Below are 57671 nucleotides of genomic sequence, written 5' to 3'. Positions count from 1 at the left end.
TGACCGACGTCGACGGCGACGACTGGGGCGAGGCATGCCGATGAACCCGGACGTGAAGCCGGGGACCGACTGCGACGACGACGACCCGAGCACCTTCCCGGGCTCGGCCGAGGTCGAGGACCCGGAGAAGTGCATGAAGGACGAGGACGGCGACGGCTGGGGCGACAGCAGCGTCGACCCGGGGGTCGATGTCGGCTCCGACTGCTATGATTCGAACGCGGACATCAACCCCGGCGATCGCTTGCTCTACACCGCGTTCGACGACGGCCAGTTCGCGGAGGTGAACGTCGAGACCGGCGCCGTCACGCCGTTCGCCAGCGTCGACATCGGGCCGCTGGCGCCGCCGTACGCGGTGATCACGTGCGCGATCTCGCCGACCGACGGCACCATCTACTGCTCGCAGTCGGCCAAGCAGATCCTCATCGTCGTCGATTACTGCAGCGGGGACACGCCGACCGAGCTGGCCGATCACGGCAGATCGATCTGCGGCCTCGGCTTCCTCGACGACGGCACCCTCTACGGCATCGACTCCGACGCCGACGAGCTCGTCACCTTCGACCCGGCCACCGGCGAGGTCACCGACGCCAAGCCGCTCACGGTCGACGGCGAGGGGGTCAACATCCAGGCCTGCGGCATGGCGGTCGACTGCGTCGGCGAACGCATGCTCGTCACCGACGGTCAGAACAGCCGGATCCTCAGCGTCGACCCGAACACCGGCGAGGGCACCGTGGTGGCCGACATCCCCGAGGGCCAGTGGAACTCGGTCGGCCTCGAATTCGACGCGGTCAGCAAGCAGGCCTTTTCGAACAACGGCGACGAGCTGTTCCAGATCACGCTCGACGGCTCGAACGACTACACGCAATTGCCGGACCTCGAGATCAGCATCAACGACCTGTCGTACGGGCCGACTTGTAACTGAGGCTTTCAGAGCGAGAGGGTGACGCCGGCATCGTCGGCGTCGACGCCCACGCAGGCGGCAGAGCCCGTGGAGTCGAGCGCGATGAGGCTGTAGGCGACCGAGTACAGCGCGCCGAGATGAAACTCGCCTCGCGCGTCCGTCACCGTCAGCGCCGCGGCATCGTCGAGCATCGAGCGCTCGCACGTGCCGGGCGCGCCGGTCGTGGGGGACGCAAGCACGAGGACGTCGGGCGCCGGTCGGCCGTCAGCCGCTCGCACATGCCCGCGGAGCTCGCGCTCGGGGGATGCGACCACGACTTCGATCGGTTGCGGATCTCCGGGCTGCCAGCGGGACGCACCGTGGAGCGTGGGTTTGCCGCCGTCGATATGAGGAATCGGTCCGTGCGCCGAGTGCACGGCGAGCGTGTGCTCGGAGGCGGTCGCGACAAGATTGGCCGTCGAGCCTCGGCCTTCGCGGTCGAGCAACACAGAGGAAAGGTCCCAGCGCAGCGCGACACCCTGCACCGGGCGCCCGCTGCGGTCGCTGACATGAAACGCCACTGCGGGCTGACGCTGCAGGACTACCCGCGCCTCGGCGCCCGGTTCGACGCTCTGGCGTTGGTCGTGGTGATCGAGCGAAACCACCTGGATGTCGACGCGCCGCCCCGACAGCCCGGCGAGGACGAACCGGCCGTGGGTGTCCGTCGTGGTCCGCAGGTCTTCGTCCGGGGCTCGCACCTCGGCGTCGGCGACGGGTGCGTTCGCATCGTCGAGCACGACCCCCATGAGCGAACCGCCGCGCTCGAACGTCCACGTCTCGCGCACGTCGCCCTGCACGGCGATGGTCCGCCGGATCTGCCGAGTCGCCGGGCAGGATGCGGTGATGGTCCTGTCGCCGGGTGGCACGGCCCCGAACGAGCACCACCCTTCGGCGCGGCTCAGGCAGAGACCGCCAGGGCCCTCGAAATTGGCGAATCCGTCGACGCAGGGGCGACCGGACGGGTCCAATAAGCGGAGCGCCAGAGCGTGGCCGGGCTCGGTCGCGATCGGCGCGAGCTCGACGGTGGCCGCGTAGGGAAGGGCGACGACCACGGGCTCCACGCGGCGCGCATTGGCTGCGCTCACGTACAGCGAATAGCGGCCCGGAGTCAGCCCGCCGAGCACGAAGTCACCCGCCTCGTTCGTGCGAGCCCGCGGCCGCTCGCGCTCGACGTAAGCGAGCGGCGCGTGGCTCACGACCCATGCACCCGCCAGCGGTCGCCCTTCGCCATCGACGACGCGGCCCTTGATCGTCGACTCGGCGATCAGCGCGACGTGCAGCGCTGCGTCCGGCGGGTATGGATATACCACCCGTCGCGCGTGGCCCGGGGCGTACGCGAACAGCCTCGTCATTCGCCCGGACGGGACGCGGACGCCGAAGCGCCCGTTGCTGTCGACCGCCGCGACCGCCAGGATGTCGTTCGCTCGCTGCACGACCACGTACGCCCGCGGGAGCGCGCTGCCGCGGACGTCGGTCACTCGACCCTGGAGCTCCATTCCGTCTCGCGGGAGCCGAAGCTCGAGTTCGCCGCCCTTCGCCGGCCACGCCAGCGGAGCGTCGTCCGGGGCCGGCCAGGTCGCCGCCAGAAGGTCCGGATGACCGACGTGGAGCCGCCAATCCCCCGTGCGGGCCGAGAGCGACGCCTCTCCGGCCTCGTCCGTGAACGCACACTCGAGCGCGTGCGGCACGGCCTCCGGCGCGACGCAGACCGACGCCGCGGGGATCGCCGAGCCGGCGAGGTCGCGGACCCGGACGCGCACCACGCCGTCGCCGTCGGCGTGCTCGCGCCAGGTCGGAGCGAGCGACGGCGGGTCGGCCGGGCTCGCCGGTGCGTCCGGTTCCGGCGACGGCCCCGGACCGCTCTCCCGCGCGGCACCGCAGGCGAACAGAAAGGGGAGAAGGAGCAGACCAAGGCGCATGCAGGTTCCGGGGAGCGTAGCAGGGACGCGCGTCGCCTGGGAGGCCGAGGCGGTGGCTGTCCTTAGAGACATGGCGAAGAGGCCATGTCCTCGCGGACAGATCAGCGGCGACGCCGGCGGAGCAGCCACACCAGCGCCAGGCCGGCGAGGCCGCCCGGGGCGGAGCCGCCGGCGTCGCAGCCGCTCGCGGACTCCTGGGCCTTGGCGGCGGGCGGATCGGCGGCCTTGACCGGGGCCGGGGCCGGGGCCGGAGGCGTGGTCGGCGAGGGCGCGTCGGCGGGCCTGGGCGGGTCGGCCAGCGGGGCATTGACGGGCTTGGGCGGCTCGGCGGGTCCGGGGGCCGGCACGGCCTTGCCGGTGGCGTCGAGGTACTCCTGCTTGACCAGCTCGGCGCTGCACTTGTTGCCGTCGATGGTGGCGCGCCAGGTCCAGCGGACCTCGACGGCGGGCGAGGTGTCGACGATCGTGCGCACGCCGGCGAACGGCGGGGCACACACGGCGGCGGTGGCGAGCAGCGGCTTGATCTTGTCGCGGTCGAGGTCGGCGCCGGCGGTCTTGATCTTGTCGCCCTCGCCGGCGGCGACGAGGCGCAGCTGCATCTCGCCGCCGAGGGGGTGCCACGAGATCTTCTGGTCGGTGCCGGGGACGATCAAGGTCCCGCCCTCGAAGGTGTTGGCCAGCACCAGCGCCTTGCCGCTCGGGACCTGGGCGTCGACGCGGATCGACAGCTCGATGCCCTTGTGCCCCTCGGGCAGTATGTCGGCGCGAGCGGCGAGCGGGAGCAACAATACGGCGAGGGCGGCGGCGAAGGCGGGGCGCATCGGCCCGAGGATGCCACAGGGCCGGGCGGGCCGACACGGGCACGAATGCGCGCGCGGAGGTCGGGACCGACATGGCAACGACACCTGGTACCGACGCCGGCGCGAATTACCGCACTCGGCTCCTGCCGCGGGTTCGATCGTCTCGTGGGACAGGAAGGCGGTCAGCGTCCACCGGTTGTGTGCACCGGGACCGACCGCGGGCGACTCGCCGCGCGGGATGGACTCGCCCTCGATGCCCTGGAGGTATTCGCCCGGGTCCGCCTCCCGGTGGATCGACCGGACTGGGGACGCCGATCGCCCGATTGCGGGGGTCGTTGCCTCGCAGGCGAGAGTCGGCTGTGGGAGCAGCAAGAGAAGGCGCGTCGAGGGTCGCGGCCAGCGGTATTCAGGTCGTAGGAGTCGAGGAGCATGCGGGCCGCACATGTCTGCATATTTGCTGCGCCGCAACATCAACCTCCCTCCATGGCAGGTTATCCCCGGCCAGTGCCAGGCGTGGCATCTTGCACCGCAAAACAAGGTGCCCTCCGGGTGCGGGTGGCCCGACCGATGGCGAGCGTGCAGCCTCAGGCGTGCGCGCGGGCGGCCAGCCCCGGCGTGGGTGCTCGGGTCCTCAGTGTCGCCGAGGGGCGCGAAATCGTCGAATGAACGTCGTTTATCCCGTGCTATCCGGCATCCCCGGAGTCATGTTGCAGCGCAAAAGAAATCGCTTGACCATTCACGGGCCCCGCGACTAACGTCCCCGTCCATCCGGACATTGGGGAGAAGTGTCATGCGGTGTTTGTTGCCCTCGCTGTCGCATCTGTTCATAGCGCTCTCTGGCCTGGGCTTGGTGGCCTCCGCCGGCTGTGCGGACTCGCCTGACGGCGTCGACGAGGTCGACGGCGGGAGCGACACGGACGACGCCGTGCCCATCGTCAGGAGCTTGCTCGATCCGGGGAGGCCGTCCCTGCGCCGTTCGACGGATACTTCGATCCGCCGGCCGACGACGTGTACCAGGACGACTATCGGGTGGTCGGGCAGCTCACGCCGCCGTCGTGGTCGTGGGGGAAGATCGAGCTGCTCGAGGGGCTCCAGGCCTACCGCACCGAGGGCTACAATCTGCGGACGCAGAAAACTCGCTGGCAGGATACCTACGAGGACAGCACCTATCCGCTGCAGACTTACTTCGGCGCGCTGAACCAGCAGCTCGTGGACGGGTTCAACCTCCATTACAAGAGCGCGTGCGCCGGGAAGGTGGGCTCGAAGTCGGCGTCGTCGTGCCCGTCGGTGGGGCCGACCCGGCCGGAGGCCCGCTTCGTGCTGTTGCAGCACGGGCCGAAGACCGGAAAGAGCGCCTGCGATCCCGGGAAGGTGCCCGTGCTGCTCGTGCACGGGGCGCTGCAGAACGGCAACGTGTGGCTCTTGCCCGGCGGGCGCAACGGGAGCGGCGGCGCGTACCCGGGCACCACGCAGAAGACCGGCTTCGTGCAGGCGCTGGAGGCGACCGGCCGGTGCACGTATGCGGTCACCTTCGGCAACTTCCACGGCGACAATTACAGCCAGGCCACCCACGTGGCGAACGCGATCGACCGGATCAAGGTGCTCACCGGGCAGCCGAAGGTCGACGTGATCGCGTGGAGCAAGGGAGTGCTGTCCGTCGATCTCTACGCCGGCGACGTCGCCGCGTGGGACGACTTCGGGCCCAAGCACTTCGAGCGGCTGGCGGCGGAGCAGGCGAAGCGCGTGCCGGCGTTCCGCGAGGACGTGCGCGTCTACGTGCCGCTGTCGGGCCCGCACCTGGGCATCGACCTCAATTTCCGCCATCCGTACGACGATCTGCTGATCTACAGCACCCTCGAGAACGCGCCGATCGGCCAGGGGCCGGTGACGTGGGGGTGGATGAGCGCGCTCCAGTGCGTCAACTGGGGCTACGGCGGGAGCCCGCTGTTCCCCAACCAGTTCGCGCAGTCGGTGTGCGACGGCCGCGGCGGCACGTGGCCGGACTTCTTCTCGCGGATCTACACCTCGAACATCACCGGGCTCGACGCGCAGGGGCGGCCTGTCTCTTCGAGCAGCCTCCAGGCGCTCAACGCGGCGAACGGGGCGAGCCAGTTCAGCTTCGACAAGTACAACCTGGCGATGTGGGGCTCGGTGAACGAGCAGGGGAAGCACGTCTCGGCGTACCTCGGCCAGCTGCAGGCGGCGTACGACCTGCGCCCGTATTACCCGATCCCCGACCGCCAGAGCGACGGGGAGGACTGGTCGGAGCTCGACACCGACGAGACCAAGTGGCGCACGTGGATGTCGTACAAGCTCACGTACATGCTCGGGGGCTACCTCGACGACGACGACGGTCACATCATGTGCCGCGAGACGGCCTTCGATCCGGCCGGCTCGCCCTGCCAGGCGCAGCACGTCTATTACGACGAGAACGCCGACGACTACTGGTGGGGGTACGGGACGTATCGCCTGATGGACGGGATCGGCATCGGGGCCGTGATGGAGATCGGCGGCAACTTCATCGAGCGGCTCCGGCATCACGGCCTCAGCAGCGAGCTCGACTTCCTGTACGTGGTCCACGGCACGACGGGCGGCGCCGGCGCCCCGTTCGAGATCGACGGCATGAGCTGCCCGACCTGCGAGGTGCATGGCGACGGCGTGCTGTTCGATGTCAGCGTGGCGGCCCGCGATCAGCTCACGCAGGGCTGGTCGGGCGCCGACAAGGCCGCGCGCTCGCGGCAGGAGGGCGTGCCCTTCGGGCACCTCGAGGTCGGCGTCACGCCCGCCGTGTGGAACAAGATCATCAGCCAGCTCGACGCGGTGAACTGACCGGCGGGCCTGGGGCGCGCTGTCGCCGGGCTGTCGCGCCCGCTCGACGCTCCGCGCCGCCGGCGCCGGGGCGCGCGGAAGAAGATGTCCTCGAGGACAGCCGGGGAGCTCCACGCCCGCCGGCTCGTCCTCGGGCTCGTCCTCGCTGCGGGACGGCGATGCCGCCTGTCTTCGGCGACGATCGTCACGGATGTCTCATGGGACATCTTCGTCGACGCCGGCGCGCGACGGGGACCGGCGAGGGGTCGAGCATGGCTCGCGCTCGGCCTCGGCGTGGCGGCGCGGCGTCGCTCGGACGGAGGTCGCCGAGGGGCCGCGCCCGGGCGCTGCGCCTGAGCGCGGGCGCTGGGCCGCGGCGCCGCTCGAGCGGAGGTCGCCGAGGGGTCGCGCGCCCGGGCGCTGCGCCTGAGCGCGGGCGCTGGGCCGCGGCGCCGCTCGAGCGGAGGTCGCCGAGGGCCGCGCGCCCGGGCGCTGCGCGTGAGTGCGGGCGCTCGGCCCCGGCGCCAGGGGTGGGAGTCAACGAGAAAGCTGCCGGCAGACCGGGTGCGACCCGGTCTTCTTCTGGGGCCCGGCGGCGGGCGGCTGCACCTGCTTCGCGGCTCAGGGTCCGGGCGCTGCGTCCCGGGGAGGCTCGCCAGGGGCCTTCGTGAGGCCGTGTGACGAGTTTTGCGCGAAACCGCGCGATGGAGTGGGGGGAATGGGCGGCAAGTCCGCCTGTGAGGATGTTTCTCTCGTTCTGATCGGGGTCGGATCACGTAACGGCGTGAATGTTGGTATTGTGATTTCAGCCTCGTGCGCAGTCTCATGCCTTCCCTCGACGCCACCCCGAACTCTGCGCGGATGCGCACGGACCCCGACAGGAGCCGGGATTCGGGGGATTTCGAGGCGATCGGGGGCAGCAGCGAGGGCGGGGACTTCGGGCGGATGTACGTCGACGCCGCGCGCGGGGCGGTCGCCTACGAGGCGGCGACGCGGGCGGTGGAGGCCGAGCTCGAGCCGTTCCGCGCCGGGCGCTACGTGATCATGAAGCACCTGGGGCACGGGGCGATGGGCAACGTGTTCCTCGCCTACGACCCGGACCTCGATCGCAAGGTCGCGGTCAAGATGTTGCGCGAGTCGTCGCGCGCGCTGGTGCCGGCCTCGCTGGTGCGCGAGGCCAAGGCGATGGCGCGGCTGACCCACCCGAACGTGGTCGGCGTGTTCGACGTCGGCGTGTGCGACCGCGGCGTCTACGTCGCCATGGAGCTCGTCGAGGGCGTGACCCTTCGGGCATGGCTCAAAGAACAGGCGCGAGGCTGGCGCGAGGTCCTGGCGCTGTTCGTCCAGGCCGGCAGCGGCCTGGCGGCGGCGCACGAGGCCGGCCTCGTCCACCACGACTTCAAGCCCGACAACGTCCTGGTCGGCGCGCGCGGGCGGGCCATGGTCAGCGACTTCGGCCTGGCGCGCGTGCACGAGGTCGCCAGCGCCGACGTGAGCGGCGAGATCAGCGACGCCGGGACCACGCGGCGCGGCAGCGGCGGGGCCTCGGACGGCAGCTCGACGGTCGCCTCGAGCCGCGGGCCGGTCGGCACCCTCGCGTACATGGCGCCCGAGCGGCTCAAGCTGCAGCCGTCCGACGCCCGCTCCGATCAGTTCAGCTTCTGCGTCGCGCTTTACGAGGGCGTGTACGGCCGGCGGCCGTTCGTCGGCGAGGACGCGGCGGCGCTGCGGCGCGCGCTGCTGCAGGACCGGCCGCAGGACCCGCCGAAGGGCTCGGTGGTGCCGCCCAAGCTGTGGAAGGTGCTGCGCCGCGGGCTCGCGCGCGACCCGGCGGCCCGCTACCCGACCATGGACGCGCTGCTGGCCGAGCTGTCGGCGATCGCCGCCGAGCGGCCGCTGCGGCCGTGGCAGTGGGCGCTGGCGGCCGGCTCGTTCGCGGGTGTCCTGGGGGGCATGTCCTGGTGGGCAGCTCCGGTCGACCGCTGCGGCGCGGCCGGCGAGGCGCTGGCGGCCGCGTGGACGCCCGAGGTGCGCGGCGAGCTGCAGGCCAAGTTCGCCGGCGCGACCGGGCGGTGGGCGCGGGTCGAGTCGGCGCTCGACGACTACGTGACCGGCTGGCAGGTCCGGCGCGAGGCGGTGTGCGCGGGGGCCCGGCGGGCCGACGCGGCGGCCTCGGAGGAGCTGCGGGCGCGGGCGACCTGCCTCGAGCACCCGCGCATGCGCTTCACGGCGCTGGTCGAGCTGCTCGCCAGCTCGTCGCGGGTCGACGTCGACGACGCGGCGCGGGCCGCCGCGCAGCTGCCGGCGCTGGCCGACTGCGACGATCGGCAGATGCTCGCGCTCGGCCTGCGCCCGCCCGACGCGCACGAGCGGCCGCGGGTGACCGCGCTGCGGGTCGGGCTCGAGCGGGCCCGCGTGCGCGAGGTGTCCGGCGAGTACGCGCAGAGCCTGGCGATGGCCGAGGAGGCGGTCGGGGCGGCGCGCGGGCTCGATTACCCGCCGGTGCTGGCCGAGGCGCTGTACCAGCGCGGCCGCGTCGAGCACTACCTCGGGCGCAGCGAGGCCGCGGTGGCCAGCCTCAGCGAGGCGGTCGACCTGGCCGAGGCCAGCCGGCACGAGGTGCTGGTCGCCGAGGTGTGGCAGTACCTGGTCGAGGTCGGCGCGCTGCACTGGCGCTCGGGGCTGCCGGTGCTCGAGTGGGTCCGCCGCGCGCGGGCCAGCGCCGAGCGGCTCGGGCGGCCCGCCGCCGACAGCCGGGCGCGGGCGCTGCAGGCCGAAGGTCTGGTCGCGCGCGGGCGCCAGCAGTCGCGCGCCGCCGAGGTCGCGTTCCGCAAGGCGCTGTCACTTTGGGCCCAGAGCCCCGCCCCCGACGCGGTGGCGATCGCCAAGCTCAAGCTCAACCTCGCCACCGCGCTGGTCGACCAGGGCCGCGGCGACGACGCGGCGGTGCTGTACGTCGAGGCCGAGCAGGGCTTCGTCGCCGCCCTCGGGCCGCGTCACCCGTACGTGCTGGTCGCGCTGTACAACCTCGGCCTGCTCGAGGAGCAGCGCGGCCGCCTCGACGCCGCGCGGGCGGCCTTCGAGCGCGCGCTGGCGGTGGCGCGATATGTCTTCGGGGACAGCCACGGCAAGGTGCTCGAGCTGCACCTCGCGCTGGCCCGGGTCGACCTGTACGAGGGCCTGGCCTCCTCGGCGCTGGCCCACGGCGAGGCTGCGCGGGCGATCTTCGACGCCACCGGCAGCGCCGACGACGGCGTGTTCGCGGTGCTCGGCGAGGCCCACGTGCTGCTCGGCAACTACGCCGAGGCGCTGGCGGCCGCCGAGCGCGAGCTGACCCTGGCCGCCGCGCTGCACGGGCCAGGCGGCGAGGTCGTCGCGCGGGCCCACGCCAAGGCCGGCGAGGCGCTGCTCGGCCTGCACCAGCCCGACGAGGCCGAGGCGCGGTTCGTCCAGGCCCAGGCGCTGCTGTCCCGCATCGACGACGCCGACGGCGACGCCCAGGGCTTCGTGCTCAAGGGCATCGGTCAAGCCCGCCTGATCCGGGGCGACCACGCCGGCGCCGCCCAGGCGCTGCGCCAGGCCTCGGCCGTGTGGGCCAGCGCCGGCAGCGACTTCCGCGAGGTCGCCGACACGCAGTGGTGCCTCGCCGAGGCCCTCGCGGCGCTCGGCGAGACCACGGCCGCGGCCGAGCGCCGCGCCGCCGCCGATCGCTTCTACGCCCGCTTCGGCGAGGCCGGGGCGCGCCGCGCCGCCGAGCTGGCCGGCTGGCTCCGGCCGCCATCCTGAGTTTAGCTAGCCCAAAGAACATGTCCCGAACAACCTGTCTGGAGGTACTTATGTCTCGCACCGTCACTCTCGCTCTCGCCGCCCTCGCCCTCACCGCCGTGTCCGGTTGCGACGAGGTGGTCCAACGCGTCGCCGCGGCCCAGGCAGGGCCGACCACGCTCCGCGACGACGCGGGCTCGATGGAGGGCAACTGCAGCGATTGCGCCACTCGCGCCAAGTTCCGCGCCCGGCCGCCGGCCGGCATCAACGCCCCGCCGTCGCTGTGATCGCGCGCGCAGGTCCGCTGCGCTGTCGTCTGCTGGTACAATCATCGTCCCGCTCGAGAGGAGGCCCGCCGTGTTGCAAGGTCGCTACACCCCGTTTGTCCGTTTTCGCCTCCCTGACGGGCGCACCGCCCAGGTCGCCGCCGGCGGGCTCATCGGCCGCGCGTCGACGGCGGAGCTGCGGATCGAGAGCCCGGAGGTGTCGGAGGCGCACGCGTTCATCAGCATGCGCGGCCGGCATTTGCAGATCCTGTCGCTGCGGCGCTGGATCATCCTCGACGGCGAGCGCAAGTCGTCGATCATCCTCGCGCCGGGCCAGCGGATCCGGCTGTCGCAGAACGTGACGCTCGACGTCGAGGCGGTCGAGCTGCCGGACCGGGTGATGGTGCTGTACGGCGACGGCCAGGAGCTGTGCACCCTCAGCGAGTCGGTCTATTCGATCGTGACAGCGAACGGCGGGCCGTCGCAGACCCCGAGCTACAAGCTGCACCCGGAGTATCTGCCGGGGGCCGAGGCGTACATCTGGGGCACCTCGGACGGCTTCACCCTGCGGGTCGGCGATCGCGAGCCGGTCGAGCTGGCGGCCGGCACGTCGTGGGAGCTGCGCGGGCACCACTTCGCGGTGCAGGCGAGGCCGCTCGGCGACGGGGCGCTCAGCACCCGCAGCATCGGGCAGAACGATCCGCCGCTGACGATCGTCGCCCGCTACGACACGGTCTACGTGCGCATGCCCGGGCGGCCCGAGTGCGTGATCGCGGGCCTCCTGGCGCGGATCGTCAGCGAGCTGGCGACCATCAATCGTCTCGTCTCGTGGGAGGCCGTGGCCCGCGAGATCTGGGGCGACGAGACCGACCGCGGCATCATGCGGCAGAACTGGGACCGCAACCTGCGGCGGCTGCGGGCGCAGCTGCGGGAGGCCGGGATCCGCCCCGACCTGGTGCGGCCCGACGGCAAGGGCAACGTCGAGCTGTACTTGCTGCCGCAGGACACCGTGGTCGACGAGAGCTGAAGCGGGCCCGGTGGCGTGGACAGGTCGCGGTCGACCGCCGAAGGGTCGGTGGTCCGCGGCCGGTGGAGACGACGGGCGGCAGACGCCGGCGCGCGGGCGTCGGCAGGAGAGACCATGGGGATACGGGCGTCGTGGGTGGCACTATCGTTGGTGGCGGCGAGGTGCGACGACGTGTTCTCGAGCGGCGGCGTGGCCACGGCGACGCCGCTGTTCACCAGTATCACCGCCGGCGACCTGCAGGCGCTGGAGCGCGGTGAATCGGTGCTCGTCGCGCTCGACGGCGATTATCCGGTGGTGTTCGAGCTCGACGGTCGCCGCGGCGCCCTCGACTTCGGGCGCATCGACATCGCCACGCCCGAGGCCGGGCTGGTGCCGCTGCAGGTCTGGCTCGAGGCGCTGGTCTCGGCCCGCGGCCTCGGCTTCGCCGAGCTGTCGGGCGGCCGGTTTCGCCTGGCCAACGACCGTGCCGCAGCGTCCCTGGGCATCGCCGTCTCCGGGCAATCGGGGCCGCAGCGCTGCGACGCCGGGCAAATCATCGATATCGACGGTGTGGTCGCGGTGCTGTTCCCGGCCGACGCGTCCTGTCGAGCGTTCTGATTGACTCCATGAAGCGTGTTGTCGGGGACCGCTGAATCCGTCATCGGTCTGCCCGAGCGGACGCTCACGTCAGTGGACGTCCACAGTCGCTGTCTTGGGCGCACGGTTCGGCGCAGGATGCAGCCGCTGTCTTTCAGCAGAAAGCTCGGGTTTTCGGATGCGCTATTTTCGCAATTCTCCGGTTTGTTCCTCCTAGTCGCGCTGTCTGGTTGTTCCGGCGACGTGGTGCAGGGTTCTGACACCGACGGTACGGCGACGGATACGTCCTCGACCACGGAGCAGGACACCTCGACGGGTGTGCCGACGACGACGATGCCGACCACGTCGATCGATCCGACGACGACGACGACGACCACGGTCGACCCGACGGATACGACGACGACGACCACGGGAGAGACCACGGATACGTCGACGACGACGACCACGGGCGAGACGACGGATACGACGACGACGACCACGGGCGAGACCACCGACACGTCGACGACCACCACCGATTCGACGACGACCACCACCGATTCGACGACGACCACCGCCACCGGCGAGACCACCGATACGGACACCGATACGACCGCGCCGGCCAGCTGCGGCGACGGCATCCTCGACGCCGGTGAGGATTGCGACCAGGACAACCTCGGGGGCACGGACTGCGCCAGCCTCGGCTTCGACGGCGGCACTCTGGCGTGCACCGACGGCTGCACCTTCGATACCAGCCTCTGCGTGCTGGAGTCGTGCGGCAACGGTCAGCTCGACGAGAACGAGAGCTGCGACGGGGCCGACCTCGACGGCGAGAGCTGCCAGTCGCAGGGCTTCGCCGGCGGCACCCTGGCCTGCAACGACGCCTGCAACGGCTTCGACGTCGCCGGCTGCACCAGCTGCGGCGACGATCTGAAGCAGGACGGCGAGGCCTGCGACGGGGCCGACCTCGACGGCGAGAGCTGCCAGTCGCAGGGCTTCGGCGGCGGGACGCTGGCCTGCGCGGCCGACTGCGGCGGCTTCGACGTGTCGCAGTGCGACCCGTGCGGCAACGACCAGGTCGACGACGACGAGACCTGCGACGGGGCGGCGCTGGCCAACCAGACCTGCGAGTCGCAGGGCTTCGGCGGCGGGACGCTGGGCTGCAGCGCGACCTGCGACGCGTTCGACACCTCGCAGTGCGACAGCTGCGGCAACGACCAGATCGACGACGGCGAGACCTGCGACGGGGCGGCGCTCGGCGGCGCCACCTGCGAGTCGCTCGGCTTCGACGGCGGCACGCTGGCCTGCGCGGCCGACAGCTGCGGGGCGTTCGACACCTCGGGCTGCATCGGCTGCGGCAACGACAAGCTCGACGGCGACGAGCCGTGCGACGGCAGCGAGCTCGACGGCGAGACCTGCGAGAGCCAGGGCTTCTTCGGCGGCACCCTGGCCTGCACCGAGCAATGCGACGACTTCGACCTGTCGCAGTGCAACGATTGCGGCAACAACCAGATCGACGGCGACGAGACCTGCGACGGCAGCGACCTCGGCGGTGCGACCTGCGAGAGCCAGGGCTTCGCCGGCGGCACCCTGATCTGCGCCACCGGCTGCGGCGCGTTCGACACGACGGCCTGCACCGAGTGAGTGACGCGGTGATCTGAAGTAACGAGGCGACGGGGCGGCGCGTCGTCGCCTCGTGCGCGGCGATCAGAAGCCGGTGCCGGACAGCACCGGCTCGCTGGACGGCAGGCCGAGCGCGGCGGCGTCGTTGCCGACGTGGTGCCACGTCGGCGCCGCGAGGACCTCGGCGCTGGCGAGGCGCTCGCGCAGCTCGGCGGCCGCGTCGATCGGGGCGAGGCGCTTGCTCAGCTCGGACGGGACGAGCTCGCGGCCCGGGATGCCACGGCGCGCCGACTCGTGGTGCGCGAGGACCTGCAGGCCGCCCAGCAAGCCGGTGAGCATGCCGGTGATGGTGTATTGCCAGCGGCAGCGCGACAGCTCGGCGGGGCCGAACTCGTCGCCGGTCTGGGTGAGCGGGCGCGACGCGTGTAGATCGAGGCGGGCGCGATCGGCCGCGTCGCGCAGGTCGAGCACCTGGCGCAGGGCGTCGGCGAACGGCCGCGTGGCGAGCACGCCCGCGGCGCGGCGGGCGTTGCTCGGGAGGGTGCCGACAGGTCCGCCGGCGAAGTGCGCGAGCGGGCCGAGCGCGCGCGCGAGCTCGTCGAAGCGCGCCGACAGATCGGTGACGACGAGCGGCCCTTCGAGCTCGCGCAGGCGCTCGTAGGCGTCGCTGCCGGTCAGCGCCTTCGTCCACTTCTGCGGCAGCCAGGCGACGGTGCCCTCGTCGAGGCGCACGCGCACGAACTCGCGGCCGGTGAACTCGGCGTCGCGCGAGGCCGGGACCTTGTGCAGGCCGAGCGCCTCGCCGCGGCCGCCCTCGGAGAAGTACTCGAACTCGACGCGCGTGCCGGCGACGATCGGGGTGGGGGCGACCGGCTTGGCCCGGAAGCGGGTGACCGCGGCCTCCTCCCTCGCGTACGAGACGTAGCGGTTGGGCCTGAAGCAGCGCGGCCAGTACGGGACAAAGCCGCTGGCCATGGCGGCGCGGAAGTACTCGGGCAGCGACGAGGCGGCGATGACGCCGTCGGCGCCCTCGGCGGCGGAGGCGAACATGATCGAGGCGCTGCGCGGGCCGCTGCCGCGCGGGGCCTTGCGCGCGCGGACCAGCCAGGTGTTGCCCTCGGCGGTGATCGCGTCGAGCAGCATGGCCTCCTCGTCGTCGCCGAAGTTCATGTAGTGCTGGTCGTCGCCGGTGAACTGCGTCCACTGGGTCACCGACGGCACGCGGATGCAGCCCTCGCCGGGCGGCTCGATGAAGCGCCACTCGATGTGAATGCCGTCGATCTCCGCGTAGAGGTCGACGAGGTCCTGCAGGACCCGGAGCGCGCGCAGCTGGTCGAGCTTGGCCTTGCCCGCCTTGCGCCCGAGCTCGGCGACCGTGACCGTGATGTCGGGGCGGGCGCGCAGCTCGTCGAGGAAGGCGCGCAGCTCGGCGACGACGCGGGTCATCTCGGTGGCGTTCGCGGCGTCCTCGGCGGCCTTGCGCGCGAGCTTGTCGTCGGCGCCGGCGAGCAGGCCGCCGCCGATCCCCGCGGCGGTCAGCAGCGCGACCATCTCGGCCTCGGTCATCAGCGCGACGCCGCGGCTGCGCGCCGCCTCGAGCTTCGAGCCGGCGTCGTCGCCGTAGATCAGGATGTCGGTCGACTTGCCGACGCTGCTGCCGACCGTGGCGCCCGCCTCGGCCAGCAGGCGCGCCGCCTCGGCGCGCTTCATCAGGGTGAAGGTGCCGGTCAGCACGACTGTCTTGCCGCCGAGGCCCGGGCAGGCGACCGAGCTCGCGGGGGCGCTCGCAGGGGCGCTCGCGGGGGCGCTCGCGGGGGCGCTCGCGGGGGCTGCAGGGGCGGGGGCCGGCGCCGCGGAGAGCAGCTGCTTGAGGGCCGCCTCGTCGCGGACCTCGACGCCGAGAGCGCGCGCCTTGGCCAGCTTCGAGCCGGCGCGCTCGCCGACGAAGAGCACGTGCGTCGCCTTGGTGACGCCGGAGCCGATCGTGACGCCGAGCCGGGCCAGCGCGGCCTCGGCCTCGGCGCGGTCGAGGTCGCTGAACTTGCCGGTGAGCACCACGGTCTTGCCGATCAGGTCCTGAGCCTTCATCCCGGCGACCTTCGCACGAAGCGCGAGCGCGCGGAAGCAAGCCCCGGAGCGCGCGGTTTCACGCGGGCGAGGCGGACCGTGGCGGTTCGGTCCGCGAGGTCACGATTTCGCCGCTCCATCCATTCCAGGCGGTGGCGATGGACCGCATGTCCACGCTCATTCGTGATTGGCCCTCGCGGCCGTGACCCGAGAAGATCCGTTCGAGGGGGACCGTGCGTGCCCGTCGAGCGGTCTTCTCCAGGACCCGGAGCACTCGCTCGCGGGTGTCGGGGCCCTGACACGAGATCGCGTGCATGTCCTGCAGGACATGCCCGATCGGTCATGGCCTCAGGGCGCGGCGCCGGTGACGATCCATTCTTCGATCAGGGCGATGAACTCGGGGCTGAGCGGCGGGCCGCCGAGCGGCATCTGCGACGGGGTGCCCGAGTAGGGCGGGTCGCCGGCCACGCCCTCGATCTTGGCCAGCAGGTACGAGTCGACCGGCTCGCCGGGCGCGACGCGGTTGAAGCTCGGCGCCTCGGTCGAGGCGACGCCGACCAGGTTCATGTACGAGTCGACCCCGTCGGTCATGGTCAGGCCGCCGGCGCCCTGGGTGTGACAGTCGCAGTTCGGCGCGATCACGTTCGGGTAGATGACTTCGGCCCAGCTGATGCCGGCGCCGGTGGTCGCGTCGGTCATGGTTTCGGTGTCGGTGTCGGTGCCCGTGCCCACCGAGGTGCCGGGCTCGGTCGTGCTGGCGTCGGTGGTCCCGGGGACGGTCGCGTTCGTCGTCGATTCGCCGGTCGAGCCGGTCGAGTCGCCGGTCGTCGGTGTCCCGGGGACGTCGGTGGTCTCGGCGGTCGCGCTGCCGGTCGAGCTGGTCGTGTCGCTGGCGGTGGTCTTGCCGTCGTCCCCGCACGCGGCGGCCACGGAGCAGAGGAGGAACAGGCGGAGCGTGCGGGTCATGAGCGTCCGACGCTAGCACAGCCGCGCTCGCGGGATATGCAGCGCGCGCCAGGGTCACGCTCGCGCTCGGCGTGCGCCGCGGATTCGAACCGCCGCGGCCCGGCGGACGCAGACGCGGATCGGCGACGAGCTCGGCGTCCGCGAGCATCGGCGCGCGTACAGGCGCGCGACGGTCCGAGCGGCATGAGCCCATGCCCGGGCGGGCGCTGCCGGACCATGCACGCGCGCCACATCGACGTGGTTTTTTCGATCGCGCTCCGCGATCCGGATCGACAGGTTGCGATCCTCGCCCGCGGCGGAGCTCCGGCCGCGAGGACCTCCCGAGGCGACGGCCCATGGCCTCTCGCTCGCCCCCAGCCGATGAGACGCCCCCGCGAGCACGAGGCCGCGGCGTATCCTCTTATCGCGTCATCGCGTCATCGCGTCATCGCGTCATCGCGTCATCGCGTCATCGCGTCATCGCGTCATCGCGTCATCGCGTCATCGCGTCATCGCGTCATCGCGTCATCGCGTCACAGCGCCGGGAACACGGCGAGGAGGAACACGCCGAGCAGCAGGGTGGCGATCACGGCCCAGCGCAGGCCGCCGGCGATCGAGTCGCGCAGGCGGGCGCCGAGGCCGAAGGCCACCAGCGGCAGCCAGGCGAAGCTCAGGGCGACCAGGTCGGACTCCGAGAATTGTCGAACAGGAACCCGTACAGCAGCAGCGCCGCGGCCCCGCCGGTGTACAGCGGGGCCTTGTAGACCAGGGCCGGCAAGGACCTGGCCTGTGGGACAGGTAGCGCCGGCTCGCGGCGCGCGAGCGCCTCGCCGTCGAGCACGGCCAGGACGTCGCGCGCCGCGGCGAACCGCTGGCCGACGGCCGGCTCGAGCATGCCATCGAGGGCCCGCGTCAGCCGCTCGGGCAGGCCGGGGCAGGCGCGGCGCACGTCGACCTTGCTGGTGGAGGGATCGATCGGCAGCTCGTCGGGCTGCCGATGGGTGAGGACGACGACCATGGTCATCGCCAGGGCGTACAGATCGGAGGCCGGCCGCGCCTTGCCCAGCACCTGCTCGAGCGGGAAGAAGCCGAAGGTGCCGACGCTGGTCGAGCCGAGCTCGGACTCGCGGCGGAACCGGTCCTGGCTCGCTCCGAAGTCGACGAGCATCGGCTCGCCCGCGGCGGTGACGACGATGTTGGCCGGCTTGATGTCGCGGTGGACGACCGGCGGCTGGAGGTCGTGCAGGTAGGCCAGCACGCCGAGCAGCTTGCGCAGCAGCGCCTCGGCCTCGCCCGCGGTCGTGCGCGCGCCGCCGGCCACGCGCGCGGCCAGCGAGGCGCCGTCGACGTGGTCCTGCACGAGCACGAGCGAGACGTCGTCGCCGAGCCCGGCGAGGTCGGTCGGGTCGACGGCCCGGGCCCCGTCGGTGGCGAAGAACTCGTGGCAGCGCGGGATGCCCGGGTGCGCGAGCGAGGCGAGCACCCGGGCCTCGCGCTCGAACAGCTCCATGGCCTTCCAGTCGCCCATGCGCGCGACCCGGAGCTGCTTGAGCACGACCCGCCGGCCGTCGTCCGCGGTCGCCACGAACGCGAGCCCGAAGCCGCCCTCGCCGAGCCGCTCGCCCACGACGTAGGCCGACCTCAGGCCGACGACGCGCTCACCCGCGGTGAACTCCGCCATGCCCGTCATGGTACGCGAGCCGGCGCCGGCGATCGACGCGGGGCGAGCGCCGTGCGAGGCGTGCCGCGCTTGCGGTCCGGACGATCCGGGATCGATCTCCCCGGCCGACCTGCCGACGCGGCGCGAGTCGACGACCTCGCGCTCGCTCACCGCGCAGCATCAGGTGTTTGTATGGACATGGTCAAAAGGACATATGATTTCTCGCCGCGCCGCGAGCCGGCGAAAAGCGCCGCGCTCGCGCCTCTCGGCGGCGAAGCTGCGACGTCTCGCCGCGCCGGCGCTCGCGCGCGAGGTCGTCGCGGACCTCGCCGAGGTTGACCGGGGCGACCACACTCTTCACCTTTGGGACCCGGAGCGATGAAGATCGGCCGCGGGAGCGGCGCCGAGATGCGCGACAAGAGACGCAAAGAGCACGATGGTACGTCGGGCTCGACCGTCTACGACAGCGGTGGCGACTGGCCCTCGGTGGAGCGGACGGTCCCCGGCGAGTCGTACGGCGGCGGGGTCGATCCGCCGCGGATCGGTCGATTCCACATCCACGGCCGCCTCGGCGAGGGTGGGATGGGGGTGGTGTACTCGGGCTTCGACGGCGAGCTCGGGCGCTCGGTGGCCATCAAGCTGATGCGCGCGGCGCTCGACACGGACATCGAGGCGCGCCCGCGACTGTTGCGCGAGGCGCAGGCCCTCGCGCGCCTGTCGCATCCGAACGTAGTGCAGATCTTCGAGGTCGGTCACCACGAGGGCCGGCTGTTCGTGGCCATGGAGTTCGTCGACGGCAAGACGCTGCAGGCCTGGCTGCGCGGGCCCGACGGGCCGCGGACGTGGCGGCAGATCCTGGACGTGTTCATCGCCGCCGGCCGCGGCCTGGCGGCGGCCCACGAGGTCGGCCTCGTCCACCGCGACTTCAAGCCGAGCAACGTGATGATCGGCTTCGACGGCCGCGTGCGCGTCCTCGACTTCGGCCTGGTCGGTTCGCTCGCCGACGACGAGCCGAGCCCGTCGTCGTCGTCGTCGCAATCGCTGCACGAGGTGCCGAACCCGCCGGTGCTCCAGACGCCGTTGACGATGACCGGCGACATCCTCGGCACGCCGGCGTACATGGCGCCCGAGCAGTACAACGGCCGCCGCTGCGACGCCCGGGCCGATCAGTTCAGCTTCTGCGTGGCCCTTTACGAGGCGCTCTACGGGGTGCGGCCGTTCGCCGGCAACACCGCGTGGGACGCCCTCGAGGCCAGCGAGCGCGGCGAGATCCGCCCGCCGCCGGCGGACTCGCGGGTGCCCGAGTGGCTCCACGCCGCGGTGGTGCGCGGCCTGTCGCCGGACCCGGCCGCGCGGTGGCCGTCGATGGCCGCGCTGCTCGCCGAGCTCGACCGCGACCGCGACGGGCCGGCCCGCATGCGCACGACGATCGCGGTGGCGCTGGCGACCCTCGTGCTCGGCGTGTGGCTGAGCGCGGTGCGCGGTCCGGGCCCGGCCGAGCGCTGCGACGCCGAGGTGGCCGCGGACCTCGAGGACGTATGGGACGAGCAGACCCCCGCCGGGCTGGCGCCGGCGGTCCACACCCAGGTGCTGGCGCTGCTCGAGAAGTGGAAGGAGGCGCGGCGCGATCTGTGCCGCGGCCGCCTGAGCGGCCTGCTGTCCGACGAGATGCTCTACCGCGGCTCGCGCTGCCTGGCGACGCACCGTCAGTTCTTGCTGCGCCTGGCGACCGAGCTCGCCCACGGGGCGACCGACCTCGAGTGGCGCGAGCTGCCGTCGCCGGCGAAGTTCGCCGGGTGCGTCCACAGCTTCGACCGCGCCGAGACGGCGATGAACGCGATCGTGATGGACCCGGAGGCGCTGCGGCGGATCGAGGACGAGGTGGCGGAGGCCGAGGTCGCGTGGCTCGCCGGTCGCTACCGCGACAGCGAGGCGCTGGCGAGCGCGGCGCTCCGCGACGCCAACGAGCTCGGCCATCCGCCCACCGTGGCGCTCGCGCTCTATCACCTCTCGCGCGCGCAGGACAGCGGCCCGCGGGCGGCCCTCGCCGGCGCGACGCTGGCCGAGGCCGACCTCCTCGCGGTCGCCCACGACTTGCCCGATCTCGCCGCCGACGTCGCGCTGCGTCGGCTCCGCTTCGCGGTCTATCAGAGCGAGCACCCGCACGACGGCTGGGTCTGGTACGAGGTGCTGCGCGGGCGCCTGGCTCGCATCGGCGCGCAGGACGATCCGCGCGAGGTGGAGGCCCACGATTACCTCGGCCTCGTCGCCCTCACCGAGCGGGACTTCGCGCTGGCGGAGGAGGAGTTCCTCAAGGCCCTCGAGGGCCGCGCGGGCGCGTGGCCGCTGCTGCGCACGCCGGCGCTGATGGGGCTCGGGCGCATGTTCCTCCTCCGCGACCAGCCGGCGGCGGCCCACGAGCAGTTCGCGGAGGCGCGCGAGATCATCGAGGCGGAGCTCGGGCCGGCGCACCCGCGGCTCGTGCCGGCGCTGCTCAACCACATCGACGCGCTGCTGAAGCTGCAGCGCGTCGACGAGGCCGAGGCCGCGGCCAGCCGGGCGCTGGCGATCGCCGGGGCCCAGCCCGGCTCGCCGCACCTGTCGCTGGCGCAGCTGTTCGCCGCGCGGGTGGCCGAGGCGCGCGGCGACCGGAGCGGCGCGCTGGCGCTGGCGGAGAGCGCCCGCAACGCGCTGCGCGTCGAGGGACGCACGGCCAATCAGCGCGTGTATCGCCCGGAGGTCCTCGACCTGGTCGCCCGTGTGTCCTACGAGACAGGTGGTGCGAGGGCCGCGATCGCGCCCTACCTCGAGCTGCTCGGCGCGCCCGAGGGCCACGAGCCGTCCTACGGCTCGACCCTGGCCCGCGCCTACACGAGCGCTACGAGGCTGGCGGAGGAGGCCGGGGCCGACGAGCTGGCGCTCCGCTTCGCCGCCGCCGCGCGCTCGTTCTTCCCCCACGCCGAACGGGCGGAGGTCCCCGCGCTGCTGGTCGAGCTGGCCCTCGCCGAGAGCGCGGCGCTGATGCGGCGCGGTCGGACCGAGGCCGCGACTACGATGATTCGCTCGGCCCTCGATTCGTGGCAGGCCAGCGCGACGAGTCCCGACGTGCGGGCCGCGGATCTGCACTACGCGCTGTTCTCGGCCCTGCGCGCCGCGGCCCCGGCCGAGGCCTTGCCGCACGCGCTGCGCGCCCGCGAGGCGTACGCGGGCCTGCCGGCGCCGCCGCGCGCGAAGCTGACGGCGCTCGACGAGTGGCTGCGCCGCCACGATCGCGGGTGAACCGACGATGACCCGGACGAATGCGAGGACATGCCGCCCGGGCGGCGATCCGGAGCGACGCGCGACGGCGCCGCGGCGGGCTCGAATCATCGCACCACGGGTCCGCGGATCGCGGCGGAGCGCGGGCCGGGCGGGCCGCGCCGCGGGCCTGCGGCGGGCTCGAATCATCGCACCACGGGTCCGCGGATCGCGGCGGAGCGCGGGCCGGGCGGGCCGCGCCGCGGGCCTGCGGCGGGCTCGAATCATCGCACCACGGGTCCGCGGATCGCGGCGGAGCGCGGGCCGGGCGGGCCGCGCCGCGGGCGCGACGGGCCGCGAATGCCACGAGGGTCGCTCGCTGCGAGCGATCGGCGCCGGGGCGACGCGGGCCGGCGCAGGCCGCGGCGGACGGCGCGACCGCGGGGCCAAACCGGCGGGGCGCGGCGAGGCGGGCCGCGTGCTTGCGCGATCGCTCGGGTTCGCCCACTCGATCGATATGGAACGATCGGCCCGCGATCGAGCGCCCGCGGCTCGTCGCTCGATTCGTCGCCGCGTCGATTCGACGGGGTCGCGCCGCGGCGATGGGGCCGACGGCCGCGGAGGCGGAGCGTGAGCGCCGGGCCGCTGCGGGCGCTGCTGCTGCGGGCGCTGACCCCGGACGAGCTGCGGCGCGGGTTGTCTGCGTTCGCCCCCGAGGACGGCGGGCTGCGGGCCCGGCTGCCCGGGCCCGAGGTCGGCTTCGAGGCGCTGGTCGACGCGGCCCTGGCGGCGCTGGACGGGCCGCTGCTCGGGCGCTTCCTCGTCTACCTGGCGGCGTCGCGGCCGAAGCTGGCCGGCGAGCTGCGGCAGGTCGCCGCGCAGCTCGGGGTGAGCGAGCCGGACGCGTTCGCGGTGGCGAGCCTGCTGTCGGCCCACCGCGACGCCGCGGCGGAGCGCAAGCTGGCGGAGCTCGAGCGCGCGAGCGCGACGACGGTCGGCGACCGTCACGAGCTCAACCTGGCGGTCGCCGACCTGCACCGCTGGCAGCGCGAGGCCGGAGAGCGCGGCGAGGCCAGCGGAGACCGCCGCGCGGCGATCGCCCGCAGGTTGACGAACCTGGCCGCGTCGATGAGCGCGCAGGCGTCGAGCGGCAGCCTCGCGGTCGAGGCAGTGGCGGCCCACCCCGACGCGCTGCGCCTGCGCGAGGAGATCGAGGCCCACGTGCGCCGGGCCGACGGCAAGCGGGCCGCGCTGCGCCTGCTCGACCTGGCCGAGCGGTTCGGCGACCCGCAGGTCCGCCGGCGCGCGCTCGAGCTGTCGGCGCGCGCCGGGACATGGCGCACGAGACATGTCTTCAAGGCCAGGCTCGAGGCGAGCGAGCGGCGCGAGTGGCTGGCGCTACTGGAGGCGATCCTCGCGCTCACCGACGAGATCGTGCGGACGGCCGCGCCGGGGCCGTTCGAGGGCCTCGGCGAGCACTGGCTGGCGGCCTCGCTCGACGCCGCGGCCCACACGTCGCTGCACGCCGGGGCGGCGCCGGAGTACGGGCCGCTGGTGCGCTGCGACGGGCTGGCGCTGCGCTACCGCAAGGGCGCCCCGCCGGTGCTCAAGGACGTGTCGCTGACGGTGTTCCCGCGGACCGTGGTGGCGGTGGTCGGGCCCAACGGCGCCGGCAAGACGACCTTCCTGCGGGTCCTCGCCGGCGAGCTGCGGGTCGAGGACGGCATGCTCTCGTACCCGCAGCTCGACCCGGCGCTGCCGCGGCCGGGCGACATCGACTGGCCGGTGGTGCGCTCGCGGATCGCCCACGTGCCGCAGCGCCTGCCGCGGTTCCGCGGCCGCCTCGACGAGTACCTGCACACCTGGGCCGGCGCCTGCGGGCTGCGCGGCGGCGAGAACGTGGACACCGTCGACTTCTGGCTCGAGCGCCTCGGCCTCGGCCACTGCCGTCAGGTCCGCTGGCGCGAGCTGTCGCGCAGCCTGCAGACCCGCGTGGCCCTGGCGCGCGCGCTGGTCGGCCGGCCGCGCCTGCTGCTCGTCGACGAGCCGCTGGTGGCCCTCGACCCGCGCGCGCAGCAGTGGTTCCTGCAGGACCTGCGCGACATCGTCTCGAGCTCGTCGCTGCGGCTGGCGGCGGTGGTCAGCTCGCAGCACATCCCCGAGCTCGAGGCGATCGCCGACGACGTGGTCGGCCTGCGCGAGGACGGCGCGGTGTGGTTCCACGGCGGCGTCCTCGACCTCGAGCAGGCCCGCCGCGGGGCGTTGTTCGAGATCGGCGGCCACCTCGAGGACGCGGCGCGCGACCGCTTGACCGCGCAGTTCGGCCCGGGCTGCCTGCGCGAGCGCGAGTGCGTGACGCTGCTCCGCGTCGGCGGCCACGTGTCGCGCCGCGAGGTGCTGAGCTGCTGTGCGCGCTCGGCGAGCCGCCGGTGTACTTCCGCGACATCAGCGGCTCGCACATGCGCATGTTCTGGGGGGACCGACCGTGAAGGTGGCGATCCATCGCCTGGTCGACGGGTGGGCGGCGGTCCGCGGACGAATGCAGCGATACGACCGCGCGGTGCTGATCCGCCGGCCGGCGCTGCGACAGACGCGGATCCACTGGATCGCCCCCGCCAGCGCGCTGCTCAGCCTCACCGGCGCGGTGATCGTGAGCCTGCCGCGGGTCGAGGCCGAGGACCCGCTGCGCACCATCGATTCGTTCGTGTCGCCGCTGCTGTTCGTGGCGGTGCTGTTCCTGGTGCTGTGGATCCGCGACCAGACCCGCGCTTTGGTGTCGTTCGCCCCGCTGGCGCGCGGGCGGATCGCCGGGCTGGCGCTGCTGCGCCTCGGCTGCGTGGCGGCGATCCTGCTGCCGCCGCTGGTCGTCGACGGCTGCATGCGCGCCCGCGCGGCCCAGATCGCGGCCCACGACGACAACGTCGGCGTGGCCCTGGCGATCGTCGAGGCCGCGGACGCCTGCCTCGCCGCCGCGCCGGCGCCCGAGCCGGGTGAGACCGCCGCGGTCGCCAGGCTGCGCGAGCGGGCGTCGCGGCTGATCGAGGCCGCGCGGGACCGCGGTCACAGCGGACGACCGCCGCGGGCGCCCCGACCGGCGGCGACGCGCACCGCGGTGTGGATCGAGAAGCACTGCCACGATCCGGCGGCGAGCCCGAGCGAGGACATCGTGCGGATCGAGCGGCTCCACCTGTACGCGGTGGGGCGCGTGTTCCCCGCCCGCCGCTGCGCGCGCTGCTGTACCTGCTGGCCTGCGGGGCGGTGGTGGTGCCGTTCCTGGCGCTGTGGGAGGACCGCCGCGGCCGCGCCGTGGGCCCGGCGGTGGCGCTCGGCCTGTTCTTCGTGGTCCACACGTCGATGGCGATCGGCTGGGTGCCGGGCACGTGGTCGACGCGCAAGCTGTGGCTGGCGAGCCTGATCGTGGTGTCGGCGGTGGCCGTGGTGGCCGCGCCGCTGGCCGCGTGGCGACGCGTGCGGCCCGAGTGGTGCCTGCTGGCGTTCGCCACCGCGGTGATCGTCGCGCCGCTGCTGCCGGTGGCGCTCGCGTGGGCGACCGCAGGGAACGCGAGCGCGACGGGCGAATCGCCGTGCGCCTGCTCGCCGCGGTTCGGGCCGGCCGAGCCGTCGGTCGTGGGCCCGCACGAGCTTACCGCCTACGCCGCGGGCCTCGGGTTCTGTTGCCTGTACATCGTCGGCATGGGCCCGACGATGCACCGGCTGTGGGCCACGCCGCGGTGAGGTTCAGCCGACGCGCAGACGGACGCGCTGGACGGTGTGGTCGGCGGCCTTCTCGAGGATGAGGTCGGCGCGCTCGCGCGTGGGCGCGATGTTCTGCCGCAGGTTGACGCCGTTGATCGTGTCCCACACCGTGTGCGCGAGCTGCATGGCGCTGGCCTCGGGCATGCTGGCGTACTTGTGGAAGTACGAGTGCGGGTCGCGGAAGGCGGTCTCGCGCAGGCGACGGAACCGCTGGAAGAACCACTCGCGGATCGCGGCCTCCTCGGCGTCGACGTAGATCGAGAAGTCGAAGTAGTCGGAGATGTAGACGCCCTTGCGACCGGTGGCGTGGGCGCCCCGCTGCAGGACGTTGAGGCCCTCGAGGATCAGGATGTCGGGCCGGCGCACGTGCTGCCGCTCGTCGGGGACGATGTCGTAGAACAGGTGCGAATAGACGGGGGCCGAGGCCTCCTCGGCCCCCTCGCGCACGTCGGCGACGAAGCGCATGAGGCCGCGCAGGTCGTAGCTCTCGGGGAAGCCCTTCCGCTGGAGGATCCCCCGCGCCTCGAGGGTGGCGTTGGGGAACAGAAAGCCGTCGGTGGTGACGAGGTCGACCCGCGGGTGCTCGGGCCAGCGCGAGAGGATGGTCTGCAGCACGCGCCCCGCGGTGCTCTTGCCGACGGCGACGCTGCCGGCCAAACCGAGGATGAACGGCGAGGCGTGGTCCGGACCGGTGCGGCCGAGGAAGGTCTGGGTGACCCGCCGGAGCTCGCGCAGCGCGGCGAAGCGGAGATTCAATAGACGCGTGACGGGGAGCCAGATCGCCTGCACCTCGTCCAGCGACAGGCGCTCGTTGATGCCGCGCAGCGCGTCGAGGTCGGCCTCGCTCAGCGTCAGCGGGGTCTGCTCGCGCAGCCGCGCCCACGCGTCGCGGTCGAAGGTGGCGAAGGGGGCCCTCGAGGTCATTTTCCGCAGTCTCGCACACGCGCGCCCGCGGCCCGGGTGAGCGAGTTCACGCGGCCGGGGGTGGTCAAACGCCGTCGAGCGACCTCCGCGGCGCGAGGCAATGCGGCGACGACCGCGAATGCGCATACCCGTCGATTCGCCGCACCGCCCATTCGTAGGAGCCGAGAGCGGGTGCGAACGGGCGAGCGGGGCGTCGCGGGCTCGTGGCTCGTCGGCGGTCCACGCACTGGGCTCGCGGACGTCCGGCGGCTCGCGCGGGTCGCCGACGCCTGCGTCCGCTGGTGCCCCCCGTTCGGCCGCTCCGGGGTCCTGACGCCGCGCCGGCGGGCTGGTACGCTCGGGCGTGGTCGTGAGCTTCCCGCGCGAGTACAACGCCGCCGTCGACCTGATCGAGCGCAACCTGGCGCGCGGGCTCGGCGACAAGATCGCCTACGTCGACGCGTTCGGGCCGGTGACCTACGCGGCGCTGGCCGAGCGGGTGAACCGGGCGGGCGACCTGCTGCGCGGGCTGGGGGTGCAGATCGAGCAGCGCGTCATGCTGGTGCTGCTGGACACCGTCGACTTCGTGGCGGTGTTCCTCGGGGCGATCAAGATCGGGGCGGTGCCGGTGCCGGTCAACACGCTGCTGGCGCCGGCCGACTACGAGCACCTGCTGCGCGACAGCCGGGCGCGGGTGCTGGTGGTCAGCGACGCGCTGCTGCCGAAGCTGCGCGAGGCGCGGGGGCGCAGCCCGTGGCTGACGGCGACGGTGGTGGCCGACAGCCCCGAGGGCGGGCCCGACGACGGTCATCCGCGGCTCGGCGCGCTGCTGGGGCGGGCGGCGCCGACGATCGCGGCGGCGGCGACGGGGCCCGACGACGTGGCGTTCTGGCTGTACTCGTCGGGCTCGACCGGGAAGCCGAAGGCGGCGGTCCACCTGCACGCGCACCTGCGGCGCACCGCCGAGCTGTACGCCGGCGCGGTGCTCGGGATGCGCGAGGACGACGTGGTGCTGTCGGCGGCCAAGCTGTTCTTCGCCTACGGCCTCGGCAACGCGCTGACGTTCCCGCTGGCGTTCGGGGCCACCGCGGTGCTGCTGCACGAGCGGCCGACGCCGGCGGCGGTGTACCGCGCGCTGCAGCAGCGGGCGTGCACGGTCTTCTGCGGGGTGCCGACGCTGTTCGCGTCGATGCTGGCCGACGCCGCCCACGCCGAGGTGCGATTGCCGGCGCTGCGGGTCAGCACCTCGGCGGGCGAGGCCCTGCCGCGCCACGTCGGCGAGCGCTGGCGGGCCCGCTTCGGCAGCGACATCCTCGACGGCATCGGCTCGACCGAGATGCTGCACATCTTCCTGTCCAATCGGCCAGGTGACGTCCGCTACGGCACCACCGGCCTGCCGGTCCCCGGCTACGCGCTGCGCCTCCTCGACGACGACGGCGCGCCGATCGCCGGCGCGGCCGAGGGCGCGCTGTGGGTGAGCGGGCCGACCGCCGCGGCCGCCTACTTCAACGACCGCGAGCGCAGCCTGCAGACCTTCCACGGCCCGTGGACCCGCACCGGCGACCGCTACGCCCGCGACGACGACGGCTATTACACCTACTGCGGGCGCGCCGACGACATGCTCAAGGCCGGCGGGATCTGGGTCTCGCCGTTCGAGGTCGAGTCGGCCCTGGCCGCGCACCCGGCTGTGCTCGAGGCCGCGGTCGTCGGTCACGCGGACGCCGACGAGCTGGTCAAGCCGAAGGCGTTCGTGGTCGCGCGCGACCCGGCCGCGGCCGGGCCGGAGCTCGTCGCCGAGCTGCAGCGGTTCGTCAAGGACCGCCTGGCGCCCTACAAATACCCGCGCTGGATCGAGTTCGTCGACGAGCTGCCGAAGACCGCGACCGGCAAGATCCAGCGGTTCCGCCTGCGCTGAGCGGGCGGCGAGGCGCCTCGCTAGCATGGCCGATGGAGCATGCTCTTATAGACATGTCTTCGAGAGAATGTCCTTGAGGACATGTCTTCTGGTACATCCGAAGGCGCCGCCGACCGGCGCAGCGCAGCGGGGCAGGTCGCCCGGGGATGTCCGGGCGACCTGTCCTGCGGCGCGCCGACGGCGGCCACCGGCGCGCCGTCGGGGGCATGTCGCCGGGGTCATGGCCCCCGGGACATGTCCTTCGGCGCATCAGTGGACCTGGGCGACGGGGGCGTCGCCGAGGCGCTCGAGCGCGAAGGTCGGCAGCTTGTCCTTGCCGAGCGGCTCGGCGTTCTCGAACAGGTCGTCGGGCAGCGCCTTCTTGTGGGTCAGCGCGTCCTCGACCAGGACCGGGTCGAGCACGGGCACCCGAGGCAGCTCTGGGTGGCGAACTCGACCAGCTTCTGCTGGCGGAACTCGAGGTCGCGGAAGCCGCGGCGGTGCTGCGGGTTGGTCGGGTTGATGACGCCGCCGCGGGCGAGGACCGACGGGTCGTCGACGAAGTGCAGGTTGCCGGTGACGGCGTTGTTGGCGAAGGGGCTGACCTTCTCGCCGAGCAGGAACTCGCTCAGGAGCGCCTCCTGGGCGGCGCCGAGCAGGGTGCGGTTGTCGATGTGGACGAAGTCGGTGTCCGTCTCGCGCGCGTGGCAGCCGCTGCACGCGCTGAACGAGACGTTCTGCCGCGCGTCGTTGGCGTCGTTGCCGGGGCCCGAGGTGATGAGCAGGGTGTCGATCGCCGAGTGGGCGCCGTCCCAGAAGGTGCCCGGGCTCGGCACGTCGGAGGCGCCCGCCCACGGGAAGCTCTGCGGCGGCAGCTGCATGAGGTTGCTGACGATCCACGCGCCGAACGAGGTCGTGTTGTTGTGGAACAGCTCGACGGTGTCGGCGACCTGGTGCGGGCTCAGGAAGCCGGTCGGCAGCGGCAGCTGGTGCTCGCGCATCTGCCACAGCGGGGCCATGAGGAAGTCGTTGGTGCGCAGCTGACCGAGCGCGCTCCGGTTGCCGCGCGAGGGGCTGGCGCCGGCGACGGTGAACTGGTCGGTGATCGCCTGCAGGGCGGCGTTGTAGGTCGCGCCGAACGGCAGGGTGTCGAGCGCGCGCCACTGCTGGGCCCAGTCGCGCACCTTCTTGCAGCCGGGCTTGTCGACCTTGTACTCGAAGATGACGGTGAACGGGGTCAGCCTGCAGCCCGTCTTCGAGTCGAGCACGCCGGGCTTGTTGTAGCCCTTGACGGTGTAGCCGGCCGGCAGCACCAGGCCGAACACGAAGCGGCCCTCGCCGGCGTCGAGGAAGTCGCCGCCGATGCCGCCGCCGTAGCCGCCGCCGCCCTTGCCGCGGCGCGACAGGTCGATGCGGTTGACGATCGCCAGCAGGCGGAACGGGGCCTTCTTCAGGTCGAGGTCGCCGCCGCCGCTGACGGCGCGCCAGTCGTCGATCAGCTGCTGCATCATCGGCCGCGCCGGGACCGGGATCGAGGCCGAGCCGGGCAGCTGCGGGGTCAACCAGCTGGCCAGCCAGTCCTCGGCGAGGTGCGCCGGGTCGATGCCGGTGAGCGGCTGGTTGGCCAGCTCGGTCATCAGATGGCCGAAGACCAGGGACCCATGGCGGCGCCGGTGTCGGTGCAGGGGTCGTAGGTGCGGGTGAAGTCGCGGACCACCGAGGGGTCGGTGATCATCAGGCTGTGGCGCGCGTTGGCCAGCGAGAACAGCAGCTTGGGCGCGCCCGGCAGCTTGATGACGCCGCCGCCGAGGAACTTGTCGAGGTCGAGGGCCTCGGCCGGCGCCAGCTTCTCGACGCTGCGGCCGACGAATTGCGGGACGTCCTTCACGTCCTGCTTGGCCTCGGCCTCGGCGCGGGCCTTGAGCGCGTCGATGTCGGCGAACGCGAGGCCGGTGAACACGAGGTCGCCGGCCTTCTCGTCGCCGCCCTTGCCGTCGTCGCGCAGGACGATCGGCGCGTCCTCGTCGCCGGCGCCGACCACCTGGGGGTTGGCCAGCTTCTCGGCGTCGCCCTTGCTCAGGGTGACGAAGATCTTGGTGTCGGCGAACTCGGTCGGCTTCTCCAGGCGCTGGATCGACACGCTGGCGGCGTCGAGCGGGGCCTTGGCGGAATCATCGTTCCGCACGGCGATGTCGGCGGAGTCCTCGTCCTGCTCGAGGGGGTCGCCGGCGGTACAGCCGATCAGCGCGGTCGCGGTACACAGCAGGACGATGGACGTCGCCCGCCGGCCCCGACGAAGGGTCGTGGTATTCATTGCGTACATGTGGCGTCTCCGGTCGATGTCTACGCGCGCGCCCCCGGACGCGCCTGGCCCAAAGGACAGACGACGGCGAGCGCGGGCCGCGGCAGTATACGGGGATGATCGGCGGGAACAACCATTCTAAACCGCGCGAACCGGGGTGATTCCGCGCGGTGTGGACATTCGGAGGACTCAGGGTTTTGGCCATGTCGGGCCGCGGCGCCGCCGATCGCCGCAGGGCCCCCGGCGGATCGTCGGGCTCCGCGAGGTCCGCGTCCGCGCGCGAAACGGCGGAGAACGCGGTTGTTTGCGCATTGGGATCGTTTCAGGGAATGTCGAGACCTGCGCGACAAAAAATCGTCAGCGCGGGGCGTCAGGTGGGGAATCCTTCGCGGGGCGCCCGACCGCCGGTCATGCGTGAATGTCGCGAGGCGGGCGGCGATCGCCGGTCCGGGCGTGAATGTCGCGACGCGAGCTCGGCGGTCGAGCCCGATGCGGCGATCGCCGTGAAGTCGCGATTGCAGGTCCCAGCGCGAATGGGACGCAGCGGCCGTACGGGCCCGGTCGAGCTCGAATGTCGCCATGCGAGCCGGCGGCGCTCCGCGAGCGAGGTGCACGTCGCTGCGCGCCGGTCGACCGGGCTCTCGTGCGGCGCCGGACGGCCGACGCAGCGACCCCCGGTCAGCGGAAGTACACCGGGTTGGTCAGCGCCAGCGGCTTGCGCCCGCGGTGCAGCTCGGCCCGCACGAACTCGCCCGGACGCACGCGCAGGCGCAGCCGCACGGTCGCGTCGGGGCCCGCCAGCTCGCGCGTGAACAGCTCGCCGGCCGGGCCGAGCAGGCGGAGGCGAGCCCCCGCGCCGGCGAGCACGCGCAGGTGCAGGACGAGCTCGGTGCGGCCGGCCAGCTCGACCGTGTCCCCGGGCCGCGCGCCGTCGTCGACCGCGAGCACGACCCGCGGGGCGTCGCGGTCGTCGAGCAACAGGACGTGGCCGGCGCGCAGGCCGGCGAGCACGTCGGCGGCGCCGCAGGTGGTGGCGGTCACGCGATTGAGCGGGCGCCGATGATGGCGCAGCCAGGCGCCGGGGTGGAGGTCGGTGCCGGCGACCGCGACGAGTCGCTCGCCGCGGGCCAGGCGATCGTGCCACCAGCGCACGGCCTGGCGGTTGCGAATCACCACACTGTCGAGGCCCCACACCTCGACGCCGTCGGCCCCGAAGGTGTCGTCGGGCCAGGTGCGGAAGGGGACCCGCGGGTGGGCGATGATCACGAGGCCGCCGCGGCGGTGGGTCTCGGCGACCATGCGGCGGAAATCGTCGGCGACGACGCGGGCGCGCCACGGGGGCGGCATGATCGCGTCGGCGGGTTTATCGAGCGTGAGGCCCATCTGCAGGGCGTGGCCGCGGCGGGTGGTCCACTCCATGCCGGGGATCACGGTCAGCGGGGCCGTGGCGATTGCGGGGTCGAAGTCGGCGTGCGCGCTGTTGTGATCGGTGACGACGATGGCGTCGACGCCGTCGCCGTGAAACGCCGCGATCGCGGCCCGCAACCCGGCCGGATCGTAGGCGAGCGATTCGTTGGCGGCGGTCGGCGCGTGGCTGTAGCGATCGGAGACGAGGGTGTGGACGTGGTTGGCGACCAGGCAGTCGCGCGGCGGCGCCGGAGCTTCGGCGGGGCCGGTCAGCTCGACGACGCGATCGTGGGCGCTCGGGTAGCGGCCGGCGCACGCGGCCTGGCCGAGCAGCAGCGCGGTGGCGAGGACGAGCGCGCGCATGGCGTGGCGAACCTATCACGCGCGGGCGTCGAAACCTGGCAGCGAGAGAGCGGCCGACGATGCCTTGCGAGCTCGGCTCATGGACGTGACGCATGCGCTCCACGGCGCAGGGGGCGCCCCCGAGGGCCGCGAGCGGCTCACGCGTCGGCGACGAATTGCGAAGCGCCGGCAATTTTCTCCCGGCTCCGGCGACTCCACGGCCGAGCGACGCGTCGGGGAAAGGGACCCGCCTCGCCGCTCGCCCCGGAGATCGTCGTGCTTCGCTTCAACCTTTCCTTCCTCGCCGTTTCCTTCCTGCTCCTCCAAAACGCCTGCGACCCCGACACCGGCGACTCCGACAGCGCCACGGGCTCGACCTCCACCTCCGGCGAGTCCACCACCGACGCCTCGACCACCGACGATGCTCCGACCGCGAGCGCCACCACGGAGGACTCGACGACGTCCCAGGAGGAGCCGACGACCACCACCGGCGACGACACCGAGGGCGGCACCAGCGGCCCCGTCGATCCCGAGCACCAGAGCGCCTGCGAGGCCTTCTGCGAGCAGGCCATCGCGTGCGGGGGCGGCGGCGACGAGACCGCCGATTGCGTCCTGAACTGCACCTCGGAGTTCCAGGAGATCGACGCCGAATGCGTGCCGAACCACTTCATCTATCTCGAGTGCAACGCGAAGCTGCTCTGTGACCCGTTTGCACCCGTGGAGGAAGCGTGCGCGGAGGCGTTCGAGCGCACGTCATCTGCGGCAACGAGGCCGAGGAATGCATGCAAACGACGCATGAAGGCGGCGAGGGCGTGTGCGGCCTGGGGCTGAGCTGCCCCGACCTGCCGACGTACGAGATCAGCTGCGAGGGCGACACCTGCGTCTGCCTTCAAGACGGCGTCGAGGTCGCGCAGTGCCCGGCCGACGACGTGTGCGCTCAGGGCGACGCGATCTTCGACAAGCTGGACGAGTGCTGCGCCGGCGTATGACCGGGCATCGGCCCGCCGGGCCGCGGATCGTGGTGCTCGGGATGTAAGACGCTCGTCAGCCTCGATCCGGCGCCAACGCCTGCAAGACGGCCACCGGCGGCCCGCGACCGTCGCGGTTCGCGGCGGCCGGCGGGCACGTCGCTCGCGGGGACCGGCGCTCGGCGAGCGTCGCTCGCGGCCTGCCGCGCTCACTGTGAGGCGCACGGGGGATCGTCGGCGACCTGGCTCTGGGCCAGGCCGACGCCGTCGTCGCGGTAGTAGGCGCGATGCGCGGGTCGATAGGCCGCCACGAGCCGCAGCTCGAGGGCGCGGTCGCGGGTGGCATGAATCGGCGCAGGTCGAGCTCGCGGAGCTCGCGATCCACGCACGCGAGGGCGCGGTCGTCTGCGGCGCCGTCGACGGCGATCCACTCGGGCGCCCCGGAAGGCTGCAATCGATAGAGCAGCGCCGCCCCGCTGCGAATGCAGCGATCGCGGCGCAGGCTGGCGTTCATGCACGATTCGAGGACCTCGGCGTGTTGCTCGATCCGGGCCAGGAGCGCCGCTGATTCGCGCCCCCCGCCGTCGAGGTGGGCGCGCACGCGGAAGCTCGCGGGGACGCGTACCACGGTGCACCGGTGCTGACGCGGGCACGGATCGGTCGGCGCCGCCTCGACCAGCGGGCCATCCACGAGGACCTCTCCGAGCCGTAGCGAGGGCGGGATCGGCGTGGCCAGGGCCGGCTCCGGAGCGAGCGCGGCCGCCTCGACGGGTGCGGGGCGGGGTAGCGGCGCCGCCAGCAAAGTGTCGACGTCGCGCGAAGCCGGCGGCGAATCGCGCCCGCCTGGCCGGCACGCGGAGGCGACAGCGAGAGCCAGGACGCAATGGCCCACGAGGATACGCCCCCTCCCGGTCTCGGGGGCTCCACGCTGCGCCGCGCTGCGGGGGGACATCCGGCGGAGGATAGCAAACTCGGCCCGGGGCGCTCAGCGTGGCGCGAACGGGCTCATTTGGATCTGTTCGGCCAGCGCCCGAGCGTCGGACGCCGGGCCGCGCAAGCGCGGGGCCGGCGTCCTTTCGTCGGCCCCGTGGCTGACGGAGCGCTGCGCCGAAGCGAGCGCCATCAGGACGCGATGATTCGAGCTTCGTCTCGCGCCCGCGACACCACAGCCGCGATTGCTCGCGCTCCGCATCGAGCTCGCGCGCGTATCGACCTCGCGAGGATGCGCGCGGAGGTTCGTTCGCGGGCCTCGTGCCCGATGCCGTCCTGTCCGGACCGCGCGACCTCGTTCTTCGCGAGGTGGCAATTCACGCAATAGTCTGGATGGGCCGTGCCCCTCGTGAGCGGCAGGTGGCTGACGCGACAGCGTGCGCGCGGCCGAGGAATCAGCGGGATGCGAGCCGCCGGTCGAGCGCGCCGCGAGGGGCGGCCCGGCCGCCTTCGTGGGCTGCGAAGCAGGGCGAGCGGGACCGGCGGACCTGCAGGCGCCTGACGCTGGATTCGGCTTGCCGGCCCTGCGCGCGCCGCCAGCAGTCCCGGCGCAGGTCTCAGGCCAAGGAGCACGCAGTGAGCCTCGACATTTCGAAGGAGCGCGGTACGCCGCTCGAGCGGCAGAAGTTCACGTGGAAGGAGATCGCCGGCGAGCCGTACAGCAAGCTCGACGACGACGCCTTCACGCGGGTGCGGCAGATCTTGATGCACGGCGTCGAGCAGGAGGCGTGCCGCTTCAAGCACTTCGCGGCGCGGTTCAACCCCGACCTGCGCCTGCCGCTGGCGCGGGTCCGCCGCGTCGAGCACCTCCAGGCGTCGATGGTCAATTGGCTGATGCCGGGCGACCAGTCGCCGCTCGAGACGACGATCGGCTTCGAACAGGTTGCGATCGAGGTGACCGCGCACGTCGCCGCGGTCGAGCCGGACCCGTACATGGCCCAGGTGTACCGCTTCGGCCTGCTCGAGGATTTCGACCACCTCTACCGCTACGCCGCGCTGATGGACCGCCTGTGCGGCAAGGACGCCAACAACATCTTGCAGAGCTACACCGACGTCATGCCCGGGCGGCCGACCTCGGTCGAGCACCGCGCGCCGGAGGACGACCTGCGGCGCCACTACGAGAAGACGCAGGCCGCGCCGCTGACGAAGATCCACGCGGCGCTGATCACCGGCTCGGAGTGGCAGACCCGCGATTACTATCTGACGATCGGACCGACCTTCGCCGACCCGGTCGCGCGCCAGCTGTACGCCGAGATCGCGGCGATCGAGGAGCAGCACGTGACGCAGTACGAGGCGCTGTCCGACCCGAGCGAGACCTGGCTCGAGAAGTGGCTGCTGCAGGAGGCGACCGAGGTGTACGCCTATTGGAGCTGCTATTCGCAGGAGCAGAACCCGCGGATCAAGCAGATCTGGGAGCGCTTCCTCAGCTACGAGCTGGGCCACCTGCGACTCGTGCGCGAGCTGATGGAGGAGGTCGAGAAGCGCGACCCGGCGGAGCTGCTCCCGGGCGAGTTCCCCGATCCGCTGAGCTTCCGCAGCCACCGCGAATTCGTGCGCCAGACGCTGGCCGAGGAGGTCCTGCTGCGCGCCCGCGGCTTCGACATCGTGCCGCCCGACCTCGAGCCCGGCCTCGCTCGCCTACCGCGAGCAGCTCAACGCCAGCGGCTCGCCGTCGGAGCTGGTGGCCGCGGGCTACCGCTGGAAGCCGGGCACCGAGCTCACCGATCGACGCGTGCGCGAGGCCGAGTTCGTCTCGCTGGTCCAGGAGGAGGCGGCCCAATGAGCAAGAACGATCGTCCCACCGACATCGGCATCAACCGCACCGGCATCGCCCTGTCGCCGCTCGACGGTCCGCGCATGACCGAGGGCGCGACCGCGACCGCGCCGAGCTCGGCCGGCTCGGCGCGCGACGCCGCGGTGCTGCGGTTCCGCTACGCCTGCGAGTCCGGCGAGATCGGCCACATGCCGCCGCCGCTGAGCCTGCGCGGCGTCACCGGGGCCGCGCTCGAGCTGCTCAAGGGCCACAAGGGCAACGTGCTGCTCGACAAGCTCGGCGAGCGGCTCGCGTTCGAACGCACCGGCGTGCGCCTGTACGACGGGCTGATCCTCAAGCTCGAGGCATCGGGCTCGTGGTCGGGCGGGCCGACCCTCGAGGACCTGGTGGCGTTCCGCGCCGACGAGGCGCGTCACTTCGAATGGATGGTCGAGGCGATGACCGCGCTGGGCGCCGACGCGACGGCGATGACGCCGTCGGCCGACCTCACCGCGGTCGAGAGCGTGGGCGTGCTGCAGGTCATCTCCGACCCGCGCACGGGCCTGGCGCAGGCCCTGCACGCGCAGCAGATCGCCGAGCTCGCCGACGTGGCCGGCTGGGACCTGCTGGCCGCGCTCGCCGAGAGCCTCGGCCACGGCGAGCTGGCGGCGCAGTGTCGCCTGGCGCTGGCGCAGGAGAACCTGCACGCCGCCTCGGTCGCGCGCTGGCTCAAGGCCCACGCCGAGACGGCGGCGCACGGCGAGCTCGCGCGCGCGAGCTGACGCCGTGCGCCCGGGACGAGCCGCTCAGGGCTTGCTGAACTCGAGGCGGACCGACTCGGCGTTGGTCACCTCGATGAACGCGTCCTCGGCGACGTTCTGGGCGCCGGTGAGCCCGAGGATGTCGCTGTAGCGGAGCACCATCGACTGCGCCTTCTCGGCGACGTAGAGGTGCGCGCCGTCGAAGGCGAGGTCGACGGGGTTGCCGAGGTGCGTCTGGTCGCCGGCGATGTGAGTGGCGACCGCGACGTCGCCCTCGGCCGCGTCGGCGCCGGCGATCACGTAGATGGCGCCATCCGCGTCGGACATCACGTCGCCGACGTCGGTCAAGAACAGGTTGTTGCTGACCGGGTCGTACTGGATGCCGTGGAGGTTGACGCCGATCGGCTCGGCGTTGTCGTTGGCGGGCGTGAAGGTGCGGGCCGGGCCGCTCGCGCCCTCGTCGGCCAGGGCGTTGTCGAACACGCGCACGGTGCCGTCGACGCCGGCGGCGAACAGCCGGTCGTTGGCGTCGTCGTAGTCGATGTCCCACCCGCGCCGCCGCCGAGCTCGGCGATGACGAACAGCGGCGGCGCGTCGCCGAAGGTCACCGGGTCGAACACCTTGATCGAGGAGTCACCGAGGTCGGCGACGAACAGGCGGTCGCCGGCGGCGTTCAGGGTGATGCCCTTGGGCGCCACGAGGCCGGTGCCGGGGCCCCAGATCCGGGTGCCGATGGCGTCGATCGCCGCGCCGTCCTCGGCGTCGACGATGGCGGCCGCCGAGAACACGCCGGCGCCGTCGGACGCCGGGGTGCCGTCGAAGCCGACGAGGCCGTCGCCCGCGCCGGCGAGGGCGATGCTCTGGATCGAGGTGATCGAGCCGAGGCGGTCGATGGTGGCCGTGATCGTCGGGGCGCCGATGAGCGGCACCTCGACCTCGAGCACGCCGTCGAGGTCGAGCCCGGCCGGGTTGGAGGCGAGGATCAGGCGGTTGTTGGTGGCCAGCGCGATCGACTCGGGCTTGGCGACGTCGACGCTGTCGACCAGCTCGAAGTCTTCGCCGAGCAGCGGCGGGCGGAAGCGCAGCAGCTTGTCGTTGGCCTTCTCGGCCACCCACAGGGTGCTCGCCATGCCGCCGGTGACCTCGAGGTCGACCGGGTTGCCGAGGTCGCCGCCGGCGATCTTCTGCGCCACCTCGACGTCGCCCTCGGCGTTGGCCGGGTCGGCGATGCGGAACAGCTGGCCGTCGGTGGTCTCCATCGGGTCGCCGACGTCGCTGAGGAACAGGTTGTCGCCGACGATGGTGATGCCGTGCAGGTTGACCGAGACCTTGGTGCCGCCCTCGACGGGGACGATCGTGCGGTCGGGGCCGGTCTGGCCCATCGCGTTCGAGAAGTCCTCGTAGACCTGGACCTCGCCGTTGGTGCCGGCCGCGTACAGCACGTCGGCGTTGGCGACGTAATGCACGTCCCACACGGCCTCGGAGCTGCCCAGGTCGGTGATCTCGAAGGTGGGGGCCGCGTCGCCCTCGGCGCCGAACTCGAACACCTTGATCGCGGCGGCGCCGGTGTCGGCGACCAGGAACGAGCCCATCGGCCCGACCTCGACGCCCTTCGGGGCCACGAGGCCGGTGGCCGGCCCGCGGATGACGCGGTCGCCGAGGCCGAGCGGGCCGTCCTGCGGGTTGTCGGCGAGGTCGTTCTTGATGATGACGCCGCCGGTGGTGCCCGGCGCGTCGTAGCTGACGATCGCGTGGCCCTGCTGGGTCACCGCGACGCTCTGGATGCTGACGACGTCGCCGCCGACGGTCAGGGTCGCGGTGGCGGCGTCGAGCGCCGGGGTCAGCGCGACGATCCGGTCCTGCTCGAGCAGCGGCGGGTTGGCGGTCGCCCACACGCGCACGACCTCGATCGCCGGCTCACCCGTAGTCTCGGTGTCGGTCGTGTCGGTGTCGGTCGTGTCGGTGTCGGTCGAGGGGCCGGTCTCGGTGGTCGGGCCCACCGTGGTCGAGGTCGGGGGCTCGGTGTCCGTGGCGGGCTCGGTCGACGTCGGCGGCAACGTGTCGGTGGGCTGCCCGGGCGTCAGATTGGTGTCCGTGGCGTCCGTGTCGGTGCCGTCAGTCGTGGTGTCCGTCGTGGTGCCGGATTCGGTTTCGCCCGGCGTCGGATTGTTGCATCCCGACAGAGTCATCACGAGCAAGTTGGCGAGGACCAATGAGATGTTACGGTCAAGATGGTATTTTTGCATGAGGGGAATGTGTCCAGGGGGGATGTTACGATAGCCGGCAGCGCCCGGTCCGCAACAATCGCACGTGTTTATGACACCGATCACCGGCATTAAACCGGACGCTCCGGACAGTGGAGATTCGGGGTTCACAGCCCCCTCGGGTCATTTGCGCTCGACCGGGCTCAGCCGTCGAAAACCCGCCTGTCGCGGCGTGGTCCGGCGATTACGGCGCTGTCGCCCGCGGAGTCGCTCTCGTCTGCAGACTTGGTTCAGAGGTGCGCGCGCGAGCGGGTTGTGTGATTCGTGAACCTGCCTCGCCGCAATTTTCAGGCTTGACAATCGCGGGACAGCGCCTCTCTCACGCACGCTCGCGGCCCTGCGCGAGGGTTCGCGGGAGGGTTCGTGGGGCGAGCCGTCGCGGCGCGGCCGCTCGCCCGCCGCCCGCGCGGGACCGCGTGTGGTGCCGCGCGGCGAGGTCGACGTGGCCGCGTCCGGGGATTTCCAGGGCGCTCCGAATCAGCGGTCGGGGCCGGGCGAGCGCAGCGTATCATAGCAGGCAGGCGGCAGCGGCCGGCCCCGCGCCGCGATGGCGGCGGCTCGGCGCGGGCGAGACGACGAGCGCTGGCGATGGCAGACGGACGCGGCGGGAGGCAGGGATTTTGCCAGCGAAGGGCGCAGGCGGGCTCGGCGCGAGGGGCAGGGGATTTCGCCAGCAATGCGGGGAGCCGGGACTCGCGCTACGACGGGTGTGTGAGCCGCTCGACGGGTATACGAATACTGCCGTCCGGAGCGCACGGCGCTCTCGACATGGCCCTGGTCTTCGCGCTGGCGCTCGCCCCGGCGTGGTTTCCGGCGGGCACGCCTCGCGTCGCCACCATCGCCTGCTATTTGCTCGTGCTCGGGCTGTGGCTGCTGTCGCAGCTCACGTGTTATCCGTGGGGCTCGGTCTGCGCGGTTCGCTACGGCGCGCACGGGATGCTCGAGTCGTCGCTCGCGCCGCTGCTGGTCGCGCTGCCCTGGCTGCTGGGCTTCGCCGAGTGGCCCGCGGCCCGCTCCGTGTTCGTGGCTGCGGGCGCCGTGGCGCTGGTGCTCGGGCTGACTGCGTGGGGCCGGCATGACGAGCGCGAGGCTCCGCCCGAGCCTCCGGTCGACCGCGGCGCCCGACCGCCGCACCAGGGGCCGTGAGCCCCGCGGCCTCGATCCGCCCGTCGCGCGGAGCAGGGCTGCTCAAATTCCTGATCGCCCTGCGGCCTCGATTCGAGGGTCGCGCGGTGCGGGGCTGCTCACTCGCGTGGTGGCCCGGCGGCCTCGATCCGACGGTCGCGCGGAGCAGGGCTGCTCAAGTTCCTGATTGCACGGCGGCCTCGATTCGACGGTCGCGCGGAGCTGGGCTGCTCAAGTTCTTGGTTGCCCTCGGGCCTCGATTCGACGGTCGCACGGAGCGACGGCTGCTCACTCGCTTGGTCGTCCTGCGGTCGCGCGAGTGATCGCGCGGCGCGACGGCTGCTCACTCCTCTTCCGCGAGGCGTCGGCGCCTGGCCTCGGTGCGCTGGCGGATGGCGTCGAGGATCTCGAGGCGGGCATCGACGGCCCGGCGGCTGCGGCCGAGGCGTTCGGCGAGCTCGTCGAGGTCCTCGCCCGCGTCGCGCGCGGCGATCAGGGCGTCGTCCTCGATCGGCCGCCAGGCGCGGGTCTGGCCCTCGCTGGCGGCCGGCTTGCGCACGCGGGGCTTGCTGGCCGGGGCGACGAGGGCGGGCTTGGCGAGGCCGAGCTCGGCGACGAAGCGACTCGGCGCGTGCGGCGTGACCTCGAGGTACACGCATTCGCTGGCGCGCGTCAGGCCGACGTAGAAGATCCGCCGCTCCTGCTCGAGCGGGTCGCTCTGGTCGACGCCGGCGGGCGCGTCGACGGTGCCCAGCGCCTGGTCCTGGCGAGCGGCGGGGCACAGGCCGTCGGTGAGGCGCGGCAGCAGGACTGCGCGCCACTCCTTGCCCTTGGCCTTGTGGATCGTCGAGACCCACGCACTGCTCGGCGGGCTTGCCGGCGCGCGGGTCGAGCTCGGCGAGCGCCTGCGCGGCCTCGGCGGGGCCGACCTTGAGTCCCTTGAGCAGGGTGTGCACGGCCTCGAAGCCGGCGACGGCCTGCTCGGCCTCGGCCTCGGAGCGCTTGCGGCCGGCGAGCTGCGCGGGGATGTCGGTCTCGGCGACCAGCAGGTCGAGGGCGGCGCCGGCGGTGCGGCACTTGCCCATGCGCGCGAGCAGGTCGGCGAGCGCGCTCATCGACTCGATGGCGCCGCGCGGCTGGTCGGCGTCGCGGGCGGCCTTCTTGTTGCCGAGGACCGCGCGCAGGCCCTTGCTGCCGAGCTTGCGGACCTGGCCGGCGAACGCCTCCTTGCGGATGTAGCGGTCGGGCGCGAAGACGACGGCCCAGGCGTCGTCGAAGCCGACCGGGGCGTCGCTGGTGGCGAAGCGGAGGTAGGCGAGCGCGAGCTCGGGGCCGCGACCCTTGCGGACGAAGTCGAGGTCGTCGGTCTCCATGCCGATCCGCCGCGCCGCGAGCTCGGCGAGCACGCTGGTGCCCTGCAGGCGGCCGCGGTAAAGGACGGCGATCTCGTCGGCCCGGTGCCCGGCGGAGAGCAGGCGCGCGATGGTGCCGGGGACGTCGTCGGTGCGCTCGATGGTGCCGGGCCGGGCGCCGCGACCGACGACCTCGATCGGGAAGCGCTCGTCGTTGTGGGCGATGAGGGCCCGCGCGGCGGCGGCGATCGTCTCGCCGAAGCGAAAGCTGTGCGACAGCGGATAGGTGCGCGTGGGCCGGTGGGTGAAGGTGGCGGCGAAGTCGTGGAAGAAGCGGGGATGGGCGCCCGAGAATTCGTAGATGGCCTGGTCGGCGTCGCCCACGGCCATGAGGGTGGTGTGCTCGTGCATGAGCAGGCGCAGCAGCTCGACGCGGGCGGGGTTCACGTCCTGGAACTCGTCGACCAGCAGGTGATCGATCGGTCCGAGCAGCCGCGGGTAGCGGCGCAGCACCGCGACCGCGGTGTAGACCATGTCGGGGAAGTCGACCTGCAGCGCCTGGCCGCCGCGGGTGCGCAGCTCCTCGAGCGCCTGGTAGGCCTCGACCAGCTCGGGGGCGTCCCCACAGGCGGCGCGGTTCGGGGTGACGAGGTGGGCCTTCCAGAAGCCGACGGCGGCGGCGATGTCGTCGGCCGACTCGATCTTGCGGGCGAACTTGCGATGCACGAGCTGGGCCCACTCGCGGGTGCGGAAGGCCGCGACCTCGAGCGGGCGCGTGAGCAGGCCGCGGCGCTCGGCGCGGCCGAGGACCTCGAGGCCGAGCGCGTCGAAGGTGGTGACCTTGACGCCGGCGATGCCCGCGGCCTCGAGGCGGGCGGTGAAGGTCTCCTGAATCGCTTTATTGAACATGACGACGCGCAGGCGCTCGCCGTCGACCCGCTCGGCCAGGCGGGCGACGCGCCCGACCAGGGTGGTGGTCTTGCCGGCGCCGGGCGCGGCGTGGACGAGCGCGTGCGCGTCGAGCGGGTGCGCGAGGATCGCTCGCTGTTCGGCGGTCCAGTGCATGCGAGGCGCGGAGGCTAGCAGGCCGCGTCGCGAGAAGGTCGCTTTGGCGGCGCGCGATTGTCAGGACTTTTCTGCGATCCTCGCGGCGATGACCGAGCTGCGCAGGGAGCCGCGAGGGGTGCGGGCGTTGAAGACGGTGCAGGCGTGGACGGCCGCGCAGGTCGGGCGAGTCCGCGGGTCGGCGGCAGGGGCGTGGACGGCCGAGCAGGTCGGACGAGCGCGGGAGTCGGCGGCGGCGCAGGCAGCGGGAGTATGGGCGGCCGAGCAGGCCCGGCGGGTGCGCGGGTCGGCGGCGGGGGCGTGGACGGCCGAGCGGGCCCGGCGGGTGCGGGGCCGGGTCGGGGCGCGGGCGGGGCACGTGCTGGCTGCCGGGGGCGTGCGGGCGGCTGCGACGGCCTTGAGCTGGCGACCGGGCCGATCGGCGGGGCGCTGGTGGCGGCCGGGGCCGAAGCCGCGGTGCTGGCGATCGCTACCGACGCGGTCCGGCGGGCCCTGGCGGGGCGAGAGTCGGAGGTCGACCGGGGCGCGGTGCTGGCCGTCGTCATCGCCGAGCTCACGCGCACGGAGCTGTGCGAGGCCCATGTGGCCGACGGCTGGCGCCTGGCCTGCGGCCTCGGCTCGCCGGGGCGCGGGCGGGCGGCGCTGGGAGCCCTGCTGCGCCGGGCGACCCTCGCAGCGCTCGGCTCGCGCGTCACCGGAGCGGCGCTGCGGCGGGCCGGCTGGAGACGGCTGCTGTGGATCGGCCCGGCGCTGACTCTGGTGCGGCTCCCGGGGCAAGTGCGGCGGGCCTGCGAGCTGGTGCGCCGGGCGGACCTGCGGGCCCGGGCGATCGCGGGCGACAGGGCCGCGGGCGCGAGGGCGGCCTCCGGGGCCGGCGGCGAGTGACCTGTACTTCGGGACAGGATGCCAGGACGATCGATTCGCCGGCGGGCCAATGGACGGAGTGGGCCGCGGCCTCCGGGCGCTCGGCGACTGACCTGTATCTCGGGACAGGTCACTAGGGCAATGGACTCGCGGGCGCGCCGGCTGGCGAATGGTGGGGAACTCGGCAATCCCTGTCTCGGGTGCGCCCCCTGCAGAGGGCCGCGGGCGAGTGACCTGTACTTCGGGACATGTTAATAGGGCAATAATTTCGCGGGCCTGCCGGCTGGCGAATGGAGAGGAAGACGGCGGCCGCGGTCTCGGATACACCACCCGCAGATGGACGCAGGGGACGAGCTGGACGGGGCGCCGCTGGTGGTGATCGAGGTCGACGCGGCGGGGGTGATCACCCGCTGGAACCGCCGCGCCGAGCTGGTCTTCGGGACAGCCGGGGCCGCCGCGGTGGGCCGGGCCATGGCCGAGGTGCTGCCGCTGGTCACGGAAGCTGGGCGGCGCTGGCCTCCGGCGACGACGCGCCGCGGGTGTGGCCGATCCGCCGGCCCGACGGGGCGTGGTGGCTCGAGGCGTGGTCGCAGCGCGTGGCGGACGGGGCGGTCCGGCTGTACGGCCACGAGGTCGGCGCGCGCCGGGCGGCCGAGGCCCGGGCGGCGCTCGAGTCGACGCTGCTGGCGGCGATCCAGGACAACCTCGAGATCGTGGTGTGGGCGGTCGACGAGCGCGGCGTGTTCCTCCACCAGGCCGGCAAGGCGAACGAGCGCGCCGGGTTGCCGCGCGACTTCCTGATCGGCAAGAACATCTTCGAGCTGTACAAGGCGCAGGGCAACGGCGAGCTGATCGCGCGGGCGATCGCGGGCGAGCCGGCCCACACCCGCTCGGCCCCGCTGTACGGGCAGTACTGGGACACCTGGTACGTCCCCGTGTGCGACGAACGGAGCGAGGCGCGGCTGGTCGGGGTGTCGCTCAACATCAGCGAGGCCGCCCTGGCGGAGGTCGAGCTGCGCGCCAAGCTCGAGCTCGTCGAGCGCCAGCAGGCGGTCATCCACGAGCTCGCCACGCCGATCATCGAGGTCTGGGACGGGGTGCTGACGCTGCCGATCGTCGGCCTGGTCGACACGGCGCGGGCGGCGGAGCTCATGGACGCCCTGCTGCAGGCGGTCACGCGCACGCGGGCCCGCTTCGCCATCCTCGACCTGACCGGCGTCGAGGTGGTCGACACCGGCACGGCGAGCCACCTGATCAAGATGATCGAGGCGATCGCGCTGCTCGGCGCCGCGGGCATCCTCACCGGCATCCGCCCGTCGATCGCGCAGACGATCGTCGGCCTCGGCGTCGACCTGTCGCGCGTGGTCGTCCACGCCAAGCTGCGCGACGCGCTGGCGTACTGCCTGCGCGCCGGCCGGCGATAAAAAGACATGGTTTTAAGGGCATGTTTGGAGGGGCATGCCCTGAAAGACATATGTGAAGCGGCGACGCATCGGTAAACAGGCGTGTTCGAGGGCTGTGTAGAGTGTCTCGAAGCGGTGTTGGGCAGGACATGAGCGCTGCGCGACGCGAGGGTCCCGGCGCGTGAGGGCTCCGCCGAGCAGGCTCGCAGGCGCGCCGCGCTCGCTCCGCGCGCGCGCGCTCCAGCGCCAGGCGGGAGAGGGCCCCGGCGGTCGCGGCCGGGTGTAGGGTGGGCCGATGCTGAAGCTCCGCCCGCGCTGGTCCCTGTGCTTGTCGTTGCTGCTCGGCTGCCCCGAAGGTCGCGAGGACAGCGCCACCGTGGGGGAGGACGGCACGTTCTCTTGCGGCGACAACGGCGGCCGCTGCGACGCGGCGACCGAGCTGTGCATCGTCGGCGGCTCGGACCGCTGCTCGACGTGCGTGCCGCTGCCGGCCGCCTGTGACGACGACTCGACGTGCGGCTGCGTGCCGCCCGGCACCGACGCGGCCTACGGCTCGTTCGCGTGCGAGGACGCCGGCGCGTGCGAGAGCGCGGAGGGCGGGCGCGTCCTGACCTGCGCCGAGATCGCGTGGGGCTGCGGGTGAGTCGCTCCGCCGTGAGCGGGGTGGGCAGGTGCTCTCGCGGCGCCGCGACCCTCGGGGTCGAGGGCGCGCCTTCACGGCGCGACCCTCTCTTTTAAAGGAGAGGGAAATGTGACGAGGAGGGGTCACTCGATCGCGCACTCGGCGAGCTTGGTGTCCCACTCCTGGCACACCTGGTCGGGCGGGTCGTCGGGTGAGACGTAGGCGTCGATCTCCTCGCAGGTGGCCTGCGAGAGACAATCCTGGCGGTTCAGCTCGGTGTCGGCGCAGTGGGTGCCCGGGTTGTTCATGCCGAGGAACACGATGCCCGACTCGCAGCTCGAGACGCAGTCCGCGGTGTCGAACATCGCCGGGTCGTCGGCGCACGACTTGAACTTCTCGCAAGCGGCAGTACAGACCTCGTTGGCCTCGGGCGAGGGCCCGGACGCCTCCGTCTCGGAGTCCGAGGTCGAGTCGCCGGTGGTGCCGGTGCTGCCGGTGGTGCCGGTGGTATCATTCGTATCGGTGGCGGTGGAGTCGTCCTTCGATTCGGGGCTGCAGGCGAGGGGGACGAGGAGCAGGAGCGAAGCGAGGGCGCGAAAGGTCATGCCGCCGACGATAGCCGAGAGCGGGCGGCCGCCCGGCCGGGGCGCGTCGGCCTCGCGCGCGTGAGCCGGCGCATTGCGCATTCATTTCCTCGGTTCGAGCGTGTGATGAACGAACGAGGTGGGCCGGGTGCGACCGCGCGCTCGCTGCTCATTGCGGTCAGGCGCCGACATGCTGAGGCTCGCCGGAGTCCGCGTCATTCGCAGGTGGGGCGGCACGAAGGAGCTCGTGATGCGCGCATTCGAGTTCTCTCTTTGCAAAGAGTGGAGATCCTCCGACGTGGATTGGGGAGGGTCGTCCCCAGGCTCGTACGGAGATCGCGTCGCGGGCCCGAGGAGACGTCGACTGCCACGCGCCGTCCGGTCGCCGACGCTGTCGGCTCGCTCGCCTGGCGGCGAGGCCCCCGCTGCCCGCGACGGGCGTTTGTTGCGGCGGCCGCGTGCGCCTCGCAGACCGGCCCGGGGCGTCCGGCCTGGCTGCGGCCGGCGCTCGTGCTTTGTCTGCGCGCATGCTGCTCCGCCTCGCGCTCGCTGCCGGGTCCGCCGCCACCTGCCACGCCGCGGTCGACCGCGAAGGGCCGACCTACCACCGCGAGGTCGCGCCGATCCTCGCCGACAATTGCGTGGAGTGCCACAAGGACGGCGGGATCGGTCCGTTCCCCCTCACCACGTACGACGAGGTCGCGCCGCGGGCCGCGTCGATCGCCGCCGTCACCGGCGAGCGCAGCATGCCGCCCTTCAACCTCGACAACAGCGGCGCCTGCAACACCTACGTCGACGCGCGCTGGCTCGCCGAGGACGACATCGCGACCCTCGCCGCGTGGGCGCAATCCGGCGCGCCCGCGGGCGAGTCCGCCTCGGCCCCGCCGGAGCCGCCCGAGCCGTGGCGGCTCGATCGCGTCGATCTGACGCTGGCGATGCCGGAGCCGTACACGCCGGACGAGGCGCTCGACGACATCTACCGCTGCTTCATCCTCGATCCGCAGCTGGCCGAGGACGCGTTCGCGGTGGCCTTCGAGATCCGCCTCGGCCAGCCCGAGATGGTCCACCACCTCACGCTGTACGCCCTCGACTACGCGGAGGACGAGGCGGACGCTGCCGCGCTCGACGAGGCCGACCCGGGCCCGGGCTACACCTGCTTCGGCGATCCGCTGGTGCCGTCGCGCTGGCTGGTCGGCGCGGGCCCGAGCGACCGCGGGCGCGAGCTGCCGGCGGGCACGGGGCTGCGCATGGGCGCGGGGCGCAAGACCGTGCTGCAGATGCACTACAACCGGGTGCACGGCACCTTCCCCGACCAGACCGCGGTCGACCTGCGGCTGGCGGCGAGCGTGCCGCACGAGGCGTACATCAAGCGGGTCGAGGACGTGGTGCTCGAGCTCCCGCCGGGCGAGTCGGCGGTGGTCGAGACGGGCACCAGGGAGCTCCACGAGGACTTCACGCTGTGGGGCGTGTGGCCGCACATGCACGGCCTCGGCCGGCAGATGCGCGTGACCGCGACCGGCCCGAGCGACGAGGCGTGCCTGGCCCAGGTCGACGACTATCATTTCCACTGGCAGCAGTTCGCGTTCTACGAGCAGCCGCGGCCGGTCCGCGCGGGCACCACGCTGCGCATCGACTGCACCTACGACACCACGAGCCGCGACGCGACGACCACCTGGGGCTACGGGACCGACGACGAGATGTGCATCGGCTTCTTCTACGTCACCGAGGGGCTGGTGGGCGCGGGCAAGTGAGGGCGTACGATTCGCGCCGACCGAGCGACCGCGGACGCGCGGGCCCGCGAGTCGGCATTGCCGAGAGCCGCCAATGACGCGAGCCAGGCGTCGGCGGAAAATCCAGTCTCGTCCGCGATTTCTGCAGACTACATCGCGTTCGTGGCAGGACAGCCGGGACCGCGCGTCGGCGCGTCAAGATGATGCAACGCGACATGCGTCACGAGGGCCGCCCGCGTCCGGGCTACCGGGGGCCTCGGGAGGCATCTGCGAGCGAAAGGGGCGCGGGTGAGGACGCGAGGTGAAAGCGACAGGGGCCGAGAAAAACGATGGACCGAAGGATGAGCGCAGTGGCTGAAAGCGGCGAGCGAGTGCGACTCTCCGGGCGCGATCGAGGCCGGTGAGTCTGGGCCGCTCACTACGGAAAAGTCCCGAGGCGTGTGGGCGCGATGGAGGGGGCAGGGGTACATTGTGGACACTGGTGAAACGAAAAGAATGCTCGATCGCCGGTTCGCGCCTTGACGACCTGGATAGTTCGTGCAAAATGTTCGTCCAGCTTTTTGTGGGCCGCGGGGCATTCGTGCGACGGTTCGTGGCACGGGCGGGAGGTCGGCGGGCGATCGCGGAGACAGGGCTGGGGTGAGTGAAAAGGTGACGTAGCGATACGGCGAGTCGCCGAACAAGTGAACCACGACGTACGGGCTCTGCGGAGCATTCCGAGTCGTTCTCCTGCTTGGAGCGTGTCATGCTGAAGCATCGTGTTGTGGCGGTTCTGTGGCTGTCGATGATCCCCATGGTCGCGTGCGACGATGCCCCGGCGAGCGAGCCGGTCGGCCTGCGGTCGGGGGAGAGCGAGAGCGAGAGCGGAGTCGGGACCGAGAGTGAAACCGAGGGGTTCGGAGAGCTCACCACCTACGGTTCGCGGAGTTACCTCATCTCGCAGGTCCGCGCGCTGATCGCGGAGAACGGCATCACGCCGCTCGAGCTGCCGCCGCCGTCGTCGGACGAGCTGGTCGAGCTCGGCGAGGCGCTCTTCTACGACAAGATCCTGAGCGGCAACATGGACACGTCGTGCTCGACGTGTCACCACCCGCGGCTCGGCACGACCGACCACCTGACGATGAACCGGGGCATCCGCGGCGTCGGGATCGGCCCGTCCCGCGTGGGCGCGCTGGTGGGCGGGCGGACGACGCAGCCGCTGTGGAACCTCCACAAGCTCAGCACCGGCCTGGCGGTCGACCACAAGGTGCCGATCGACTCCTCCGGCTACGTGACGCCGCTGGGCGGTCCCTTCATCCCGTTCTCCTGGCAGGACGACGCGTTCGACCCCGACATGCGGGCCGCGGCCGGGCAGGCGATGATGCCGCAGGTGACCGACCAGGAGATGCTCGGCTTCCCCAACGAGAACGACTTCACCACCGACTGCGCGCTCGACAATCCGCCGCTCAACTTCGTCGTCTGCGCGTGGGGCATGATGATGGACCGCCTGGGCGCGATCCCGGACTACGTCGACATGTTCGAGGCGGCCTACCCGGGCGTCGCGTTCGAAGACATGCATTTCGCGTACGCCGGCAACGCGATCGCGGCCTACGAGTTCCGCGCTTTCTTCTCCAACGACACCCCGTGGGACCGCTTCGTCGGCCGCTACGACCCGGACACGGGCCTCTTGATCCCGGCCGACGACAACGCGCTCTCCTACAACCAGCTGGTCGGGGCCCGCCACTTCCTCGACAGCGACCGCGGCAACTGCACGTCCTGCCACGCCGGCAACGGGTTCACCGACGAGGACTTTCACAAGACGCTGGCGCCGCAGTTCGGGCCCGGCGACACGGTCCCCGGCGGCGACGGCCCGGGCGGCCTCGACGACTTCGGGCGCATGCGGATCTCCGGCGACCCGGACGACAAGTACGCGTGGCGCACCCCGCCGCTGCGTAACGTCATGTACACCGGGCCCTGGGGTCGGCAGAGCCATTACAACGACATCAAGGACTTCATCCGCCATTACGGCGACCCCGAGGACGCGCTGCTCGACTACGACATCACCGACAGCGTCGACGAGGTGGCGATGCACTCGCAATTCCTCGAGAACCGGGCGGCGATCATCGCCGAGGGCGTCGACCCACTCATGGCCACCGTCGACGTCTACGGCTGGTGGACGATCGACTACCTGACGTCGTTCATGCACGCGCTCAGCGACGACGCGGGGCCCGACTTCTCGCACCTGATCCCGCTGACGGTGCCGAGCGGGCTGTCGGTCGATATGTGAGCGGCGAGGGGACGCCTGCCGGAGGACGGGGGCAGGCTGAACAAGAGGACATGCTCGCAGGGACAGGTCCCTGCGAGCATCATCTTTGCTTGCGAGCGGCGAGCCCCGGCGCGCCGGCAGCTCGGGAGCGGACGCACGTCGACGCGCCGAGGCCGCCGGCGCGTGAGCCGAGCGGAGGCTGCGGCACCTGAAGCGCGGCTGCCTCGAGAGACAGGTGAGCGCGCGGGGGCCGGGAGCCGGCCGCGGCCGCTTGACACGGCTTGCAGACCCTCGGCAAAGTCACGCAGCCATGGATGAGCGCCTCGATACCCTGGTCGAAGAACTCGAGATCTCGGTCCGCAGCTGGAACATCCTCCACCAGGCCGGGATCGTCTACCTCGGCGAGCTCGTGCAGTGGCGCCCGGAGGACCTGCTGGACCGGCCCTCGTCGGGCCAGAAGGTCGTCAACGAGCTGCGAGAGTACGTCACCAGCCTGGGCTTCGCGCTGGGCATGGAGCTGCCGGAGTGGAAGCGGCCCGACGGGGCGCCGGTGGCCCGGCCCTGAAGAGGTGATCGAGGTGTCTCTCGGGGCATGTCTCGAGGGACATGTCGAGGGAGCTTCGACCTGCGTGCAGGGGAGCGCGAGCGGCTCGGGGTTTGTCTACGAGGCGCGCTCGGAGTCGACAGGGAGCGCCACGCGGCCGCGGAGCGTGCGATAGGCGAGGCAGAGGTCGTCGCCCTCGCGCCAGAAGGCGGCGCCCTCGAGGAAATGTGGGCACCAGGTGCGGTCGAGCGCGGCGGCGAGCAGGCGGGCGACCGCGGGCAAGAGGATGGCGTCGTGGGTGACGAAGACGTGGATGACCGGGGCATCTGCGGCGCGCAGGGGCCCGGCGAGGTGGGCTGCGAGGCGGTGGGCGGCGGCCCTGGGTTCGGCGAGCCCGGCCCAGCGTTCGTCGCCGTACGCGAGGTGCTCCAGGACGACCTCGTTGCCGCGGGTGTGCCAGTGCTCGCGGGCGCGGTCGCCGTCGACGACGAAGACGCCGGGCGCACCGAGCAGGTGGTCCTCGGTCCATGCGCGGGTCGTGCGAGCACCAGCGCGCAGGGCCTCGGCGGTCTCGCGGCAGCGCAGGATGGGGCTCGTGTGCAGCCGCCCGAGGCGCCCGGACAGCGCGGCGCCGAGGGCCTGGGCCTGCGCCAGGCCGGCAGGCGTGAGCGCGAGAGCGAGGCCGACCTCGCCGGCTGCGAGCGGCGGACGCTCGCCGTGGCGGAGCAGCAGGCTGACGGGGCGATCGGTGGGCGTGTCCGCGGGCAGCGGGGGCACGCGCTCCGGCCAGCGCGGGGTCAGTGCGTCGCGGGTTCGAGGCATAGCGTCAGCAGGCCCTGCAAGATCGTGGGCTCGTCCGCGGAGGGCCGCTCGAGCGCGAGGGTCCGTTTGATCGCGTCGATCTGGATCCGTCGCAGGTCCTTCGTGCCCTCGCCATGGGCGATCGCGTTGCGGAGCTCGACGATGTTGTGGGTGGATCTGTCGAGGCACTGGATCGGTCGATCGAGCGCGGCGAGCCGACGCACGACGGGCAGGCACGGGCGCAGGCGGTCGCGCAGCTGGTTCAGGAAGTCGCCCGGCGGGGCCTGCTCGTCGGAGACGACCTCCGCGAAGACCTTGAGCATGTCCTTCAGGGTCCATCGCTTTCGCGCCTGTCCGTTCGACTTCTCTTTGTGGTCGACGAATTCCTTGTGGCAAAGGACTCCTTGCGTTTGCCACCCTCCTTGGGTGGGTGCGTGCCGGTGAATCCGCGTTGTGCGCGGTCGAACACGCGCCGCTTGAGCTCTCCCTCGAGCACCAGCGCGAGGAGGTGGGCGCTGCGGCCGAGGTCGTCGACGCTGCTGCTGTAGGACAGCTCGGCCTGGCGCAGCTTGTCGCGGGTCTCCTCGTGGACCTCATCGAAGCCGGGGAGCAGCTTCCGCCACACGGACTCGGCCTGCTCTCGCAGCGTCTTCAAGTGCTCGTGGATCGGCTCGCCCTTGTGCTGCTCGATCTCCTGGCGGTAGCGGCGCCAGGCGTTCGGGCCCTCCACCTGATCGACGAGCTGCGCGAGCTCCTCGAGCTCCTCTTCGTCACGGACGACGCGATACGCCTCGTGGACCAGCTCGCGGACGAACTCCCGCAGCTCCTGCAGCCGCCGCTGCGCCATCTTCCGCACCGCTTCGACCTTCAGCGGCCGGTACATCTCGTCGCGGGCCTTCACCGAGCGTTGCATGTGCCACAGCGACTCGGCGAACAGCCGGGCCTCGCGGAGCAGGAGCGCGAGGCCGTGGTGGACGAGCGCGCGCTGCTCCGGACGGCTGTAGTGCGACTCGGCGTCTTTCAGGAGGGCGTGGGCGCCGACCCAGTCGCCTCGCTCGCGCAAAAACCCGGCGTAGGAGATGCACGCGAGGACGAGTCGCCGCTCGTAGGGGCGCTCGTGGGCCATCGTCACCGCGCGGCGGAAGTGCTCCTCGGCCTCGTCGAATCGCTGCAGGTGCTGGGCCATCCGGCCGCGGTGCATGATCGCGGCGATCTGGCGCAGCGGATCGCCGGAGCGCTCGGCGAGCTCGAACTCCTGCCTGTACTTCTGCTCGGCGACCTCGAAGTCCCCGCGCAGCTCGGCGGACCGGGCCGCGAGGCCGCGGGCGTTGGCCAGGCGGTGCGGGTTGCCCAGCAGCTCGTGGAGCACCTCGAACTTGGCGTAGCACTCGTCGGCCCGTTCGCGCTGGCCGAGCTCGTCGAACAGCGCGCCCATGTTGCCGAGGAGGCGGGCGTGCGCGTGCAGGTGCTCGGGGAGCGCGGCGCGGCTCAGCGCGTCCCGGAGCAGCTGGTGAGCGTGGTCCAGGCGGCCGAGCCCGACCAGAGTCGCGGCCAGGTGATTGTGGATCAGCAGCGCCTGCTCCGTCTCCCCGGTGTCCTCGGCGAGCTGCAGCGCGCGGTTGAAGGATTGCTCCGAGTCCTCCAGGCGGTCGAGTCGATACTGACAGAGCCCGATGAAGCGATGCCCGAGGATCTGCCCGAGCCGATGACCCACCTGTTCGGCTGCGCCGAGGAGGGCGAGGTTGTGGTTCAGCGCCTCTTCGTGGGTGGCGTCGCGGTAGGCGTTGCGGGCAGCGTCGAGGTGCGTCGCGAGGTCCGGCGGGGTGACACGCTCATGCAGGTTCTCCGGTGAGGATGTGGAGGAGCTCGCCCGCCGGCTCGCAGGCGCAGAGGCGCAGGCCGGCGCCCGCGAACAGGGCGCGGAACGCTTGCTCGGTGCGCTCGCGGCCGCCGGTGACGACGCGCAGGTGGAGGTCGCACAGGCCGCCGGCGGGGTGAGGGTCGGCGAGCAGCAGCTCGAGCGCGACGAGCTTGCCGCCCGCTCGCAAAGCCTCGCGCGCGCGGGCCAGGATCGCGGCGGCGTCGATGTCGTCCCAGTCGTGAAGCACGCGCGCGAGGACGATCAAGTCGGCGGTGGCCGGCCACGGGGCGAACAGGTCGCCGGGGAGCGGGATGATGCGGGGGTGGGGCGCGAGCTCGGCGACGATCTCGGGGAGGTCGAGCACTGCGAACGAGGCGCGCGGCCAGGCGTCGGCGAGCATGCGGGCGAGCGCGCCGGTCCCTCCGCCGGCGTCGAGGACGGCGCCGTGCTCGGGCACCGGGAGGCGGGCGACCAGCGGCGCGTAGTCGTGAGCCGCGTAGCTCTGCAGCATGCGGTGATGCGCGGCGCGACGGGCAGGTGTAGCCGCGACCTCGCGGAAGATGTCGGGCGGGCGCCAGGTCGAGTCGCGCAGCGCGGCGACGAGCCGCGACCAGCGGGCGCGCAGCGGCCCGGCCGACTCGAGCGCGGCGTCGGCGAGGCCGTGCGGATGATCGCGGCGGAGATAATCACCGCGGTCGGTCGATTTCCAGGTGGCGCAGTCCTGTGATTCGACGAGGCCGAGCTCGGCGAGGGCGCGCAGCAGTCGATGGGCGCCGTCGACGGAGAGGCCGCAGCGCGCGGTCAATTCGTCGATGTCGGCAGGCAAGACGTCGAAGACGCCGAGCTCGACTGCGGCGGCGATCGTGTCGGTCCGCCAGGCGCCGACGATGTCCGCCGACAGCGCGTGGAACTCGCTGCGCCGCGGCCCGCGGAGCCGGGCGAGGCACCGGCCCGTCTCGTCGATGACCTCCAGGCTGCCGTCATGACATTCGACCCGCGCCTGGCCGTTGTAAAATGGTTCGACCGCGGCGAAGCGGCGCGAGTAGACCGGGCGGCCCCGGCGATCGACGTGCGTCCAGCCGGCGTCGTCACGGGCGCGCGCGAAGCCCTTGTGGAAGACGTCGAGGTCGAGCAGCCAGCGGTCGTGGAGCGGAAGGCCGCGCGCGTCGATGTGGCTCGAGCGGCCGTCGTCGCGCTGGACCACGGCGCTGCCGTCGCGGAAGTCGCCGGCGTAGCGCCAGCGGTCGCTGTAGATCGGTCGGCCCTGGCGATCGATGTGATGATAGGAGCCCTCTGCGTCGCGCACGGTACAGAGGCCGCCCTGAAAGTTGCCGCACCAGGCGTGCCGTGCCGCGGCGAGCTCGCTGCCGTCGGGGTGGATGTGGTGCCAGCCGTCGTGGTCGCTCACGGCGGCCAGCCCCTCGTAGAAGCCGAAGGTGGCGCAGAAGCGACGCGCGTAGGCCGGACGCCCGTGAGGGTCGATGTGCCAGGCCTCGCCTCCGAGGCGGACCGGGGCCAGGCCCGGCGGGTGGAACTTGAGGACGGCGTCGAAACGCCCGGGGTAGAGCGCGGCGCCGTCGAGCACGTGATGCGAGTCGTCGTCGGCGACGCGGATGCGCGACCAGTCGAGCGCCGCGGTCATGACGCCTCCACCGGCTTGCGCATGTTGCAGCCGAGGCACAGGCCGCGGTTGCGGTAGGTCTTGACGAGGTGGTCGTAGGGCTCCCCGCGCCAGATGTCCATCAGGCCATGTTGGTGGAGGCTGCCGAACTCGCCGAGCGTCCGCCGCTGGGCGTCGGGGGCGCAGCACGGATCGAAGCGGCCCTCGGCGCTGACCCACGCCTCCTGGCCGAGGAACGGGCAGGGACCACCCGGGCGATGTCGTCGCCCGCGACCGGGTCGAGCGGGAAGATGTTGTCGAGCACGACGCGCTGGCCGTTCGCCAGCAGGCGGGCCTCGGCGACCGCGCGCGCGCGACCGCGTCGTTCCAGCGGGCGATCGCGGCCGGGTCGCGGCGCATCGACAGCGACTCGATGGCCTCGAAGTGCGCCCAGAGATGATGGCCCTTCACGCGGTCGACCCCCAGGTCGATCGCCAGCCGCACGATGTCGGCGAGCTCGTCGACGTTGGTGGCGAGGAAGGTGAGCTGAAAGGTGACGCGACAACGATTGCCGCCGGCGGCCGCGTGGGCGTCGCGGACCGCGACGAAGTCGCGGACGTTCTGCAGCACCTGCTCCCAGCGCGCGCCGAGCATGATCTGCTCGTGGGTGCGGGCGGTCGCGCCGTTCCACGAGATCTTGACGTCGGAGGTGACGGGGACGATCCGCTCGGCCCACGCGCGAGCGCCGAGGCGGGGAAATGTGCCGTTGGTGGTCAGATTGAGCCGCACGCCGTGGTCGCGGCAGAGGTCCAGGATCTCGTCGAAATGATCGTAGAGGAGCGGCTCGCCCATGGTCGAGGGGATCATCTCGCGCATGCCGCCGCGCGCGGCGTCGACGAAGACGCGGCGCAGCAGCTCGATCGGCATCTCCCGCCGCGGCTTGCCCGACTGCTTGCGGTGGATCTGCAGCAAGCTGTGCGGCGAGTGCTCCTCGCACATGATGCAGCGCAGGTTGCAGGTGTCGGGGTTGGTGTCGAAGGTGACGCGCCAGGGGCCCCGTCGCACGGGCACCCGGGCCGAGTCGCGGCGGCGCAGGACGTCGGCGTAGAGCGCCTCCATCGCGGCGACGTGCTCGCCGATGTCGGGGATGTCACCGTCCTCGCTGCCGAGGTAGCCGCGCGCGCCGAGCCGCTGCGCGAGCGCGGGGGCGTCGGCCAGGCGCTGCATCTGCTCGGCGAGCGCGGCGGGATCTCGGTGGGCGAAGCGCAAACCGTTGACCTCGTGGTGCACGTATTCGGCCATGCCGCCGACGTCGGCGGTGATGACGGGGACGCGGGCCTGCTGGGCCTCGTGGATCACGAGCGGCGAGTTCTCGACCCATACCGAGGGGACGACGATGGCGTCGACGTGGTCGAAGACGTCGCGGACGATCTCCTGATTGCGGTATTCGGGGCGCCATTCGACGCGCGCGGCGGCGTCGCCGGGCAAGTCGCGGGCGAGCGCCTGCAGGGCCTCGGTGTCCTGGCCGCGCGGGCGGCCCCAGATCCGCAGGCGGGCATCGCCGCGGAGCCGGCCGAAAGCGGCGAGCAGGTGATGGATGCCCTTGGCCGGGATGTGGGTGCCGATGTAGCCGAAGGTGAAGGGCTCGCCGGGACGGCGCGACCGGCCGGCGAGGCGGGCGCGGTCGAAGCCGTAATCGAGGTAGACGAGCTTGCGCTCGGGGAGGCCGAATTCATCGCGGTAGCGGTCGCGCAGGTAGCGGGCGGGGGCGATGAAGAGGTCGACGTGCTCGACGACCTCGCGGAGGTGTCGCATGCGGCGCGCGACCCAATCTGTCCAGTGGGCCAGGTCGCGCTCGTGCTCGTCCGGGGCGCCGGAGAAGTAGCGGGCGTAGCAGCGCTCGGCGCACTTGCGGTCGTCCTGCCCGTCGCAGGCGGCCCACAGGTCGAGCGGATCGGCCGGGTGGGTCTGCATGAACTGTCCCCGGGGACACATGACCCAGTAATCGTGCAAGGTGTAGACGACCGGGAGCTCGCGTCGTGAGGCCTCGAAGACGAGCGATGTCGACAGATGGTTGAGGTGGCCGACGTGGACGATGTCGGGGCGGACGTGGTCGAGCAGCTCGGCGAAGCGGCGGTCGATCCCGGGATGGCGATAGCGGTCCCGGCTGCGCGGGTTGTTGACGACGTGCAGGGCGATCCGCGGATCGTCGCGGTCGCGTTCGCGGCTGACGGCGTCGTCGGCGGCGAAGCTGTCCTCCTCGCGCGTGAAGACGTGGACCTCGTGGCGCTCGGCGAGGCCGTGGCACAAGGTCTGGGTGTAGACCTCGGACCCGGCGTTGTAGCGCATCGGATAGCCGTGGATGACCTGGACGATCTTCATGGCGCGACCGCCTCCTCGGCTCGCACCGCGGCGATGAAGCGCGCGAGGCCCTCGCGCAGCGTCACGCGGGGCTCCCAGCCGAGCCATCGCCGGGCCCGCGCGGGGTCGCCGTAGAAGCGGGCGACGTCGAACTGGCGCGGCGGCGCGGTGACGATCGGGGCCCCAGTCCCGGCGAGCTCGACCGCGAGGACCGCGGCCTCGCCGAGCGTGGTCGGTCGACCCGTGAGGAGATGGATCGGCGGCGGCGGCGATTCGCCGCGGGCGAGCAGCTCGGCGAGCGCCGCGATGCCGCGCGCGGTGTCGTCGACGTGGGTGAAGTCGAAGGTGTGATCGGCTCCGTCGACGCGCAGACCGTGCCCGCGGACCGCGGCGCGCACGAAGGCCGGGATCACGCGATCGTGATGGTCGGCGAGGCTGCCGTAGACGTTGGACAGGCGCACGACCGCGGCGCGCAGGCCGAGACCGCGAGCCTCGGCGACCATGTGCTCGCCAGCGGCCTTGGTGTGGCCGTAGACGTTGATCGGCGCGAGCGGGGCGTCCTCCTCGA

General features: G+C 72.5%; 42 protein-coding genes and 3 pseudogenes (2 of these 45 running past the window's edge). 25 read left to right on the top strand and 20 right to left on the bottom strand.

Annotated features, from left to right (window positions below; genetic code table 11):
• Both OV079_RS23455 and OV079_RS23450 read left to right on the top strand, forming a co-directional pair.
• A protein-coding gene (locus OV079_RS23455; protein WP_267771090.1) for a hypothetical protein crosses the window boundary here: on the top strand, positions 1-44 show its 3' portion. 400 nt of this gene lie to the left of the window's left edge; the window shows 44 of its 444 coding nt (coding positions 401-444); its start codon lies off the left edge, out of view; it ends in the stop codon at positions 42-44.
• A gap of 8 nt (positions 45-52) precedes the next feature.
• The gene (locus OV079_RS23450; RefSeq protein ID WP_267771089.1) at positions 53-919 is read left to right on the top strand and encodes an NHL repeat-containing protein; all 867 of its coding nucleotides are present in this window, start codon (positions 53-55) and stop codon (positions 917-919) included.
• A 5-nt stretch (positions 920-924) separates the two neighbouring features.
• Here the strand turns inward: OV079_RS23450 and OV079_RS23445 are convergent, their stop codons facing one another.
• Both OV079_RS23445 and OV079_RS23440 read right to left on the bottom strand, forming a co-directional pair.
• The gene (locus tag OV079_RS23445; protein WP_267771088.1) at positions 925-2700 is read right to left on the bottom strand and encodes a carboxypeptidase-like regulatory domain-containing protein; all 1776 of its coding nucleotides are present in this window, start codon (positions 2698-2700) and stop codon (positions 925-927) included.
• A gap of 257 nt (positions 2701-2957) precedes the next feature.
• On the bottom strand, positions 2958-3677 hold the full coding sequence (locus tag OV079_RS23440; RefSeq protein WP_267771087.1) for an MYXO-CTERM sorting domain-containing protein: 720 nt from the start codon (positions 3675-3677) through the stop codon (positions 2958-2960).
• 987 nt (positions 3678-4664) lie between these two features.
• Here OV079_RS23440 and OV079_RS23435 point away from each other — a divergent pair.
• The 6 genes from OV079_RS23435 to OV079_RS23410 all read left to right on the top strand — a co-directional run bounded on the left by OV079_RS23435 (position 4665) and on the right by OV079_RS23410 (position 13718).
• Positions 4665-6485, top strand: coding sequence for an esterase/lipase family protein (locus OV079_RS23435; protein ID WP_267771086.1), 1821 nt, complete (start codon positions 4665-4667; stop codon positions 6483-6485).
• Positions 6486-7325: 840 nt separating this feature from the next.
• The gene (locus OV079_RS23430; RefSeq protein ID WP_267771085.1) at positions 7326-10250 is read left to right on the top strand and encodes a serine/threonine-protein kinase; all 2925 of its coding nucleotides are present in this window, start codon (positions 7326-7328) and stop codon (positions 10248-10250) included.
• A gap of 50 nt (positions 10251-10300) precedes the next feature.
• Positions 10301-10516 carry a hypothetical protein gene (locus OV079_RS23425; protein ID WP_267771084.1) on the top strand — a complete coding sequence of 72 codons (216 nt, stop codon included), beginning with the start codon at positions 10301-10303 and terminating at the stop codon, positions 10514-10516.
• A gap of 70 nt (positions 10517-10586) precedes the next feature.
• Positions 10587-11522: an FHA domain-containing protein gene (locus OV079_RS23420; RefSeq protein ID WP_267771083.1), complete on the top strand. Its 936-nt coding sequence runs from the start codon at positions 10587-10589 to the stop codon at positions 11520-11522.
• 135 nt (positions 11523-11657) lie between these two features.
• Positions 11658-12119, top strand: a complete 462-nt coding sequence (locus tag OV079_RS23415) for a hypothetical protein (RefSeq protein ID WP_267771082.1) — start codon at positions 11658-11660, stop codon at positions 12117-12119.
• 222 nt (positions 12120-12341) lie between these two features.
• A complete protein-coding gene (locus OV079_RS23410; RefSeq protein ID WP_267771081.1) occupies positions 12342-13718 on the top strand; it encodes a hypothetical protein in 1377 nt (458 codons plus the stop codon).
• Positions 13719-13781: 63 nt separating this feature from the next.
• Here the strand turns inward: OV079_RS23410 and OV079_RS23405 are convergent, their stop codons facing one another.
• From OV079_RS23405 to OV079_RS23395, 3 genes are all read right to left on the bottom strand, one after another.
• Positions 13782-15785: a BRCT domain-containing protein gene (locus tag OV079_RS23405; RefSeq protein WP_267771080.1), complete on the bottom strand. Its 2004-nt coding sequence runs from the start codon at positions 15783-15785 to the stop codon at positions 13782-13784.
• Positions 15786-16112: 327 nt separating this feature from the next.
• The gene (locus OV079_RS23400) at positions 16113-16730 is read right to left on the bottom strand and encodes a hypothetical protein (protein WP_267771079.1); all 618 of its coding nucleotides are present in this window, start codon (positions 16728-16730) and stop codon (positions 16113-16115) included.
• Positions 16731-17379: 649 nt separating this feature from the next.
• Entirely contained in the window at positions 17380-18390 is a 1011-nt protein-coding gene (locus OV079_RS23395) for a serine/threonine-protein kinase (RefSeq protein ID WP_267771078.1), read from the bottom strand.
• A gap of 357 nt (positions 18391-18747) precedes the next feature.
• Here OV079_RS23395 and OV079_RS23390 point away from each other — a divergent pair, with 357 nt between their 5' ends.
• From OV079_RS23390 to OV079_RS23380, 3 genes are all read left to right on the top strand, one after another.
• On the top strand, positions 18748-21648 hold the full coding sequence (locus tag OV079_RS23390; RefSeq protein ID WP_267771077.1) for a serine/threonine-protein kinase: 2901 nt from the start codon (positions 18748-18750) through the stop codon (positions 21646-21648).
• A 588-nt stretch (positions 21649-22236) separates the two neighbouring features.
• On the top strand, positions 22237-24600 hold the full coding sequence (locus OV079_RS23385) for an ATP-binding cassette domain-containing protein (protein WP_267771076.1): 2364 nt from the start codon (positions 22237-22239) through the stop codon (positions 24598-24600).
• Positions 24601-24720: 120 nt separating this feature from the next.
• Positions 24721-25341, top strand: coding sequence for a hypothetical protein (locus tag OV079_RS23380; RefSeq protein WP_267771075.1), 621 nt, complete (start codon positions 24721-24723; stop codon positions 25339-25341).
• A gap of 3 nt (positions 25342-25344) precedes the next feature.
• Here OV079_RS23380 and coaA read toward each other — a convergent pair whose 3' ends face one another.
• A complete protein-coding gene (gene coaA / locus OV079_RS23375; protein ID WP_267771074.1) occupies positions 25345-26286 on the bottom strand; it encodes a type I pantothenate kinase in 942 nt (313 codons plus the stop codon).
• Positions 26287-26629: 343 nt separating this feature from the next.
• On the opposite strand from coaA, the gene OV079_RS23370 reads away from it, so the two are divergent.
• Complete coding sequence (locus OV079_RS23370; RefSeq protein ID WP_267771073.1) at positions 26630-28180, top strand: benzoate-CoA ligase family protein; 1551 nt, start codon at positions 26630-26632, stop codon at positions 28178-28180.
• 249 nt (positions 28181-28429) lie between these two features.
• On the opposite strand, the gene OV079_RS23365 is transcribed toward OV079_RS23370, so the two are convergent.
• From OV079_RS23365 to OV079_RS23350, 4 genes are all read right to left on the bottom strand, one after another.
• Positions 28430-28582: a hypothetical protein gene (locus tag OV079_RS23365; RefSeq protein WP_267771072.1), complete on the bottom strand. Its 153-nt coding sequence runs from the start codon at positions 28580-28582 to the stop codon at positions 28430-28432.
• Entirely contained in the window at positions 28549-29796 is a 1248-nt protein-coding gene (locus OV079_RS23360) for a hypothetical protein (RefSeq protein WP_267771071.1), read from the bottom strand. The genes OV079_RS23365 and OV079_RS23360 overlap by 34 nt, the downstream gene beginning before the upstream one ends.
• A complete protein-coding gene (locus OV079_RS23355; protein ID WP_267771070.1) occupies positions 29796-30473 on the bottom strand; it encodes a hypothetical protein in 678 nt (225 codons plus the stop codon). The genes OV079_RS23360 and OV079_RS23355 overlap by 1 nt, the downstream gene beginning before the upstream one ends.
• 666 nt (positions 30474-31139) lie before the next feature.
• On the bottom strand, positions 31140-32231 hold the full coding sequence (locus OV079_RS23350; protein ID WP_267771069.1) for a CehA/McbA family metallohydrolase: 1092 nt from the start codon (positions 32229-32231) through the stop codon (positions 31140-31142).
• A 255-nt stretch (positions 32232-32486) separates the two neighbouring features.
• Here OV079_RS23350 and OV079_RS23345 point away from each other — a divergent pair, with 255 nt between their 5' ends.
• Positions 32487-33041: a hypothetical protein gene (locus OV079_RS23345; protein WP_267771068.1), complete on the top strand. Its 555-nt coding sequence runs from the start codon at positions 32487-32489 to the stop codon at positions 33039-33041.
• Positions 32993-33199, top strand: coding sequence for a hypothetical protein (locus OV079_RS23340; protein ID WP_267771067.1), 207 nt, complete (start codon positions 32993-32995; stop codon positions 33197-33199). Before OV079_RS23345 ends, OV079_RS23340 begins: the two co-directional genes overlap by 49 nt.
• 55 nt (positions 33200-33254) lie before the next feature.
• Here OV079_RS23340 and OV079_RS23335 read toward each other — a convergent pair whose 3' ends face one another.
• Positions 33255-33869: a hypothetical protein gene (locus OV079_RS23335; protein ID WP_267771066.1), complete on the bottom strand. Its 615-nt coding sequence runs from the start codon at positions 33867-33869 to the stop codon at positions 33255-33257.
• Between the two features lie 875 nt (positions 33870-34744).
• Here OV079_RS23335 and OV079_RS58450 point away from each other — a divergent pair.
• Together OV079_RS58450 and OV079_RS58445 are read left to right on the top strand one after the other, a co-directional pair.
• Positions 34745-35951: pseudogene (locus OV079_RS58450) on the top strand (hypothetical protein).
• Entirely contained in the window at positions 35948-36703 is a 756-nt protein-coding gene (locus OV079_RS58445; RefSeq protein WP_267771065.1) for a ferritin-like domain-containing protein, read from the top strand. Before OV079_RS58450 ends, OV079_RS58445 begins: the two are co-directional and overlap by 4 nt.
• 323 nt (positions 36704-37026) lie before the next feature.
• On the opposite strand, the gene OV079_RS23320 is transcribed toward OV079_RS58445, so the two are convergent.
• Entirely contained in the window at positions 37027-38871 is a 1845-nt protein-coding gene (locus OV079_RS23320) for a hypothetical protein (protein WP_267771064.1), read from the bottom strand.
• Positions 38872-39714: 843 nt separating this feature from the next.
• Here OV079_RS23320 and OV079_RS23315 point away from each other — a divergent pair.
• Positions 39715-40092, top strand: a complete 378-nt coding sequence (locus OV079_RS23315) for a hypothetical protein (protein WP_267771063.1) — start codon at positions 39715-39717, stop codon at positions 40090-40092.
• A gap of 322 nt (positions 40093-40414) precedes the next feature.
• Here OV079_RS23315 and OV079_RS58440 read toward each other — a convergent pair whose 3' ends face one another.
• Both OV079_RS58440 and OV079_RS58435 read right to left on the bottom strand, forming a co-directional pair.
• Positions 40415-40876 carry a hypothetical protein gene (locus OV079_RS58440; protein ID WP_420829535.1) on the bottom strand — a complete coding sequence of 154 codons (462 nt, stop codon included), beginning with the start codon at positions 40874-40876 and terminating at the stop codon, positions 40415-40417.
• 865 nt (positions 40877-41741) lie between these two features.
• A pseudogene (locus OV079_RS58435) lies at positions 41742-42488 on the bottom strand (UvrD-helicase domain-containing protein); the annotation flags it as partial.
• A gap of 432 nt (positions 42489-42920) precedes the next feature.
• Here OV079_RS58435 and OV079_RS23305 point away from each other — a divergent pair.
• The 4 genes and pseudogenes from OV079_RS23305 to OV079_RS23295 all read left to right on the top strand — a co-directional run bounded on the left by OV079_RS23305 (position 42921) and on the right by OV079_RS23295 (position 45398).
• Entirely contained in the window at positions 42921-43373 is a 453-nt protein-coding gene (locus OV079_RS23305) for a hypothetical protein (RefSeq protein ID WP_267771061.1), read from the top strand.
• A gap of 315 nt (positions 43374-43688) precedes the next feature.
• Positions 43689-43835: pseudogene (locus OV079_RS58430) on the top strand (hypothetical protein); the annotation flags it as partial.
• Positions 43836-43891: 56 nt separating this feature from the next.
• Positions 43892-44776, top strand: coding sequence for an STAS domain-containing protein (locus OV079_RS23300; RefSeq protein ID WP_267771060.1), 885 nt, complete (start codon positions 43892-43894; stop codon positions 44774-44776).
• Positions 44777-45050: 274 nt separating this feature from the next.
• Positions 45051-45398, top strand: coding sequence for a hypothetical protein (locus tag OV079_RS23295; protein ID WP_267771059.1), 348 nt, complete (start codon positions 45051-45053; stop codon positions 45396-45398).
• Positions 45399-45520: 122 nt separating this feature from the next.
• On the opposite strand, the gene OV079_RS23290 is transcribed toward OV079_RS23295, so the two are convergent.
• Positions 45521-45982 (bottom strand): hypothetical protein, encoded by a 462-nt coding sequence (locus OV079_RS23290; RefSeq protein ID WP_267771058.1) that lies wholly within the window; start codon positions 45980-45982, stop codon positions 45521-45523.
• A 506-nt stretch (positions 45983-46488) separates the two neighbouring features.
• Here OV079_RS23290 and OV079_RS23285 point away from each other — a divergent pair.
• The 3 genes from OV079_RS23285 (at position 46489) to OV079_RS23275 (ending at position 50501) form a co-directional block, all read left to right on the top strand.
• Complete coding sequence (locus OV079_RS23285) at positions 46489-47712, top strand: monooxygenase (protein WP_267771057.1); 1224 nt, start codon at positions 46489-46491, stop codon at positions 47710-47712.
• A gap of 724 nt (positions 47713-48436) precedes the next feature.
• On the top strand, positions 48437-49957 hold the full coding sequence (locus OV079_RS23280) for a cytochrome-c peroxidase (RefSeq protein ID WP_267771056.1): 1521 nt from the start codon (positions 48437-48439) through the stop codon (positions 49955-49957).
• A gap of 289 nt (positions 49958-50246) precedes the next feature.
• Positions 50247-50501, top strand: coding sequence for a DNA-directed RNA polymerase subunit alpha C-terminal domain-containing protein (locus tag OV079_RS23275; protein ID WP_267771055.1), 255 nt, complete (start codon positions 50247-50249; stop codon positions 50499-50501).
• Between the two features lie 96 nt (positions 50502-50597).
• On the opposite strand, the gene OV079_RS23270 is transcribed toward OV079_RS23275, so the two are convergent.
• From OV079_RS23270 to OV079_RS23260, 3 genes are read right to left on the bottom strand one after another with little or no spacing between them, the layout of a single operon-like run.
• Complete coding sequence (locus OV079_RS23270) at positions 50598-51302, bottom strand: histidine phosphatase family protein (RefSeq protein ID WP_267771054.1); 705 nt, start codon at positions 51300-51302, stop codon at positions 50598-50600.
• Positions 51278-51604: a hypothetical protein gene (locus tag OV079_RS23265; RefSeq protein WP_267771053.1), complete on the bottom strand. Its 327-nt coding sequence runs from the start codon at positions 51602-51604 to the stop codon at positions 51278-51280. Before OV079_RS23265 ends, OV079_RS23270 begins: the two co-directional genes overlap by 25 nt.
• A gap of 5 nt (positions 51605-51609) precedes the next feature.
• Positions 51610-52995, bottom strand: a complete 1386-nt coding sequence (locus OV079_RS23260; protein WP_267771052.1) for a tetratricopeptide repeat protein — start codon at positions 52993-52995, stop codon at positions 51610-51612.
• Between OV079_RS23260 and OV079_RS23255 the strand changes: the two genes are divergently transcribed.
• Positions 52987-53133: a hypothetical protein gene (locus tag OV079_RS23255; protein ID WP_267771051.1), complete on the top strand. Its 147-nt coding sequence runs from the start codon at positions 52987-52989 to the stop codon at positions 53131-53133. The two genes, OV079_RS23260 and OV079_RS23255, sit on opposite strands and share 9 nt — an antisense overlap.
• On the opposite strand, the gene OV079_RS60625 is transcribed toward OV079_RS23255, so the two are convergent.
• A complete protein-coding gene (locus OV079_RS60625) occupies positions 53114-57124 on the bottom strand; it encodes a methyltransferase (protein WP_276602781.1) in 4011 nt (1336 codons plus the stop codon). The genes OV079_RS23255 and OV079_RS60625 overlap by 20 nt on opposite strands.
• Positions 57121-57671 carry the 3' portion of an NAD-dependent epimerase/dehydratase family protein gene (locus OV079_RS23235; protein ID WP_267771050.1) on the bottom strand. 361 nt of this gene lie beyond the right edge of the window, so 551 of the gene's 912 nt are visible here — the last part of the coding sequence; its start codon lies beyond the right edge, outside the window; the stop codon is at positions 57121-57123. The genes OV079_RS60625 and OV079_RS23235 overlap by 4 nt, the downstream gene beginning before the upstream one ends.

Origin of the sequence: Nannocystis pusilla (assembly GCF_026626665.1) — a bacterium.
In the GTDB taxonomy this organism is placed as follows: Bacteria; Myxococcota_A; Polyangia; order Nannocystales; family Nannocystaceae; genus Nannocystis; species Nannocystis pusilla.
The sequence above is the reverse complement of the archived record's forward strand: the minus strand, read 5'-3'. Positions and strand labels throughout refer to the sequence as shown.

What these genes read in the sequence shown, in the direction of transcription:
- OV079_RS23390 (WP_267771077.1), top strand. Translation starts at nt 18,748, where the DNA reads ATGAAGATCGGCCGCGGGAGCGGCGCCGAGATGCGCGACAAGAGACGC.
- OV079_RS23405 (WP_267771080.1), bottom strand. Translation starts at nt 15,785, where the DNA reads ATGAAGGCTCAGGACCTGATCGGCAAGACCGTGGTGCTCACCGGCAAG.
- OV079_RS23340 (WP_267771067.1), top strand. Translation starts at nt 32,993, where the DNA reads ATGCAAACGACGCATGAAGGCGGCGAGGGCGTGTGCGGCCTGGGGCTG.
- OV079_RS58445 (WP_267771065.1), top strand. Translation starts at nt 35,948, where the DNA reads ATGAGCAAGAACGATCGTCCCACCGACATCGGCATCAACCGCACCGGC.
- OV079_RS60625 (WP_276602781.1), bottom strand. Translation starts at nt 57,124, where the DNA reads ATGAAGATCGTCCAGGTCATCCACGGCTATCCGATGCGCTACAACGCC.
- coaA (WP_267771074.1), bottom strand. Translation starts at nt 26,286, where the DNA reads ATGACCTCGAGGGCCCCCTTCGCCACCTTCGACCGCGACGCGTGGGCG.
- OV079_RS23265 (WP_267771053.1), bottom strand. Translation starts at nt 51,604, where the DNA reads ATGCTCAAGGTCTTCGCGGAGGTCGTCTCCGACGAGCAGGCCCCGCCG.
- OV079_RS23285 (WP_267771057.1), top strand. Translation starts at nt 46,489, where the DNA reads ATGCTGCTCCGCCTCGCGCTCGCTGCCGGGTCCGCCGCCACCTGCCAC.
- OV079_RS23400 (WP_267771079.1), bottom strand. Translation starts at nt 16,730, where the DNA reads ATGACCCGCACGCTCCGCCTGTTCCTCCTCTGCTCCGTGGCCGCCGCG.
- OV079_RS23350 (WP_267771069.1), bottom strand. Translation starts at nt 32,231, where the DNA reads ATGCGCGCGCTCGTCCTCGCCACCGCGCTGCTGCTCGGCCAGGCCGCG.
- OV079_RS23295 (WP_267771059.1), top strand. Translation starts at nt 45,051, where the DNA reads ATGCTGAAGCTCCGCCCGCGCTGGTCCCTGTGCTTGTCGTTGCTGCTC.
- OV079_RS23430 (WP_267771085.1), top strand. Translation starts at nt 7,326, where the DNA reads ATGCGCACGGACCCCGACAGGAGCCGGGATTCGGGGGATTTCGAGGCG.
- OV079_RS23425 (WP_267771084.1), top strand. Translation starts at nt 10,301, where the DNA reads ATGTCTCGCACCGTCACTCTCGCTCTCGCCGCCCTCGCCCTCACCGCC.
- OV079_RS23280 (WP_267771056.1), top strand. Translation starts at nt 48,437, where the DNA reads ATGCTGAAGCATCGTGTTGTGGCGGTTCTGTGGCTGTCGATGATCCCC.
- OV079_RS23275 (WP_267771055.1), top strand. Translation starts at nt 50,247, where the DNA reads ATGGATGAGCGCCTCGATACCCTGGTCGAAGAACTCGAGATCTCGGTC.
- OV079_RS23255 (WP_267771051.1), top strand. Translation starts at nt 52,987, where the DNA reads ATGACCCACCTGTTCGGCTGCGCCGAGGAGGGCGAGGTTGTGGTTCAG.
- OV079_RS23360 (WP_267771071.1), bottom strand. Translation starts at nt 29,796, where the DNA reads ATGACCGAGCTGGCCAACCAGCCGCTCACCGGCATCGACCCGGCGCAC.
- OV079_RS23290 (WP_267771058.1), bottom strand. Translation starts at nt 45,982, where the DNA reads ATGACCTTTCGCGCCCTCGCTTCGCTCCTGCTCCTCGTCCCCCTCGCC.
- OV079_RS23440 (WP_267771087.1), bottom strand. Translation starts at nt 3,677, where the DNA reads ATGCGCCCCGCCTTCGCCGCCGCCCTCGCCGTATTGTTGCTCCCGCTC.
- OV079_RS23320 (WP_267771064.1), bottom strand. Translation starts at nt 38,871, where the DNA reads ATGACTCTGTCGGGATGCAACAATCCGACGCCGGGCGAAACCGAATCC.
- OV079_RS23355 (WP_267771070.1), bottom strand. Translation starts at nt 30,473, where the DNA reads ATGAATACCACGACCCTTCGTCGGGGCCGGCGGGCGACGTCCATCGTC.
- OV079_RS23315 (WP_267771063.1), top strand. Translation starts at nt 39,715, where the DNA reads ATGGCCCTGGTCTTCGCGCTGGCGCTCGCCCCGGCGTGGTTTCCGGCG.
- OV079_RS23270 (WP_267771054.1), bottom strand. Translation starts at nt 51,302, where the DNA reads ATGCCTCGAACCCGCGACGCACTGACCCCGCGCTGGCCGGAGCGCGTG.
- OV079_RS23395 (WP_267771078.1), bottom strand. Translation starts at nt 18,390, where the DNA reads ATGGCGGAGTTCACCGCGGGTGAGCGCGTCGTCGGCCTGAGGTCGGCC.